Consider the following 56,856-nt stretch of genomic DNA (forward strand, 5'->3'; position numbering starts at 1 on the left):
TAGGGTCCAAACCCAATCAGCTTATTGAATAGATGCTGCAAATCAGATTCTTTGGCTTTGGATTGAGCTGGAGGCGTTGATGAGCAGACTGTTTTGGTTGAGCGATGAAGCATGGGCGGCCATTGAGCCGCACCTCCCTCAGAACCAACCTGGGGCGCGCCGGGTTAATGACCGGCGGGTGATTTCGGGAATTATACATATGCTCAAGTGCGGCGGGCGCTGGGTTGATTGCCCTGTCGAGTATGGCCCTGCGACAACCGTTTATAATCGCTGGAACCGCTGGAGCCGTCGCGGCATCTGGGCACGCATCCTGGCCGCGTTAACCGAACAGGGCTGGATAGCCGAAACAGCCCAGATCGACAGCAGCTATATCAAGGCCCATCGCTGTGCAGGCGGGGGAAAAGGGGGGCGAAAGCCAATGCCATTGGCATCTCGCGTGGTGGCCGGACCACCAAGGTCCACGCGCTCGTCGATGTTCTGGGAAGGCCGCTCCGCCTCATCCTGACGCCCGGCAACGCCTCGGACATGACGGGTGCCGATCTGCTCATCACTCATACGATGGGCATGAAGCGGCTCATCGCTGACCGGGGATATGATGCCAATCGACTTCGGACCACTCTGCGCAGCCAGAACACTATCCCCGTGATCCCTGGCCGCAAGAACCGCAAGCGCATAATCCGTTACGATGAGAAGCGCTACAAGGACCGCTGGCGTGTCGAAGCCACGTTCTGCCGCCTCAAGGATTTCCGCCGTGTCGCAACACGATACGACAAACTCGCCCGGAATTACCTTTCCGCTGTCATGCTCGCGGCCGCAGTCGCATATTGGCTATGATTGAGTCTCGACCCTAACGCTTGCTGGAGTATGGGCACTCCTTTGACATCGCATCTGCCGCTTGGTACCCGATGCGGAAGGCGATTTCCGACCCCGAAGCGGCCGTTGCCTTTCGGATACAAATGGGTCACTTCCGGCAGTCTGATGACCAAACGTATCGGAGATTGCCAGTGACAGCCAAGCCGATAGTCCCGACAGAACTTCAATCATACTACGACGATTGGCGAATGTCGCCTGGGCTGCTCGTTGACGGGTTCTTGTTTCTGACTGGATTCACGGGTGCCAGATCGGATGGAACTCTATCGGAAGATCCGGAAACTCAAATGCGCAATGCATTTGAAAAGATGGGGCTTGTCTTGCGAAAAGCTGACCTGGACTTCAGTTCCGTTGTGGAAATGACAACCTATCACGTCGGATTGCGAGATCATCTCGATCTTTTCAAAGCAGTTCGATCTGACTACGTGCGTGAGCCATTTCCGGCGTGGACAGCGATTGAAGTAACGGGCTTTGTCCGCGAAGGCGCAATTGTCGAAATTCGCGCCATCGCACGGCAACAGTGACCTGAGGATGCTCGTTGCCATGTGACGGGCAGACTACATGTTTGGCGAGCACTTCACCGGCGCTGACGCCATGCTCTATGTGATCTCGCGTTGGTGCGAGATGGTCTGGCTCAACTATTCCTCCGGACTGAACGCCTTCATTGAAAATGTCGAACGGCGCCGCTGCGTCCGTTGCGCGCTTGCCGACGAGGGTCTCGAGCCCCTTCGCGTCATCAAGTAGCCCTTCGATATTACCCGCCAAGTAATCGATTTACCTCTTCGGTTGCAGTCTTATTGCGCCTCTCACGAAAGGAGAAACCGATGACTCTCAAAAACATTCTCGCTTTGGACGCAGCCACCTGCGCGCTGATGGGCATCGCCCTTGCCGCGGCGGCCCCGACCTTGTCGCCGCTGTTGACCCTACCGCAAGACCTGCTCTTCTATGCCGGTCTCCTGCTCCTTCCGATCGCCGGCTTCATGGCAATTCTGGCAAGGCAGGCCCAACCCTGGTCCACTGGGGTCTGGCTCGTCATCCTGGGCAACGCCGCCTGGGTTCTGGCCAGCATCGTCGTGCTGGCGACGACCGGCCCAAACATGTTGGGCGCCGTCTTTCTGACTTTCCAGGCTGGGGTCGTCGCCATGTTGGCCCTGGCAGAGTTCAAGGCTGTGGCCCGCCGTAGGGCCAGTATCGCGTAGGAAGCGACATGATGAGAACCATCTTTTCCCGCCGCACAATGGTGGCGGCAGCATTTGGCCTACTTGCCACCATCTCAGTTGCCCCTGCCGCCCTGGGTCAAGTCCATACCAATCACGGAGCACCCGAAATGAAAGTTCGTGACCTCTATCCGCTGATCACAACCTCGCAATTAGCAGAGGTGCGAGATTTCTATGTTGGCCATTTCGGCTTTCAGGTGGCCTTCGAGGCAAGCTGGTTCCTCTATCTTGTCGGCCCGGGCGAGGACGACACTCGGGGTGCCACGCTCGCCTTCATGCACCCAGACCACCCCTCCAACCCACCCGGCCCGGAAAGTTTCGACGGTCTGGGCATGATCCTGACCGTTGAGGTCAGCGACGCGGCTTCCGTTTTCGACCGCCTACAGGCAGGTGGAGCGCCCATGGTCCATCCACTGACCGACGAGGCCTGGGGACAGCGCCGCTTCATGACGCGCGATCCAGCCGGTGTTCTGGTCGATGTAGTCGAACAGATCGCGCCTGCCGAAGGCTTCTGGGATCAGTACATGATTCAGAACTGACGGGTAGTAAATCAGGCGCCGCGCATATCAGTCGCGGCGCCCATGATCCAATGACCAACTTCAGCGGCACCCTGGGAGTAGCTGGCAATGGGAATGGCAGTCACGGTTGGCGACCACCTGCGGGCCTGGCGGGAGCGGCATCGCCTCAGCCAGTTACATTGCGCGCTGGAGGCAGACATCTCCCAGCGGCACCTGAGCTTCCTCGAAACCGGGCGGTCGCGGCCGAGCCGCGGCATGGTGATCCACCTGGCCGAAAGGTTGAACATTCCCCTGCGCGAGCGCAATGCCGCGCTGCTTGCCGCCGGATTCGCACCGGCCTACTCCGAACGAAGCCTTGATGATCCAGAGATGGACGCTGCCCGATTGGCGATTCGCACCATTCTGAAGGGGCACGAACCCTTTCCCGCGCTCGCCATCGATCGCCACTGGAACATGGTGCACGCCAATGATGCCGTTGGGCCGCTTGTGGCCAACGTAGCCAACCAAGCGCTGCTAGAGACGCCGATCAATGTGCTGCGCCTGAGTCTGCACCCTCAAGGATTGGCGCCCCGGATCGAGAATCTCGCAGAATGGCGCAACCACCTCATGCATCGGCTGGATCGGCAGATTACGGCCACCCAGGACCAGGTTTTGATCGATCTTCGGGGTGAACTGTTGATTTACGGAGAGCACCTGGGAGCGGCGTCGGCAGATATCGCCGCCACTGATAGCGTGCTCGTACCTCTAAAGCTGAGGACGGCGGACGGGACATTGTCATTTATCTCGACGACAACCGTTTTCGGAACCCCGCGGGATGTGCTGTTGTCAGAACTGGCGATCGAAGCGTTCTTCCCAGAGAACAATTCTACAGTTCAGTACCTGAACAGGGGACGATCGCCGTCTTGCTGACCGCGGCTGTCCCGGACGGGCGAGCCTGTGCCGGCAAACTCGGCGCCGTCGACAAGGAGGTTCTGCCCTGTAGCGTAGTTTTGTCTTTCGACCTTTCGGTCAAGCCTACGCGGCTCGCAACGTCGAAATCATCGGTGTCTCGAGGAAATCCACAGGAGACGTAGGGCTGAGGAATCATGCGATGACCCTTGTCTGAATGCGATATTCTTGCCCTTTGTGGGAGGGCTGGGGAAGGGGTAAGCCACCTCTCGGCGCACCGCCATTCCTCCTCTACTCCCCGATCCTTGCCACCACAAGCCGCAGTCCGCGGATGACCTCGTCGATGCTGGGCGCGCGTTCGGGGTCTAGGAGGTGCTGGGTGATCAGGCCGGTCATCAGTGCCAAAAGCAGAGAACTCATGGCCCGCAGCTCGGCCGGATCGATATCGTCTTCAAGCAACAAAAAGACCCGGGCGAAGTCGCCGCGCATCTCTTCATATGCGCCCGAGAGCAGGCTTCGCAATTGGGGCAGTCGGTCGATCTGCGCCATGATCTCGTAGCTGGCCAGCAGCAGCGCCCGATCCTTGGCAAAGAGGCCGTAAAGCCTGCGCCAAGTCCCCTCGAAACGCGCCAGCGAGGAGGCTTCCTGCGGCGCATCGGGCCGAGGCTCGAACTTGTCGCCCCACTCGCCCATCAGCGCCATCATCGCCTCACCCATCAGCGCTTCGGTCGAGCCGAAATGATAGCCGATCGAGGCCAGGTTCGTGCCCGAGGCCGCAACAATGTCGCGCGCCGTTGTATGCGCGTAACCCTTTTCGAGCAGGCACTTTTTGGCACCGCCGAGCAAGTCTTCCTTGTGTCCCATGCTCAGCTTCTAACGCGATTGCCGGAGAAAATCCATACATCTGTACAATTTCATCTATACATATGTATTATACGTATGTATAGATTGGCTTCACATCAATCCAACCCGCGAGGTGAAGCCATGATCGACCAACCCATCAACCCAGACGCCAAAGCCACCGCGCGTGAGTGGATTGGCCTTGCCCTGCTCATTGTGCCTTGCCTGCTGGTGGCCATGGATCTTTCGGTCCTGCTGTTTGCCGTGCCCGCGCTCAGCCAGGCGCTCAATCCCTCGGGCACCCAGTTGCTCTGGATCATCGATATCTATGGCTTCACGCTGGCCGGCCTGCTGATCACCATGGGCACGCTTGGTGACCGCATCGGGCGCCGCAAGCTGTTGATCATCGGAGCAGGGCTATTTGCGCTGGCCTCGCTCGCGGCCGCTTTCTCCGCCAGCGCCGAACAGCTCATTCTCACCCGCGCCTTGCTCGGCATGGCCGGGGCGACGCTGGCGCCCTCCACATTGGCCCTGATCCGCAACATGTTCTCCAACCCCAGCCAGCGTCAGCTCGCCATAGGCATCTGGACCGGCGGCTTTGCGGGCGGAGCCACCCTTGGCCCGATTGTCGGCGGTTTGCTGCTTGAGCATTTCTGGTGGGGCGCGGTCTTTCTGATCAATGTCCCCGCCATGATCCTGCTGGTGGCGCTGGCGCCGCTGGTCCTGCCCGAATATCGCGACCCCCTGCCCGGCCGCTTCGATCTTTTCAGCGCCGTCCTATCACTCGCCGCCGTGCTCACCGTCATCTATGGCGTCAAGGAGATTGCCGCCGAGGGCGTCTCGATCCTGTCGGGCGCCTCCCTGGTCGCCGGTCTGTTGCTCGGTATCGTTTTTATCTCTCGCCAGTTCCGGCTTGCCGACCCTCTGATCGATCTTGGCCTGTTTGCGGTGCCGGCCTTTACCGCAGCAATGGCCTCCAACGCGTTGGCCGGCTTCGCTCTGCTGGGCATCAGCCTGTTCAACATCCAGTACATGCTGCTCGTGCTCGATATGTCGCCCTTCATCGCCGCTCTCTGGTCGCTGCCTACGGCGGTAGCAGTGATCGTTGCTGCCACTGCCGGCGCGCTTCTGACCCGCGTGATGCGGCCGGGTCTGGTGATGAGCCTCGGCCTCGGCATGGTTGCTGCCGGGCTTGGCATGCTCGGCCAGCTATCGATGGCCACCAGCTTCTGGTTCTTCCTGGCCGGCATGACCGTCATGTCGAGCGGCATGGGGCTCGTTGCGTCCGTCGCCAATGACATGATCGTCAGCGTCGCCCCCGCCGCCCGCGCCGGTTCCGCCGCCGCCATCGCAGAAACCAGCAATGAACTCAGCGGCGCCCTCGGCATTGCCCTGCTCGGCAGTCTGGGTAGCCTAGTGTTTCGCAATGGTCTGCCGCCGGTGCTCGAGGCGCAGAGCCTAGCCTCGGCGCTCGACCTAGCCGCCCGCCTGCCGGTCGAGGCGGGCAGCGCCCTGCGCTTTGCCGCCAACCAGGCGTTCGTTTCGAGCCTGGCCCTGACCGCCGGCACCGCCGCCGCGGTGCTCGCCGTTGCCGCCATCATTGCGCTGCTATTGCTTCGGGAGGTTGTGGTGGAGGCGCAGCCCAGTGTCGAGCGCCACCGCGGAGGGACGTAAGAGCGTTCCGCGTGCTTTGCACATCCGCTTTGGCGTCATCCTCGTCCGGTATGTCTTGAGATCGTAATCACCTGACAGAGGCCGCCGGAAGAACCGGGCGCGGACCGAAGAGTCTGCGCGCCCGGTTCGGGCGAGGGAGCTGACGATATCGGCGCGAACTCGATCAAATCGTAGGAAATTGAGTACCAGTCCGCTTCTCCCAAGACCATCAACCTTTGACCGGTGGGAGTTCCTGGCCAGTGTTGGGGTCGTTTCGCTTCTGCCGACCCTCGGAGCTTCTCCCGTCTCGGGCGCGGGGCGGCAAGCGATCGATCTGACTGCGCTGAAAGCGTGCTACGGAGGACAACATCGGCACTGTGCGCTGAAGGGCCAGGCGGACGCGTGGATTGGCGTGCAGACGAACGCGTTTCCTACTGTTCGGCTTTCAAGCTATTCTTCGCGGCATGTATGCTTGAGCGAGCGTCTGGATCGCGCGGTGCCGGTGGTGGCGAGTAGTATGGTGATTCATGGACCGATCACCGAAACGGCAGTCGGATCGACTCTGACGATAGAGTGTTCCGACAGATATGTGTTCCGGTCAATCGCCCCGATCCCGATGAGAAATGCTAGCCGAGGCAACGGCCAGGTGAGCAGATCCAATTGCTTCCGGACGCCGGAATCAGCACGGGCGCCAGGCCGGCCACCACCGATTTCGGCGGGCATTCAGATCATGCGCCCATCGCAGGCTGCAGGTCCGTGTACCGCCTCACCGTCCGGAGGCGCGTGAAGAGCGCGCTCGCGAAGGAGCAGGCAAAGGCCAGGACAACGAAGGTCAATCCAGCATGCGGGGATATTACCCCGGCGAGCATCCCGCCCAACAGGGCTCCGACCGGCCGCACACCATATATTGCAGTCTGAATGACGGCATTGACGCGGCCAAGCAGGAAGCCGGGAGTAACCAACTGACGCACGGAATTCTGCGCAACCAGCCACATCGAGGGACCGAAGCCCAGCAGAAAAAATGCGGCATAAACTGCGATCGCCGGCCCTTCTCTGGGTATGAGGAGCAGTATGGCGGAAGCGACGACAGAGCTTCCGGGCCCGAAGAGCAGGATAATGTTGGGTGGTATGCGGGTGGAAAAGCGACCCGCTGCCCAAGACCCCGCAATCGCTGCCAAGCCAAATGATGACAGGGCGATTCCAAAGGTGCCCGGATCGAGGGAATAGACCTCAACGATGATTGGCAACAACACAACGAGCAAGGCTGGAAACGCCATGTTCCAGAATATCGCACATAAGGTTATTGGCAAAAGAAGATCATGCCTGAATACGAAGGCCCCGCCTTCCAGAACCCTTCTGATCATGCCATCCTGCCTGTACTCCGGGACAGGAAACCGGGGCACCTTTATGATAAAACAGAGAGCAAACAACGCGCTCAACGATGCCGCAAAGAAAATGAAATTTGATGCTTCTTCCGTAATAATAAAACCGACTACAAGCGGGGCAGCAAATGATGAAAGTGCTCGTGGAATCTCGAGCTGAGAATTTGCACCGGCGATCTCATCCGCATTGGCAATTTTTGGCAGGATCGACAGGTTGGTCAGGACAAACAGAACGATGCCAAAACCGGCAAACGTCACCGCGACGCCAAACCACACGACGCTTCCAAGGTTGACACTGGCGGCGGCACTCGCAAATCCAAGAACGGAAATCACAGCCGCCGTCACAATCAAGAACTTCGCTTGAACGCGATCGATCATAAGGCCAAAGGGGAGAGAGCCCAAAAGGTGCGCCATCGACTGGCAAGCGACGAGGATTCCTATGACCTCGGCTTTTGCGCCGAAGGCAAGCACAGCTATTAGTGGAACAGATACCAGAGCGATCTGGTCAGCCATATGCATGCCGTAGGCCGAAATCGCCAGCCGCCTGATGATTTGCATGATTCATGTTCCTCCGATCGCCGCAGTACTCTTTAGGGATCAAGAAACATGGCTGGCCACCCGATTTTTGCAGAGCTCTGATGCAACGGCAGGGTTGAAGTGTGGCGGTCAATTCATGACGCTTGGTCTGCTCCAATAGGCCTTGCAGACGTCTTCAGGCTCGTCGGCAAGAACCACGTCCATGCGTTCCACACGCTGCGACGTTCCCCTCGATCAGGTCCTCAATCGCAGCGCCTTCGATCTCGATCGTATCCTCGAGATCGAGCCCGGTTTTCTGGATGGCGATCACGACCATGAGCATGACGACCACGTCACGAGCTTCTCGCTCGTGACAGAACAGCCCCTCGATGCGAGACGATTCCTGCCCCGGGTGCAGATGATCACGCGGCGTTTCGGGACGGACATCCTGCGCATGAAGGACATCCTCTCGTTCAAGGACGACGACGACCGCTTCGTAATTCAGGCTGTTCACATGCTGCTGGAAGGCGACCACCAGCGCCCTTGGAAGGCCGTTCAAGGTTGCGCATCGAAAGAGCGCACCCTCGCATAGCCTCGCCCCAGCGCTCGCCTTTGAACATGTCTTTGGGCAGCGGCAACGCCGCTCTCAACGGCAGACATAAAGGGCGCATTCCCGCCATACCAAGCCACAACGTATTCATGTGGCAATCATTCGACCGGAAGCGATTCGAACTTTTTCGCCGCCGAACGCCGCCGTTTTTACGCTTTTCTGCGCGCGTGCCGGCCTCTACCAGATGCAAGGGCGTACGCTCGGCGACTATAGCGTATTGTGGAGGGTAATCGGCGGTATTTGGCGCACCCGACACGATTCGAACGTGTGACCTCTGCCTTCGGAGGGCAGCGCTCTATCCAGCTGAGCTACGGGTGCCCGGCGCCGCCTCGACAAATCAGGTGGCGCGAACAGGGCGGAACCTACTGTATGTGTGGAGGCGGCGCAAGCCACGATTTGGCGCAGAACCGGTTCTCTCAGTGCAAAGTTCGGGATTATTTTCCGTGTCCTGGCCACCAAAAAAGCGCCTCTGTAAAGTTACAGCCAAAACTAATGGTCAGCATTACTGACAGAGAAAATTCGTACGCCCCAAGCTATCCGCACTCTAAGACCAACGCCCTTTGCAGAACACTCGACAAGAGCAGTAACGCCGCATTGCTTGATCTCCTCAATCTTTTGAAGGTCATGCGGCGGTCATCAGGGTCGAAGCTTAAGATCAGCGCCGCTCAATTAGTTTCGCTCGCCGAATATCTTTTTCGCGCCCGCATAGACGGAAAATATTCGCTAGCCGCTCAAGGCTCGGCACGAATACCCGCTGTGCGCCGACTTGAATGCCTTGGGTTTCGCTACAATCCACTGCAACCCAACCAGACTTGCCCCGGACTTGGAATCCTCCAAGAAGTTCAACGGGAACAGGGCCGAGGTCAGGCCTCAGAAGCACATCTGAGCGAAATCGATCGGATCGTTCATCGGCGTGGTTCTTCCATGAAAACATCGCACTCAGACGCAACGCTGCACGATGTGGCAGGACAACATCAATATCCTTGATCGGGCCGCAATCGATACCATGCAGGGCAACAGCTGCGCCACCAAACACCATCCATGGCTCTTCAAGCTGGGTAAGGCGTTGGGCCATGCCCTCCAGCGTTTCGGCAAAGTCATCGTCGCTGTAGTTTCGTGTCATGCGGCATTCCTAATCCTCCGCTCAAGGAGAGGGAGATTGTGCGGCACCATTCTTGGGGGCGAAACCGCTTGAGATGTAGCCAAGCCAAGACCTTCATCATCATTCTTTTTCATCTGTATTTTTTCTTAGCCTCACATTCAAACAAAAGTAATATGTTGTTAGAATTTGAAGTACAAATTTATAGAGCAAAGCAAATATAGGGCGGGAAATTGTTTATCGCGACCGATAACATGGCGAAAGGCAGCGCCCTGGCGCGGAAACTTGGTCCGCTGAACGATTTCCATGTCGTTCAAATCGAGCACCTGCCGGCAGCGAGCCCTCGCCAGCGCGTTCTCGTCTGCGACTTCGACCCGACAAACAAAACGCTGGTCGAGTTGGCCCAGCCGGCGATAGATACCTACCGCAGGGCAGACGTTCCGATCATTTTTCTGCTGACGCCGGGCTCGTTCCACGAAACCACACAAGCCTATGCACTGGGCGCCGATATCATTGTACCACGCACACGCGCCCATGAGTTGCTTGTTCCCACTATCGCACGGATCATCGCATCGTCGGTGACACGCGCCGTCGACGACACGCTCACGACACTGGAAAAGACATTTGCCGCCGCAGCAAATGGGCAGGCCCTCGTGCCTGCACGGATCATCGAAAGCTCGGGCATCATGCTCGAAGCGATCGAGGCAACCGGGATTTCCAACTGGCTGAACCAGAGCTGGTCGATCGATGAAGCAACGACCCAGCATTGCCTGCTGGTCGCAGGGTTTAGTGCAGCTTTTGCCATCTATCTCGGGTTTTCAAGCGCAGACCGGCTGGACCTGACACATGCAGCGATGCTTCACGATGTCGGAAAGGCGAAAGTACCGCCCGACATTCTGAACAAGCCTGGACGCTTCGACAAGCGCGAGCTTGTCATCATGCAGCAACACCCCATTTTGGGGTGGGACCTGCTCAATGCGCAAAAATATGAGGGAAAACGGCTGCTCGATGCTGTCCTGCACCATCATGAATATCTCGATGGCACCGGATATCCCGACGGGCTGCGCGGCAACAAGATTTCCGACTTCGTGCGCATCATCACGATCTGCGATATTTTTGGCGCGTTGCTGGAAAAGCGGCCCTACAAATCCGCTCATACCCCTGAGACCGCGCTCGACATTATGTTCAAGATGGGCACCAAACTGGACCCGGACCTGCTGCGGGCCTTTGCCAGATTTGTCGATGCACGGGTGCTGCCAGGCTTTAATGGCCCGGCTAGATTTCAAAGCGCCTGAAATCAGGCCGTGCGCCAAGGCCGCAAGCTGGCCTTGAGTTCATCAAGTGGATGGGGTTCGTCAAACGCGATGCCAACCCCGCCGTCGAAATGCCGGGCCACAACACCGTCGTAACCGGCAATGACGAGCCTGCTGCCGATGGCAGGGCGCAAGCCGGTGAGAAGTGCGACGCCCGAGCAGGACAGATCATAAACAGTGACAACGCTCTCACCGTCGGGCGTCTTGAGCTTTATCTGATAGGGCGGCGTCAGGTGGCGCGGATGCCGCCGGTTGTTGTGGGCGTCACGCTTGTAATAGCGCTTGAGCCAATCGAGCCGGGGCATAAGCTCGTTGATCTTATCCGGTGACAGTGTGATGGCGGCCACAAACCCGTTGGATAGCAGCTTGTTGACCCTGCCCGAACACAGCCCAAGGCCTGGGATATTGAGATAAACGCTGTCGCCTTGCTCGGGTAAAATGTCCGCTTCGATCACCATTCGGTCAAGCGCGATGGAACGGGTGCGACACGGATGAACCTTGGCGGGCGCATCATCGCTTTGCTTGCGGGCAATCGAATAACTGGCTGCAAGCGTGGCAAACACCCGCAGCCCGCCTTCGATGGTTTCGCTTGGCTTGACCTGCGTATTCGCTTGCATTGCAAACGCCCCTCTCAATACAGCCATTGCTTCTATACGCAATAATGCGCAGCAGGATCCTAATTTTGGTTAAATAATCGGTGGCGCGATAACTTCAATTGCAGCAATGGCAATTATTCCGGGTGCGGACAACATAAATAATACTTGTTCGAAGCGGTAGCCCGTAACCCCATTTTAATGCCTCGTTAGGTATGATCGGCCATCATGGACGCGGTGAGTTTCAGACTTTTTCTTGCGTGAAATGGCGCATGCCGGGGGGCATGGCTCTTTCTCCAGGCAATTGGCAACGCGATTGGATATGCGCCATGACACACGATGCGGCAGCTTCATTTTCTCAGCTTCAGACGCGACTCGACTTTATCGGGCTCGATGCTGCAGCCGTTTCCCGACTGCAGAAAATTCAAAAACAGGTGGACTTGCATCTGCCAAAGGCGCTGGACCGGTTTTACGACAAGATCGCGACCGTGCCCGACGTCGCACGATTTTTCTCCGGCAAAGAGCAGATGAACCGTGCCCAAGGGCGGCAGGTCGGACATTGGAAGGCGATTGCTTCAGGCAAGTTCGACTCCGACTATCTTGCGGCCAGCACCAAGGTCGGGCTGCGCCATGCGCAGATCGGGCTGGAACCGCGCTGGTATATCGGTGGCTATGGGGTAATTGTCGAAACACTGGTCAAGAATGTCGTGCATGACTATATGGCCGAGCAATTGAGCCAAATGCGCAAGCTCAAGTATGATGACGTGATGGCCCAAGTCGACATCATGGCGGGCGCGATCGTCGAAATCATCAGGGCCATCATGATCGACATCGATATTGCGGTCTCCACCTATTTCGACAAACTGACTGCGGAAGCTGAGCGGGTAGAAAAAGAGAACGCGGAGCGGATCAATCGCGCCGTGACGCTGACCGGCGATGCGCTGCGCGCTTACGCCAATGGCGATCTGACCGTGAGAATCGATGAGCAATTCGAGCCCCAATTCCAGCAAATCAAGGATGACACCAACGCCGTCGGCGACAAGCTGAGCGAAATCGTCGGGCAGTTGCGGGTGACGTCAAATGCTCTCAAGACCGCAACCTCTGAAATCCTGTCGGGTGCCAACGATCTTTCCGAGCGCACGACCAAACAGGCGGCAACGATTGAGGAAACTTCGGCTGCCATGGAGCAGTTGGCCCAGACGGTGATGAGCAATGCCAAAAATGCCGAGGGCGCCAGCATCAAGGCTCAGGCAGCATCTCGCACAGCCGAGGATGGTGGCCGGGTAATGACGGAAACAACCGCTGCAATGGAACGAATTACGACATCCTCGTCCAAGGTTTCCGACATTATCGGGCTGATCGACAACATTGCCTTTCAGACCAACCTGCTCGCACTCAACGCTTCTGTGGAAGCGGCGCGCGCCGGTGAAGCGGGCAAGGGGTTTGCCGTTGTCGCCATAGAAGTGCGGCGGTTGGCGCAATCTGCCGCGCAGGCTTCCCAGGAGGTCAAGGCGCTGGTCGAGCAATCCAATACAGAGGTTGAAACAGGTTCAAAGCTGGTGGCGGACGCATCGTCGAAACTGGTGACGCTGCTCGAGGCGGTCAAGGAAAACGCGCAACTGCTGGAAACAATCGCGCAGGACAGCAAGGGGCAGGCCTCCTCGATTGAGGAGATCAATGCCGCCGTGCGCCAGATGGACGAGATGACCCAGCACAATGCCGCCCTGGTGGAAGAAACAAACGCGGCCATCGAACAGACTGAAAATCAGGCCAATCAACTCGATTCCATTGTTGAAATTTTCGTTCTGGAGAAGGGTTATGGCGGACAATCGGGGACGCGTACGCTACCAGGCCGCCCTACTCTTGTCGCCTCGCAGCCCGCGCCTTCGCGACCGGCTGCAACAATGGGCAATGCCGCCCCTGTCAGTCGCGACTGGGACGAGTTCTAGAAACAACCGTGGCGGGCGCCCATACTTGGCGCTCACCATGAGCCACACTTGAACCTTCAGAAGAATGGAGCGGGTGAAGGGAATCGAACCCTCGTCGTCAGCTTGGGAAGCTGCTGCTCTACCATTGAGCTACACCCGCCTGACGCCAACTCGATTTGAAAGCGGCACCTTGGCCTCGCGACGCGCGAGACGCCATATCTGGTTCAAATTTATGCTTGCGTCAAGCCGGGTAGCGGGCGCGGCGATCCGTCACAATTGCGAGACGTCAACGACAATATTTTCCAGTATTATTACCGGTTCCTGAATGCTTTTCATGCAGAAATTTTGACCAAAATGCGGCCAAGGAAATTTCCATAGCCCATCCTGCCGGTTGAATTATCGAATCTTTGCCCTTATTATCGCTACACATGCCATTGATTACCGATTCACAGATCGCATTGTCATTGCGACTGCTTCTGTTTGCATTGGTATGTCATAAATATATTTTGAACTATTTATGAGACATCTACTGTATACCTTTCACAGAAACAGTAAGGGAGCATATGCAAGCCAAGTTATCGGTGAAAAACGTCTTCAAGATCTTTGGAGACAAAACTGACGAAGCGCTGTCGCGCCTCGAGCAGGGAGAATCAAAGGAACAGATTTTTGAAGCCACCGGCGCAACTGTCGGCGTAAGGGATGCAAATTTCGATGTCGACGAAGGCGAAATCTTCGTCGTCATGGGACTTTCAGGTTCCGGAAAATCGACACTTGTGCGTATGCTCAACGGGCTTATCCCGCCCACTTCAGGAGAAGTGCTGATCGATGGCGAGGATATAGCCGACTGCAAGAAGGACGTTCTGCGGCGCATCCGGCGTGAAAAAGTCGCCATGGTGTTCCAGCATTTTGCCCTGTTCCCCCATTGGACCGTGGCCGAGAACGCCGCATACGGCCTCAAGGTCAAAGGCGTGCCGGCGGCAGAGCGGCGCGAGCGCGCTATCGCCGCGCTCGAAAAGGTCGGGCTGGGATCGCGCGCCGATAGCTTGCCATCGGAGTTGTCCGGCGGCATGCAGCAGCGTGTCGGGCTGGCCCGCGGTCTTGCAACCGATCCGCAAATCCTTTTGATGGATGAGCCATTTGGCGCGCTCGACCCGTTGATCCGGCGCGAGATGCAGGACGAACTGGTTGTCCTGCAAAAAGAACTCAAGAAAACCATCGTTTTCATCACCCACGATCTTAACGAGGCACTGCTTTTAGGCGACCGGATCGCCATTATGCAGGACGGACGCTTCGTGCAGGTGGGCACGGCTCAGGAAATCGTTTCCGCACCTGCGGACGATTACGTTGCGGCCTTTGTTGCCGATATCGATCGCGGGCGGGTGTTTACGGCCGAGGACGTTTCCAACGCTGCAGAAGCTGTGACATTGGGCGAGGCCAGCGCGGAAGACGCCATGCGGGCGATGGAAGACCTCAATCGGCACGCGCTTTATGTGGTGGATGGCGCCAACAGAGTGGCCGGGGTCGTGACCTATCAGGACCTTGCCGCGGCAACGCTGGACAATGGCGCACCCAATCCCATCCTCGAAGACGTGATGCTGACCGAGTATCCCACTGTCGACGCCGATGTGCAGCTCTATGACCTCTATGGGGCCGCAAGCGCCGGACTGCCCATTGCCGTGACGGACGACAAAGACCGGCTGGTGGGCGTTGTCGAACCCGAAGCGGTGTTTGCCCAGCTTTCGGGCGAGAATGGTGAGCAAGACGCTGTGCCTCCTCCATCGGTCGAGGATGAAAAAATCAAGGAGGGCGCCCATGTTTAGCCCCGGCGACCTTATGACCATCCCGTTCGATAGCTGGATCAACGATTTCGTGCGCGGCTGGCTGGTACCCAATTTCCGTCCTGCCTTTCGGGCGGCGCAGGTACCGATCACCATGACGCTCAATGGACTGAACGGATTTTTCCTCTGGATGCCGATGCTGATAACCACCGCCGCCTTTGCGCTGGCGGCATGGCGCTATGCTGGACGCGGCATTGCGATTTTCACGCTGCTCGGTTTTGCCTTTATCGACATGATCGGGCTTTGGCCCCAGACCATGACGACGCTTGCCATGATCGTGACCTCGGTGCTGTTTTGCGCCGTGATTGGCATACCGCTGGGCATTCTGGCGGCGCGCAGCGACCGGCTCTGGTCCGTAACGCGGCCGGTGCTCGATATCATGCAAACAATCCCATCATTCGTTTATCTGGTGCCGATCGTAATGCTGTTCGGCGTCGGGATGACGCCGGGGATCATTGCGACCATCATCTTTGCCCTGCCGCCTATCGTGCGGCTGACCAATCTGGGTATCCGCAATGTACGCGGCGATCTGATCGAAGCGAGCCACGCTTTCGGTTCGACCGGCTGGCAGATGCTGTGGGACGTGCAGTTCCCGCTGGCGCTGCGGACCATCATGGCCGGGCTGAACCAGACCCTGATGCTGGCGCTTTCTATGGTCGTGATCGCCGCGCTTATCGGCGCGGGCGGGCTTGGCCTTGTGGTCAACACCGGACTGGGGCGCCTGGATGTGGGCGGCGCGACAGCCGGGGGCGTGGGAATCGTAATCCTTGCTATTGTTCTGGACCGCATCACCCAAGGGATGGGCGAGCAAAACAATGTTCAGACCGTCTCGCTGCGCCAGGCCGTCATCAATCTTTTCCGCCTCAGAGGACCCGAACCTCAGGGCGAACCCGGAAAGGCGGGCTAAACACGGCCCGCCTCATCCAAGGCCCGGGCGGCGATGTCGCCCCAAGCCTTTCGCATGGCAGGCCCGCTTTCCTGCCTTACCTGTCCAAAACAAAAAAGGAGACGTAACCATCATGTTCAGTCTCAAATCCTCCCTTACTGCTATTGGTGCTGCTGCCCTTCTGAGCGCCAGCCCTGTTGCCACTGCGCTTGCGCAGGACAATCCCGGCGAGGGTGTCGAACTCATCATGGCGCAACCTACCTGGGATACAGGTTGGTTCCACACCGAGATCTATAAGCAACTCATTGAAGAGCTTGGCTACACGGTTGGCGAAACCCTGACACTCGATAACCCGGCCTTTTACCAGTCAGTTGCCTTTGGCGATGTTACGCTTTGGGTCGATGGCTGGTTCCCACTGCACAACACCTATCGCGAGATTTTTGAAGATGGCGCGGAGATCGTTGGGGCCGTTGCCGAAGGCGGCGCTCTCGAAGGCTATCTGGTGGATCGCGCCTCCGCCGAGGAATTCGGCATCACCTCGCTGGCCGATTTCCAGCGCGATGAGGTCAAGGCCGCTTTCGATCGTTCCGGCGATGGTCTTGCCGATCTTGTTGCCTGCCCGCCGGGCTGGGGCTGCGAGATCAACATCGAGCATCACCTCGACGCCTATGACCTGCGCGATCACGTCAACCCGATCAAGGCCGGTTATTCGGCTTCAATGGCTGACGCCGTTGCCGCCTATGAAGGCGGGGAATCGATCTTCTTTTACACCTGGACCCCAAACTGGACCGTCAATGAACTGGTCCCGGGCGAAGATGTTGTGTGGATCGAGGTGCCGGAAGTCAACCTTCCCGAAGATCTGATGGATCTTGCCGACGCCGCCACCATGGAAGGCGTTGAAGGTTGCGTTTCCGATCCCTGCACGCTCGGCTTCCCGGCCAATGACATCGTGGCCGTCGCCAATAGCGCGTTCCTCGATGACAATCCGGCCGTCCGCACCCTGCTTGAAGAAGTCAGCGTGCCGCTTGCAGACATTTTCGCGCAGAACGCAGCGATGAACGAAGGCGACGGCGACATCGTTGCACAGGCTTCGGAGTGGATTGAAACCAACCGCGCCGATGTCGACGGTTGGCTCGAAGCTGCACGCGCCGCACAGTAAGTCTGGCGCAATAGCGACAAACGGAAAGGCCGGGTGATAGACCCGGCCTTTTTTGCGCTATTCACAGCAAATTGTAGCCTAATTTTGGATTGTTTGAATATTTCAACAATTTTAATTTTGCCTTTCAATAATCATATAAAAATCAAGTTTATATATTGATGTATTCTTCCTGAGTGAAATATTCTTGTGATATTTATCAAATATTGGCAAATTTGACACTCTATGAGCCGATTGGTAGGATTAAATCAATCAACGAATAAGCAGGAGGCATGCATATGTTTTTGAAATCCGGTGGCAAGGCCGCCGCGATGGGTGTTGTCACGTTTTCGGCAGCTTTGCTCGCGACAGCATCCATCCCGGCAGTTGCACAGGAAACCAACTGCGGAACCGACCGCACAATCGATATTGCTGAAATGACGTGGCCCTCAGCGGCAGCATTGGCCCATATCCACGCCGTCATTCTGCAAGAGGGTTTTGGTTGCAATGTTGAAATCGTGACGGGCGATACGGTGCCGACCTCCTCATCCATGCTGAGCCGCGGACAACCGGCAGTTGCGCCCGAACTCTGGACCAGCGCGATTGAGGAACCGTGGGCAAACGGCATCGAGAACGGTGTTGTCGTCGAACTCGGCGACGCGATTACCGATGGCACTGTCGAGGGTTGGTTCATCCCGCGCTATGTGCAGGAGGAACATCCCGAGTTGCAGACAGCCGAGGATGTGATCGCCCGGCCCGACCTGTTCGCCGACCCTGAAGACCCCAATCGCGGCCGCCTCTATTCGTGCCCTCCGGGCTGGGTGTGCGAATTGTCCACCTCGGCGCTTTTTGAAGCCTATGACATGGATGAAAAGGGTTGGAACCTGTTCTCGCCCGGCTCCGGCGGTGCTCTTGATGCGTCGATTGCGCGCCAGTTCACACGCGAAGAGCCCATCCTCTTCTATTATTGGGGACCGACCTCGATCCTTGGCCAGTTTGATGCCGTTCAGCTCGATCTCGGCGAAGTCGATATGGAGGTTTATACCTGCAATACCGACATCGAATGCGACGAGCCTGCCGGGATTACCGCATATCCGTCCTCGCCTGCCGTAATCGGCGCTGCCGCCTGGGTGCCCGAAGAAGCGCCCGAGGTTGCCGAGTATCTGGCACAGGCCGGGCTGACCAATGACCAGATCAGCAGGCTGCTTGTTTATGGCGTGGAGGAACTGGCCGGGGCCGAAGAAACGGCCCAGAACTTCCTGCGCACCGAGCAGGATGTCTGGACGGCATGGGTTCCCGACGATGTTGCAGAGCGGGTTCTTTCAAGCCTTAACTGACAAAGACCGATAATGGGGCACCATGCGGCCGGGCGGATGCGTCCGGTCGCATTTGCCTTTGGGGGTATGGGCTACCCAATGAGGACCCGAATACATGTTTCCTGATGTGATAGACACGAGACCGCTTCGCAGAGCGGTCGATAACGGCCTGAACTGGGTTGTGCGCAATTGGGGCACCGAGCTTGAGGCTGCTGCCTCGCCGCTCTTGCGCCTGCTCAATGCCATCGAACAGCTTTTGCTGGCAACGCCGTGGTGGCTGATCATTGCCATTCTGGTTGGCGTTGCATGGCTCGCTACCCGGCGCTGGCAATTGCCGCTCGTGGTTTTCCTGTCCATGATCTTTCTCGGCGTGATGGACCTTTGGCGCGATGCCATGGTGACGACAGCGCTGATGATTGCCGCAACGCTGACAGCAATCGTGATCTCGATCCCCATTGGCGTCTGGATGTCGCGCTCAACGCGGGTGCGCCAGATCGTAACCCCTGTTCTCGATCTGATGCAGACCATGCCTAGCTTTGTCTATCTGATCCCGACGGTGATGATTTTCGGTCCCGGCCGCATTCCGGCCCTGATCGCTACAATCGTCTATGCGTCCCCGCCCCTGATGCGGCTGACCGATCTCGGGCTGCGCAATGTCGATCCGGCGGTGATGGAGGCCAGCCAGGCCTTTGGGGCAACGCCGACGCAAAAACTTTTCGGGGTACAAATTCCGCTGGCGCTGCCCACAATTTTGGCCGGGGTGAACCAGACAACCATGATGGCGCTGGCTATGGTGGTGATCGCCTCGATGATCGGTGCAGGCGGGCTTGGCTATCAGGTGTTGCAGGGTATCGGCCGACTGGAGGTGAGCCGCGGGCTTTTTGCCGGATTGGGCATTGTGGCGCTGGCGATTATCTTTGACCGGATCACCCAGGCCTATGGCAAGCGCCTGCAAGCGCGCATCGGCATTTCGGAGGCGCGCTGAACATGGGCGAGCAGACACAGCAAAACGATATTGCGATCCGAATGCGGGGCGTGACGAAAATCTTCGGCCCCGATCCGCAGATCGCGCTCGCCCTTCTGCGGTCCGGGAAATCCAAGGACGATGTGCAGGCCGAAACCGGCCATGTGGTCGGGTTGGACAATGTTTCGCTCAATATCGCGCGCAGTCAGATCTTTGTGGTGATGGGGCTTTCGGGTTCGGGCAAATCCACGCTGATCCGGCACGTAAACCGCCTAATCGACCCGACCGCCGGGGAAATCGAAGTTGGTGGTGAAGACGTGCTTTCCATGAATCTCGAGCAGTTGCGGGATTTTCGGCGCACCAAGATCGCCATGGTGTTCCAGAAGTTCGGGCTGTTGCCGCATCGCTCGGTGCTCGCCAATGTGGCCTATGGGCTGGAAGTGCGCGGGGTCAAGAAGGCCGAACGCGAGGAAAAGGCCGCGCAATGGATCGAAACAGTCGGGCTCCAGGGCTATGAAAATTCACGCCCGCGGCAATTGTCCGGTGGCCAGCAGCAGCGTGTCGGCCTGGCCCGAGCGCTGGCGATGGATACCGAGATCATCCTGATGGATGAGGCGTTTTCCGCGCTCGATCCGCTGATCCGGTCTGGCATGCAGGATCAGTTGCTGGAACTTCAGCAATCGCTGCACAAGACGATCCTGTTTATCACCCACGATTTCGATGAGGCGCTGAAAATCGGCAATCGCATTGCGGTCTTGAAGGATGGCGCAGTGCAACAGGAAGGCAAGCCCGAAGATATCGTGCTCAATCCCTCCAACGCCCATATCGAGGATTTCGTGCGTGATGTTAACAAGGCGCGCGCCATTCATGTGCGCACGATCATGGACACCTCAAAGATCGAACCCAGCGTACTTACTGTACCCGAAGATGCGCGCTGCGAGGACGTGCTACCCTATTTTGCCGAGCATGACTGGATCGGCGTCGTTAATGCCGATGGCAAGCAGATCGGTCAGATTACGGCCAAACGGGTCATCAAGGCACTGGCGCGCTATTCGCCCGATGTGCCCACACCAGCCGGAGAGTAATGCTCTATACCCTCATAGGGCTTGAAATGCTTTGAAAGTTTGAGGCTCTGGGCCTGATAGTTCGAGCCCATTGCCGAGCCGTAGAGCGTATCGGGTCTTTCGGCCATTTTCTCATAGACCAGCCGGCCAATGGTCTGACCGTGACCAAGAAGAAACGGCACTTCGCGGCTACGCACTTCAAGCACGGCGCGCGAGCCTGTACCCCCGGCTGCCGTGTGACCAAAGCCGGGATCGAAAAAGCCTGCATAGTGCACGCGGAATTCACCCACCAGCGGATCGAATGGCACCATTTCGGCGGCATAGTCAGGCGGCACGTGAACACTTTCACGGCTGACAAGAATGTAAAATTCGTCGGGATCGAGGATCAGTTCATTATCGCCGCGATTGTAGAGCGGCTCCCAATATTCGAGGACGTCCAGCGTGCCCTTGCGGTCCACATCGACGACGGCGGTGTGGCGCTTGGAGCGGAAGCCGATTAGCCCGCCCCGGCCCTCGCCCATCAGATCGATCGAAAGCGAAACGCCTTCACCGACATCCATGTTGGGATCGAAAACAAGTGTTTCCTTTTTATGCACGGCCTTGTGCTGGGCGACGGTCAGACGCGGATTGCCGACGCGGAAGCGCATTTGGGACAGGCGCGAACCCGTGCGCACCAGAACCGGGAAGGTGCGCGGGGAAATTTCGAGATAAAGCGGGCCTTTATAGCCTGCCGGCACCGTATCGAAGCTGCGTGCGCCATCGGTGATGACGCGGGTGAAGATGTCGAGCCGCCCGGTGGAGCTTTTCGGATTGGCGGCGGCGGCAACATCTTTGGGGAGCGCGAGGCTTTCAAGCAGCGGCACGATATAGACGCAGCCGCGCTCAAGCACGGCGCCCTTGGTCAGATCGATTTCGTGCAGCTTGAGGTTTTCAACGCGCTCGGCAACCGTTTTGTCTGGACCGGGCAGAAAACTGGAGCGGACGCGCAAGGCTTTTTCGCCCAGACGCAGATCGAGGCTGGCGGGCTGTATCTGGTCGGCAGCGAACTTTTTGCCCGAGGCGATGGCGCCCTGCTTGGCGAGGTTCTTGATTAAGCGTGCCGAAAAAATACCGTTAGGCCAAACCTGGCTCATTATGTCGTGCCTCCAAAGCTTGTTTCACGATTAGAACAAATCCGCTTTCTATGGAATTGCGGATTTGTTCTAAACCCCTATTTTGGCGCGTGTCCGAACCGAATAGCCGGCGACCACCTATTCTGGACACGCACACTGGCAACCTGAGCGATTGACGCCAAGCGCGATTTGGCAGTAAGTCAGAGGTGACTGCAAATAAATGGCAGTCAGGTGGTGATTTGGCCGGTCCGATTGCAGGCCACCTGGATTTTTGCTCGCAAAGGTCCGAACGTGCTCGAACCAAGGTTTGGGGACAAAAGCTGCTAAAGCGACCATTTGCTCCGGCCGCAACACGCGTGCCGGATTTTTTGTTTTTTGAGGTGTCCCATGACCAAAGAAAAGAATCCGCTCAGTGACCACAAGCGCCGCAAGGCGCAGACCATGATGGTTCACGGCGGCATGGAACGCAGCCAGCACGGGGAAACCTCAGAAGCGATCTTTTTCAATTCCGGCTTTGTCTATCCCACATCCGCCGCTGCCGAAGCGCGGTTCAAGGGCGAGGAGCCGGGCCATATCTATTCGCGCTTTTCCAACCCGACCGTTGAAATGTTCCAGCAGCGCGCGGCGCTTTTGGAAGGCGCAGAGGCTGCACGTGGCACGGCCACCGGGATGGCTGCGGTAACGACCGCGGTGATGGGCCAGGTGCGCGCAGGCGATCATGTGGTGGCGGCACGGGCGCTGTTTGGCGGCTGCCGGTTCGTGGTCGAGGATTACCTGCCGCGCTGGGGCGTGGAGTCCACGCTGGTCGATGGTCGCGACCCGGAAAATTTCGCGCGGGCCATGCGGCCCAATACAAAAGTGGTTTTCGTTGAAACGCCAACCAACCCGACGCTGGAGCTTGTCGACCTCAAGGCGGTTGCCGAAATCGCCCATGCCAATGGTGCCTTGCTGGTCGTGGACAATGTGTTTGCTACCCCGATCTGGCAGAAGCCGCTGGAGTTGGGCGCCGATCTGGTCACCTATTCGGCCACCAAGCATATCGACGGGCAAGGCCGTGCCATGGGCGGAGTGATCCTTGGAAGCAAGGCGCTTATTGAAGCCGATATTCATACGATCATCCGGCAGACCGGGCCGTCGATGAGCCCGTTTAACGCATGGGTGCTGCTCAAGGGGCTGGAGACCCTTTCGATCCGCGTGAAGGCCATGACCGAGAACGCGGCAAAGGTTGCCGATTTTCTCGCCGATCATCCCAAAGTTGAATCGCTCAGCTATCCCCATCACAAGAGCCATCCGCAATACGCGTTGGCCAAGCGCCAGATGGGGGCGGGATCGACACTAGCAGCCTTTACCGTGAAGGGCGGCAAGGAAGCCGCCTTCCGCATGGCGGATGGGCTTTCGGTGATCGCGATTTCCAACAATCTGGGCGACGCGAAATCGATCATTTCTCATCCGGCAACGACCACCCATCAGCGCTTTTCCGATGAGGCCAAGCTGGAAATGGACATTACGCCGGGGCTAATGAGACTTTCAGTGGGGTTGGAAGACGCGGACGACCTGATCGCCGATCTGGCCTTCGGGCTCGAACAGGTTTAGGTTGCGCCAGACGACGCACTGACCGGTCGGGCAGCCCATGGATTTTCGCACTATCTTTTCGGCCATTGGCGCGCTGACAGCGGCTTTGGGTGTGGCCATGTTGCTGCCCGCAATTGCCGATCTGGCCGTTGGCCGGGAAGATTGGACGGTGTTTCTCACCGCATCGCTTTTCACCACCATTATCGGAGCCGGCCTTTGGGCCTCCTCGTCGGGCGGCACGCCGGAGTTGAACCTGCGGCAAGCGTTTCTGATGACGACGCTTATTTGGGTGGTGCTGACCATATTCGGCGCGCTGCCGCTTTACATGTCGGGGCTGGGGCTGAGCATTACCGATGCCATGTTTGAAGCTATGTCGGGGATCACAACGACCGGCGCGACGGTCATTACAACGCTCGATACGGCGCCGCCGGGGGTGCTGTTGTGGCGCGGGTTGCTGCAATGGTTCGGCGGCCTCGGCGTCGTGGTAATGGCAATTGCGGTTTTGCCCATGCTCAAGGTGGGTGGAATGCAGATGTTCAAGGCCGAAGCCTTTGAGACACCCGACAAGATTTTGCCCGGAGCCACTGCAATCGCTTCGGCAATGACGATTATCTATTCGCTACTGACCTTTGCCTGCACGGTCAGTTACTGGGTGGCGGGAATGGAGCCGTTCGACGCCTTCACCCATTCGCTTTCCACCGTCGCAACGGGTGGATTTTCGACCCGCGATGCCTCGCTTGGGGCATTCGAGCAACCTGCGGTGCATTATGTGGCCATCGCGTTCATGGTTCTGGGGGCGCTGCCTTTCATCCTCTATATCGGGATATTGCAGGGGAGTTTTTCTGCACTGTGGAAGGATTCCCAGGTGCGCCTGTTTCTCTGGATCATTGGCGCGGCAACGCTTGTCATGATGCTTTACCAGATCGATCTCGATATTTCCGGCGGCGAGCTGGCGTTCCGGCAGGCGTTGTTCTCGGTGGTTTCGATCATAACGGGCAGCGGGTTCGGGATCGCCGACTTTTCGGCCTGGGGCACGTTTTCGATAGCGCTGTTTTTCATTCTCATGTTTATCGGCGGCTGCACCGGTTCGACATCGTGCGGCATCAAGATCTTCCGCTTTCAGGTGCTTGCGCGCGACCTTTATCAGCATGTGCGCCAGATCGTTTATCCCTCGATCGTTTACGTGAAGCGCTATAACAACCGCCCCCTGCCCGACAGCGTTTCGACATCGGTGCAGAGCTTTGTGTTTATCTACATTGCAAGCTTTTTCGTGTTGGCCATCCTGCTTTCAATGTCCGGCCTGGCGCCTATGGAGGCCCTGAGCGCCTCGGCCACATCAATCGCCAATGTCGGGCCGGGCCTTGGGCCGCAGATCGGTCCGGCAGGCAATTTCGCTGCGCTGAGCGATCTTACCAAATGGCTGATGACAATCGGGATGCTGGTCGGTCGCCTTGAAGTGCTCGTGATCCTCGTCCTGTTCACGCCACGCTTCTGGAAGGCGTGAACGGCGCCCTTTGCTGGAAGCGCTTCTATTCCGCTGGCGCCATCGGGTTGGCGTCATGGTGACGGCCTGCCAGCATTTCCCGCCATGTCAGAGCGTTCTTTGTCAGGAACGCCCAGCGCAAGAAGGCACCGACATCAGCCCCAACCCCGAGCATCGCCGGAACAAGGAACAGGACCAGAAGCGTTGCTGCGCCGAGACCTGAAACGATGGTGACGGCCATGGGGATAAGGAACTGGGCAACAAGGCTCTGCTCAAAGATCAGTGGCAATAGGCCCCCTATGGTGGTGAGGGAGGTGAGGATCACAGCGCGGAGACGATCACGCGAGGCGCCAATGGCCGCTTCGCGCAGCCCCTGCCCTTCGGCCAGTCGCTCGTTCATCCGCGCGATCAGCACAATCGAGGCGTTGACCAGAATACCGGCCAGCCCGAGCATGCCCATCATCGATACGACGGTCAGGTTATGGCCCAGGAGGTAGTGGCCCCAGACAGCCCCGGCGACGCCGAAGGGAATGATGACCATGACGGCAAGCGGAGTAAACCAGGACGCAAACATCCATGAGATGATGATGTACATGACCGCCAGCGCGAACATGGCGCCCATGCCGAGATCGGCAAAGGCTGCATTCTGTTCGGCGCGGCGTCCGCCGAACTCATAGCTGATGCCATAGCGACTGGTGATGGCAGGCAAATAGTCGGACTCCAAACGCGCCAGGATTTCGGCATTGTCGACACCTTCGGCCACATTGGCGCGCACAGAGACCGCTGTACGGCCATCCTCGCGAATGATGAAGCGGAAGTTCTGGGATTCCGAGAAGGTAACGATAGAACTGAGCGGCACATAGGCGCCGCTCGGTGCCTTCACCCACATGTCGCGTAAAGCGGCGGATCCGCTCGTGAGATCGTTGCGGACGAGACGCACGGATATTTCTTCTTCATGGGCGGCTATGGTGCCGACATTGCGTCCCTCGAACGCATCGCGCACCTGAGCGCCGAGCGTGGTGAGATCGAACCCGAGCGCGGCACCGCGCGCATTGAGGTTCATGATGAGTTCGGGGCTGCCGTAAAACAGGGTATCGGAGGCGGAATCGACTTCCGGGAAGCCCTCAAGAATATCCTGGAGGTCTTCAGATGCCTGTTTGAGAATTGTCGGGTTGGCCCCGATGAAGCGCACATCGACAGCCGCGCCTTGCGGGCCACCGCGCGATTCCCGAACGCCGATGCTTTCAACGCCGGAGACCGACGGCAAGTTATCGCGCAGCGCCTGTGTGATGGCCGGGGTACGGACCGTGCGCTCTTCGGACGGCGTCAGATAGACATTGAAGTTGGCTTGGCCTTCTTCCAGATCGAGGCTGGCATAGGTTGTGACGAGCAATTGTTCGCCATTTGGTGCCAGTTCGGCTTCGGTGTCGTTCACCGCCGCCTCAATGTCCAGAATAATATTGGCCATTTCTTCCTGCGGGGTGCCTGCCTGAAAGCGCGCAATGACGTTAAAACTTTCCGCTTCCGCCGTTGGGAAGAAATCGAACCGGAGCTGGCCGGACATATAGATGCCAGCAGCGCCCATGGTGAATGCCAGCGCTATGGCAATCGTGAGATAGCGCCATGAATAGGACCATTGGGCGAGCGTGCCGAACATACGGTCCCGGAAGAAATCAAAGCCTGCATCAAAGCGGCGTCGGAAAGGACCGGGGCGCTTGCGTTGTTTTGGCAGCGCATGGGAGAGGTGCCCCGGCAGAATGAAAAAACTCTCCAGAAGGCTGGCGGCCAGTACGGCGATCACGACAACCGGCAATGTCGCCATGATCTGCCCGACCACATCGCCCACCAGCCAGATCGGCGCGAAAGCCGCCATTGTGGTCAGCGCGGCCGCAACAATGGGGGCGGCCATGCGCCCTGCCGCCTGAATGGCCGCCTCGGATCGCGATAGCCCTTGTTGATAGAGCGTCGAAGTGTGTTCGCCCACAACGATGGCGTCGTCCACAATAATGCCGAGGACCATCATGAGCGCGAACATGGAAATCATGTCGATGGTCAGGCCCATGACGTAGATCGCGCCAAGCGTACCGGCAATGGCAACCGGTATGCCCACGGCAACCCAGATCGCCACGCGCCCGTCGAGAAACACGAACAGCACGATCAAGACGAGGATCAGGCCCGCAAGCCCGTTATCGACGAGCAAGGCAAGGCGCTGATTGACCTGTTCCGCCGCTGCATCGAAAACGACAGCGTTCAGCGATTGCGGCAATGTGGGCTGAAGCTGTTCGACATAAGCCTGCACGGCCTCATAAGTCGTGACGGTATCGGCACTTGCTGAACGCGACACCTGCAGCTTGATCGCCGGTTCGCCCCGCATATAGCCGAGCGGCGTATCGGGATCGAACGTATCGGTGACGGTTGCGATGTCGCCAAAGGTGAGCGTTTGACCTGTGCTCGATGAGAATACCTCGGTCTGCTCGATCTGTCGGACCGACAGTTCGCGCGCTGCGGCGCGGATCTGGGCATCGAAATCGCCTGAAAGCGACCCGGAGGGCTGGTCCGAGAAATTGGGCGAAAGCGCATTGGCAAGGTCGGCCAGCGTCAGCCCCAATTGGCGCAGATGGGCATCGTCAACCACAATGCGCAATTGCCGGTCGCGATAGCCTGTAAACTCCACCCGGTCGACCCCGGCCGCTAACAGCCCATCGCGGATTTCGCGCGCGTATTGGCGAAGGGCTTCCTCCGGGAACGGCCCTGAAATGGCGATAGCGGCAACAGGGTCGAAAAAGCGACGCGCGGAAACCGATGGCGTATCGGCGCTCGAGGGCAGATTGTTGACCGATGCGACAGCTGTTTGCACCTGCCGTTCGGCTGTCTGCATGTCAACGGTACGCTCGAAATTGACCGTGATATTGGCACGGCCCTCCCGCGCAAAGGACTCCATGCCGATGACGCCATCAATCGAGCTTATTGCCGGTTCGACAAGCAGAAGAATATTGCGTTCGACGTCTTCGGCCGATGCCCCGCTCCAGCCGATTGAAATCGTCACCGAGCGTGTTTCGGTATTGGGCATCAACTGCCGGTTGAGATTGTTGACACCCCAGAGCCCGAACAGAACGAACAGGATCATGAACAGGTTCGCGGCATTGCGATGGCGGACAAAAAGCGCGATTAACCCGCGCGAGGCTTCCGGAGATGGGCGCATCAATTGCCTCCTGGCCGCCCACCGCCACCGGGGCCACCCCCCCAGCCACCCGGACCACCCGATTGCGGCTCATCCTCACCCTCCACGCGTACCGCCACGCCATTGCCCGCCTGCGAGATCCGGGAGGTGATGATCCGCTCGCCCTCATCCGGATTTGCCGAGACGATCAATTGCGCATTGTCGCGGGCCAGGATGCGAACGGGCACCGACGCCATGCGATCATCGCGGATGACATAGACATGGTTGTCGTTGTAAACGGCGGTTTCGGGCACGCGCAGCGTGTTTTCGTAGGTGATGCCTTCGATCTTGACCGAGACGAACGTGCCAGGCCGCAGCATTTGGGCGCCCTCGGCATCGAGCCGGGCCAGCAGGGTAACGCCGCCGGTCGCAGCATCGACTTGCGGTGCCGTACGGCTGATGGTGCCGGAAACCGTTATGGGCTCCGGGTCGAGATCCCAAGTGACAGCGAGGGGACGATTGGCAAGACCGGCAGCGACAAGTTCGCCATATTGCCGATCGGAAATCGTGAAATTCACGTCGAGCGCAGCGGTATCATAGAGCCCACCGATCACATCATTTGCGCTGATATAGCCGCCCGGGGTGATCGACTGCTCGGTTACGATGCCGGTGAAAGGCGCTGTAATTTCGGTATTGGCGAGATCGCGTTCGGCCACTTCAACCTGATAACGGGCGCGTTCAATCAGTGCTGTCTGTCGTGTGATCTGGGCGGAAAGCGTGAAAAGGTTGGTCTCGCGCTGGTTGAGTGCCTGACTGCGCTCGGACACGGTCAATGCGCGTGTATCGACGGTTTGCTGGGTGACCGAGCCGCTGGCGAGCAGCGAGCGGGCGCGTTCAAGATCGGTCCGGGCGGTTTCAAGCGCCTCGCTGGCCGCTTCGATATTGCGCTCTTCAAGCGCATGGGCTTGCTCGGCCTCGCGCAGAGCAAGTTCTGCATCGGCCAGATTGGCACGCGCTTCAAGCAAGGCACCTTCATAGGCAAAAGGGTCAATGCGGGCGAGAACATCCCCCGCCTCGACAAGTCCACCAAGCGTGAAATCGGGCGATACTTCCACAACGCGTCCCTGAACCTGCGCACGCAGATCGATCGTACGCGCGGCAGCGATCTGGCCGTAGGTCGAAATGCTGGCGGTGTGGGCGTCATACTCCACATCCTGCACCGTAACGGTGAATGTACGCTCAATGTTCTGACGCGAGGGCGGCGCGGGGCGCTGATTGACCAGCGACCAGACGTAAAGCCCGGTCCCGACAAGAACTGCAATTGCGACAAGAATGCGCGCCAATGCGCTCAGCAGGCCGAAGCGCCGGCGCGGTCGGTCCTCAGTGGTCTGAGGCTGTGAAGGGGGCGTATGATTCAGCGTATAGCTGGAACCGCTCGACTTATCCAAAGGGCCAAATCCTTGCTGCCACATCATATGGCTGGCGTCTGGCCGGAGGTGCGATTATCGCGAGGACGCACGTTTCCGGGACAGACCTGAAAGGCTTATGGGCCCAATGGCCCTTCGCTACAGTTAAACTTAACTGCGTCGGGACAATGGCTCAAATGAACTTTTCGCAAGGGTTGGAAAGGTTTGGGCGCCCGCGCAGGTTTCTTCCCCGTTTTCCGGGCGCCCACAAACGATCAGAACTGATTTGGATTGAAGGTATATTGACTCGAGCAGAACTCGCACACGACCTCAATTTCTCCATCGACCACCATGTCCGCGCGTTCTTCCGCGGAAAAGCCAAGGATCATGGCTTCAACCCGTTCGGGTGAACAGGTGCAGCGCTCCGTAAGACTCTGAGGTTCGAAAACCCGTACGCCGGTTTCGTGATAGAGCCGGAACAACAGGCGTTCGGAAGAAAGGGCGGGATCGGCCAGTTCTGCGTCGGTAAGCGTATCGAGCAGAGCCTTGGCTTCGGTCCAGCCATCGTTTTCGACAAAATCGGGATCGGCTGTCGCATCGTTCTCATAATCGCCATCGCCGGGCAGATCGGGCATCTGGGCGATACCGCTTTCCGGCAGATGCTGAAGCAGAACGCCGCCGGCACGCCAGCTTGAGCCAGGCTTGCCGCGTTCGGAAAATTCGGCAACGGTGAGGCGTACGCGGGTCGGAATCTGCTCGGACTGCATGAAATAGGTATGGGCGACTTCTTCCAGCCCCTCCCCTTCGAGCGCTACGATGCCTTGATAGCGGTCCATATGGACACCCTGATCCACCGTCAGGGCGAGAACACCTTTGCCAAGAAGATCCTGGGGCTTGGTGTGCCCGGCGGCAATTGCCGCATCAAGCGCTTCAGCATCAAAGCGGGCATAGGCGCGCAACCCATCCGGCGTGTCGAAATCGACAACCAGCAGGTTGACCGGACCATCGGTGCGCGATTGCAGGATGAACCGACCCTCAAATTTCAGGCTGGTGCCGATCAGTGCGGCAAGCGTTATCGCTTCGCCAAGAAGGCGCGCCACCGGTTCGGGATAATTGTGGCGGTTGATAATGACATCAAGCGCGGCGCCAAGGCGCACGACGCGCCCGCGGCAATCGAGCCCTTCAAGCGTGAAGGGCACCGCAACATCATCACCGCTTTCGGGCCGGTCGAGCCCGAATTGTTCAAGGGAGCTTTCAGACATTTAGATGCTTTCGATTCCGAAGGCCCAGCACAGAATGGCCTTCTGGACGTGAAGGCGGTTTTCCGCCTCGTCAAACACAACAGATTGCGGCCCGTCGATTACCTGATCGGTGACTTCATCGCCGCGATGGGCAGGAAGGCAGTGCATGAACAGCGCATCGGGTCGCGCGTGAGCCATCAAAGTGGGATTGACCTGATAGGGTTTCAAGATGCGGCGGCGCTCGCCCTCATCGGTGTCCCCCATGGACACCCATGTATCGGTAATTACAAGATCGGCATCCGTCACCGCTTCGACCGCATCGGTACCAAGCGTTACCGCAGCGCCGACTTCGGCGATGTCAGACAAAAGCCCCTGATCGGGCCAGTATTGCTTGGGGCAGGCAATCGCAAGGGTGGAGTCAAAAAGCGCAGTCGCGTGGACCCACGAGGCCAGCACGTTGTTGCTATCACCAACCCAGACGACTTTCTTGCCAGCGAGCGGGCCGCGATGCTCCTCATAGGTCATGATGTCGGCCATCACCTGACAGGGATGTGAGCGGCGGGTCAGCCCGTTGATGACCGGCACGCTGGAGGCGCTGGCAAGATCGAGCAGATCGTCATGGGAAAGGATGCGGATCATGATCGCATCGACATAGCGGCTCATCACGCGCGCGGTATCTTCGATGGTTTCCTCGCGGGCGAGCTGCATTTCCTGGCCGGTGAGCATCAGGGTCTGGCCGCCGAGCTGGCGCATGCCAACATCGAAGGAAACGCGGGTGCGGGTGGATTGGCGCTCAAAGATCATCGCCAGAACCTTGTCTTTGAGCAGTTCGGGGCGCTCGCCGTCCTTGAGGCGCGCCTTGATGTCATGGGCGAGATCGAGAATGGTCCGCAGCGTTTCGTGCGAAAAATCTTTCAAATCCAGAAAATGTCTGGCCTGTCCGGTCATGATGATCGGTCCTGAAACAATGATTTTGGGATACGCTGCCCTTATTGGGCAGCGCTTGACGTCTCGGCCTGATATTCGGCCAAGGCATCGGTGATGATGGTAATGGCTTCGTCGATCTCCGCTTCCGTGACGATCAACGGAGGCAGGAGCCGCAAGACATTGTCGCTTGCTGCAACAGTGAGCAGCTTGTGATCGCGCAGGCGCACCACAAAATCGCGCACGGGCGGCGTGATCTTGACCCCGGCGAGCAGTCCCTTGCCGCGCACTTCGGTCACGAGGTCGGGATATTTCTGCGTCAGTTGCTGCAGTTTCCAGGCCAAGACCTTGCCCATCTCTTCCACATGTTCGATGAAGCCAGGTGAAAGGATGCGGTCCAGTACGGCATTGCCCACCGTACAGGCAAGCGGATTGCCGCCATAGGTGGAGCCATGCGTGCCGGGCACCATGCATTTGGCAACCTCTGCCGTGGCAAGGCAAGCACCGAGCGGAAAGCCACCGCCAATGGCCTTGGCAATCGTCATGATGTCGGGCTTGACGCCTGAAAACTCATGCGCAAAAAGGCGCCCCGTCCGGCCCATGCCACACTGGACTTCATCAAAGATCAAAAGCAGGCCGTGCTTATCACAGAGCGCGCGCAATCCCCTGAGATAGGCATCGGAAAATGCGGTAACGCCCCCCTCGCCTTGCACCGGCTCGATAAGGATCGCTGCCGTCTTGTCATCGATCAGAGCGGCAACAGCATCGAGATCGCCGGGCTGTGTGTGCTTGAAGCCGGGCATGGGGCCGAAGCCTTCGGTATAGGACGGATTGCCGGCGGCTGCGATAGTCGCAATGGTGCGGCCGTGGAACGAGCCGGTAAAGCCGATAATATCGACCCGATCCTTTTCGCCCTTGTCCCAGAAGTAACGGCGCGCTGTCTTGATCGCACATTCGAGCGCCTCGGCGCCCGAATTGGTAAAGAATACAGCATCAGCAAATGTCGCATCGACAAGCCGCTGAGCCAGTCTTTCCTGTTCGGGAATCTGGAAGATATTGGAGACATGCCAGAGCTTGTCGGCCTGCTCTTTAAGCGCATTGACAACATGGGGATCGCCATGGCCCAGAGCATTGACTGCAATACCGGAACTGAAATCGAGATATCGCGTGCCGTCCTCCGTGAACAGTCGCATACCCTCGCCCCGCACAAAGGCGAGTTCGGACCGGGCATACGTGCCATAAAGCGCAGACATGATTGCAATACCTTTTGCAGTTGAAAGAAGCGGGAACCAACCCCAAAACGAAAAGCGTGCCCGGTTGAAACAGGGGCACGCCATACAGTTTGTGCTTATGCGTCGCATGGGCCGAAAAGTCAATCTTTTGCCCCGGCCTCCCGCTTGCTTACCGACGGGGTTCCGCTGACTCAACCGTGCCACATTCTGGAGCTAGAAAAATGCGCGACACGCCAATATGTGCACATCGGGCAACAAAGATGGGCAATTGCGCATCCGTCCAAGTTTAGGTGGGATAAACCGGGGAAAGTTCTTTTCCATATCTTGAAACCATTTCCCGCCACTGTGTAGGATGGCTGTCATTGGGAACACGACATCTCGTGTGGCGGACCCCACCAGCATACGACACATAGTATGTGAACTGCCAACATGTCTTGGCGGTACGTATTCGGACTCTATTTGAACGCAAGTGGTTTTGGAGCTCAAAGCATGACCTGGACAGACGAGCGCGTTGCGCTTTTGAAAAAGCTCTGGATGGAAGGCTTGAGCGCGAGCCAGATCGCAGCGGAATTGAGCGGCGGGGTGACGCGCAATGCCGTTATCGGCAAGGTACACCGGCTGAAACTTTCGGCACGGGCCAAGCCGACAAACGTTGCTCCGCGCGCAAAGGCACCGCGCCCATCGGCGCCGCGCCGTCCGTCTTCGGGCGGCGGCGGCATCAGCAGGACCGCCACCACAAGCGCTACCAACGCCTCCAGCCAGCGCCGCACCACGGCAGCCCCGACCCTTGGCGCGACCGCGCTCAAAATGGACATGGCGCCAGAAATGGAACTGGAAGTTTCGGCCAAAACCGCCGATTTGATCATTCCGGTTGAAGAGCGCGTTTCGCTGCTGCAACTCACAGAGAAGACCTGTAAGTGGCCAATTGGCGATCCGATGAACCCAGACTTCCATTTCTGCGGCCGGCACTCGGACGAAGGCAAGCCTTATTGCGAATTCCATTCGCGTCGCGCCTATCATCAGATCGAGCGCAAGAAGAGATAAATTCACAGGCCGGGGCACAAATTGCGCCCCGAACTTTTTCTCCACGCTTAGGGAACGGGCGCCGCCGAAACGGTCCCTTTTCTTTTGAATGGCAGGGCAGGTTTTGGGCGAGTATCTGAGCCATTTCCTGATTGTATTTGCCGGCGGGGCAATCGGGGGCATTGCGCGACTGCTGATCTCGAACAATGTTGCGGCCCGGTTCGGCCACGCGGCCTATGGCACCTTTGCTGTCAACGTCAGCGGCGCGACGCTTATCGGCATCGGTGCCGGCCTTATCGGTGCTCCAAGCTCCAGCCCGGCGAATTTCTTGTGGCTACTGCTGATTTCAGGAGTCCTGGGTAGCTATACTACCGTTTCCTCGTTTTCGCTTCAGACTCTGCAACTGTTCCACGACAAGCGGACCAGCGCAGCCATGCTCAACATCGTCGGTTCGTTTATGGCATGCATCGGCGCGGCGGCTATCGCGTGGTGCTTGACGCTTATCTTGAGCGGCGGCACGCAATGGTGATCCCGAGAGCGGACATTATTGCAGCAGCCGGACTGGGCAGCGCCTTGGGCGCTGTCGTGCGTTACGGGATCGCCGTTGTGGTTGTCGCTGCCGATCCTGTGGGGTTTCCGTGGGCAACTCTGTTGGCGAACGGATTGGGGTCGCTGCTGATCGGATTTATCGCAGCGGCGGGCGCACCTTATGGACGCTGGCCGCTTTCTGAGCCGATGCGCCATTTTCTCGTAACGGGATTTTGCGGCGGCTTTACCACCTTCTCGATCTTCAGCCTTGAAATGATCTCACTTGCTGCAGGCGGTGCAGCAGGCCTTGCCGCAGGCTATCTTGCCGCCTCGCTCATCATCTGGATGGCCGGGGTCTGGCTTGGCTGGACCCTGGGCGAACGGCTTTAGATCAAGTCCGCTTTTTACAGAAGCGCAAGCTGATTTAAGTCTCTGTCTGGTCGCGTGTCCGAACCGTAAAACCGCCTTCACATTTGCTGGAAACGCTCCCAGCGCTACTTGAATTTTTCGTCGAATGAATAGCCTGCACCACGCACGGTACGGATAGGGTCAGACGAGCGGCCGGGATTGATGGCCTTACGCAGGCGACCGATATGCACATCGACGGTGCGATCATCGACGTAAACGTCCGTGCCCCAGACGCCATCGAGCAATTGCTCGCGGCTATAGACGCGACCAGGATGGCCCATGAGATATTCGAGCAGACGATATTCGGTGGGGCCAAGATGAAGTTCACGTCCTGCACGGCGCACACGATGGGTGGTGCGATCGATCTCGATATCACCGGCTTTCAGCACGGTCGCCACAAGATGTGGATTTGAGCGGCGCAAAAGCGCATTTATACGCGCCAGCAATTCGGGCAGCGAAAAGGGCTTTACCACATAGTCGTCCGCGCCTGTGGCAAGGCCGCGCACACGCTCTTCCTCTTCGCCGCGGGCGGTAAGCATGATGATGGGCACAGTGGCTGTTTCCTCGCGCGCCCGCAGGCGGCGACAGATTTCAATGCCGGATGTGCCGGGCAGCATCCAATCGAGGAGAATGATGTCGGGCCTGCCTTCGGCGATCCTGACGCCGGCTTCTTCGGCATCTTCGGCGGTATCGACCGCAAAACCTTCCGCTTCGAGATTGTAGCGCAGAAGTTCGATCAGATCGGCTTCGTCTTCGACGACAAGAACCCGTGCGTTCATCGTTCAGGCCTAACTCTTGATCTGCTTACGTTTGAGGTCGTCGATATCGGCGGTCATTGTGTTGCCTGTGGCAAGGAAATATGCCTGCTCGGCAATATTGGTGGAGTGATCGCCCACGCGCTCGAGATTCTTGCCACAGAACAAAAGGTGGGTACACATGGTGATGTTGCGCGGGTCTTCCATCATATACGTCAGAAGTTCGCGGAAGAGCGAAACATAAAGTGCATCGACCTCGGTATCGCGCTCGACAACATCGATAGCCACGTCCTTGTCGCGTGCAGCAAAGGCATCAAGCGCATTCTTGACCTGGCGGAGCGCCAGTTCGCCCATATGGCGCAAGCCATTCTTGAACTGGCTGGACATGGCCAGACCCTCAATCTGGGTCGACCGCCGCGCAGTCGATTTGGCCATGTCGCCAATGCGCTCAAGATCGTTGGCAACGTGGATGGAAGCAATGACAAGCCGAAGATCGGCAGCCATGGGCTGGCGGCGCGCGATGATGGAGACGGCCATTTCATCGATCTGGCGCTGCACGGCATCGACCTTTTTGTCGGCGGCAACGGTTGCCCGAGCGAGTTCGTGGTCGGAACGGATGAGGGCGTCGGTGGCGTTGGAGATGGCCTTTTCGACCAGCCCACCCATCTCGGAGATCGAACGGGCGAGTTCGGTCAACTCGTCTTCATAAGATTTGACGGTGTGTTCGCTGGTCTGGGGCACGGCATTATCCTTGGATTCAGGGTCACAGCCCCATATTTTAGACGCAAATTAGTTCGCCCTGCCAACGCTTCTATGACAATCGAATGACACTTGTGTGACAGTGGAAAACCCTGTCAGCCTTGAGAAAAATCAGCGTGGCAGCAGGATTTCCACGCGCGTGCCCTCGCCCAATTTCGATCTGATCGACATCTGGCCATGGTGGCGCGCAACGATGTGCTTGACGATGGCGAGGCCAAGGCCGGTGCCCTTCTTTTTGCGGCTGGAGTCGGCATCGACGCGATAGAAGCGCTCGGTCAGGCGCGGGACGTGTTCCTCGGCAATGCCGGGTCCGTAATCGGTGACGATAATGCCAAGATGATCGCCCGAGCGGCCCATATCGGGCACCAGAGCAATATCGACTTTCTTGCCGCTGCCGCCATATTTGATGGCATTGTCGAGGAGATTTTCCACGACCTCGAACAGTTCCTGACGGTCCCCCACCGCCGACAGGCTTTGCTTGGGCAGTTCGAGATTGAGCACGACCCCGGCTTCGCTGGCGCGGGCCTCAAGCGATTCCGCGACTTCACGCACCAGCAGATCGAGATTGACGCTTTCGGTCGGCTTGACGTGCTGGCGCAGTTCGATACGCGAGAGCGATAGCAGGTCGTCGATCAGGCCGGACATACGCTCGGACTGCGATTTCATAATGCCAAGGAACCGCGCACGAGCCATTTCATCGCGTGCGGCAGGACCTTGCAGCGTCTCGATAAACCCCATCAGCGAGGTCAGTGGCGTGCGCAATTCATGGCTGGCATTGGCGATGAAATCGCCACGCATCTTGTCGATGCGCTTTTGTTCTGTGAGGTCGTAAAGCGTGATGACCAGAAAAAGCGGCGCGGCATCGGGCACCGGCCTGTATGGCACCACCGAGGCGCGATACCAGGTCTCGTTGGGCACGGTGAGGTGCAGTTCGGCTCGCTGGTTCTCGCCGGTCTCAAACGCCTTGTCGATCGCCTCGACGAGTTCGGGATTACGCAGGGTGAAGGCCAGAGGATCGCCTTCGCGAGCGCGGGGAAATTGCATCTGCGCTGCCGGGTTGCAATAGGCGAGCACCGCGCGCTCGTTGATAACGAGGCAGGGTTCGGTCAGCGTATCGGCAAAACGGGTGACGGATGGATCGAGATCGGGATCGGCATCTTTGGCCAGGGTGCCGTCGTCGCTTTTCATGCCGGACCTTGCTGCAATGGTGGTGATGATGGACATGGCTGCGATAATCAGCACGCCTTCCATGACTTCAAGGCGTCCCAAAGCCACAAGCGCGACGGCCAGCACGACAGCAGCCCCGCCCACAAGCATGGGCGGGCTCCATACACCGCGCGGGATGCGTGGTGATTTGCCTGAAAGCGCCGGTTGTGTCTTCATAACCAGAGAATCATCCATCATGGCGAAAGCGCATATCCTGCTCTTATGACACTTCAATGATGAATGTCACAATTGCCCGATGGCTTTTGCCCAAACCGGTCAAGTGCGTGAGTAACCTGCAATGGAAAACTTCGATCTCGAAAATCCCGAACTGCCCAAAGCGATCAAGGGTGCGGCGTTTGGAAGTGGGAACTATCCTTACGACAAGCCGCTCAAGAACAAGGATTACAAGCGGCAGCTTCGGGCGCTGCAGATCGAACTTGTAAAGCTGCAAGCGCATCTTCTGGCGACTAACGAACGGGTTTTAGCACTGTTCGAGGGACGCGATGCCGCCGGCAAGGGCGGCACGATCAAGCGGTTTTTGGAAAATCTCAACCCCCGAAATGCCCGCACGGTAGCGCTCCCCAAGCCTTCGGACCGCGAGGTAACGCAATGGTATTTCCAGCGCTACGTCACGCAGATGCCTGCCGGGGGCGAGATCGCTCTGTTTGACCGCTCCTGGTACAACCGGGCGGTTGTTGAACCGGTGATGGGCTTTTGCACACCGGAACAAACTGCCTCCTTTCTGCGCGAGGCGCCCCCATTTGAGCGCATGATCGCCGAGGAAGGCATTCATATGTTCAAGTTCTGGCTGGAGATCGGGCGGGAAATGCAACTCAAGCGCTTTCACGACCGCAGGCATGACCCGGTCAAGGTCTGGAAGCTCTCGCCGGTCGATATGAAGGCGCTGGGGCTTTGGGACGAATATACAGTAGCGCGCAACCGCATGTTTACCGAGACCGATACGCCGGACACGCCCTGGACGGTGATCCGCGCCAATGACAAGAAGCGCCTGCGTATAGCCGCGATCCAGAGCGTGCTCTGGAGCATCGACTACAAAGACAAGAGCTTTTCGGCCATCGGGGAAATCGATCCGCAGATCGTGATGTCAGCAGAAGGCTTTCTTGCCCGGCACGGATAGGGTAAGGGCTGGCATACAAGATTGCTCAAGGGAGGCAGCGCGACGTGGGCCGGATCGTTTCTATTGGCGAATGTATGGTGGAATTGAGCGGGGGCGAAGGCGGCATGTACCGGCTCGGCTTTGCCGGAGATACACTTAATTCCGCCTACTATCTGAAAGCCCGGCTCGGCGAGAACTGGCAGGTGGATTATTTCACCAGCGTTGGCGACGACCTTTATTCGAGCCAGATGGTCGATCACATCGGCAAATGCGGGATCGGGACCGGCCATATTGCCCGCCTCAAGGGCAAACGCGCCGGTCTTTACATGATCCATCAGGCCGAGGGCGACCGGCATTTCACCTATTGGCGCGACACGTCCGCGGCCAAGACGCTAGCCGATGACCCTGCCCGGCTGGAAACCGCGCTTGACGGTGCGGACGTGATCTATTTTTCGGGCATCACGCTGGCAATCCTTTCCGATGCGGCGCGGCAGACATTACTCGCGGCAATTGGCGACAAACGCGAGCGCGGTGTGAAGGTGTGCTTTGACCCCAATATCCGCCCTGCCCTCTGGGCCAGCAAGGATGCGGTGCGCGCGGCGCTTATGGCAGCCGCCAGGGTTTCAACGATCGTTTTACCCACCCATGAAGATGAGGTGCCCTATTTCGAGGATGCCAATGCCAGGGCGACGCTTGAACGCTATATGGATGCGGGGGTGAGCGAGGTCGTAGTCAAGAACGGTTCGGACCCGGCCCTGATCGGCGCCGACGGTCAATTGTTCGAGGTTTCGGCAAGCAACGTCGAAACGGTCGTCGATGCCACAGGCGCTGGCGACAGCTTTAATGGCGGCTATATCGCCGCGCGGCTTAACGGCGTCGATCCCGAAGCGGCGGGCAAAGCCGGTCATGCGACCGCTGCCATCGTCATCGGCCATCATGGGGCTCTGGTGCCGCGGGACGTGTTGGGCTGATTGGGCCAGCAGACAACCTCAGTAGGCCCGGCCGGAATTGGCCTCCATGTAAGCGATTTCCTCTGGCGTCGACTCCCGGCCCAGCGCCTTGTTGCGGAAGGGAAACCGGCCGAACAGGGCAATCGTTTCGTGATGCGCGAGCGCATAAGGCAGATATTCGTCATTGCCCAGGGCTTTGAAAAGCCTGACGGACTCTTCCTGGATAACGAGCGATTCGGCATGCTGGAACGGCATATAGACAAACAGCCGGTGGTTCACGTCCATCGGCTCATTCAGCCCTTGCGCGATGAGTTCCTGAGCCAGAACCAAAGCCATCTTGTCACAGTCAAAGGCGCGTGCTTGCCCGCGATAGAGCTGACGTGAAATCTGGTCGAGCAGAATGAGTTCGGCAACGCGGCCATCGGGTGTTTGCCGCCATTGCCAAAGCTCGCCCCTTTCAGCTTCTGCATGAATATCGCGCAACTGCTCATGAACCTTGCGGTCGAAATCTTCCGCGCCCATGAACCAGTCTTCAGGACCATGCTCGACGAACCAGAAATCATGAACCTCTTGTGCAGTCTGGGCCATTTCTTTTTCCTTTTGTCATGCGCGCGGGTGGCAGAATTTGTTTCGCGCGGCGATACTTGCGCGACGTGGGAAATGATTCTCCCGCAAAACGCGATTGGAGACTATCCGCGATATGGTTGCCTGGTCCAGCCAGCAAGATCAAGCGCTCAAGGCCGTGGCGGCCTGGCTCAAAGACAAGGACGGCCCACAGGTCTTTCGGTTGTTCGGGTGGGCGGGTACAGGTAAATCCACGCTCGCGCGACATCTGGCGAAAGACGTCAAGTCCGTCAAATATGCTGCCTTTACCGGCAAGGCCGCGCTGGTGATGCGCAAGCGGGGCTGCAAGGGCGCGTCCACAATCCATTCGCTGATCTATACGCGCATTGCCGAAAAAGAGGGTGAACCGCGCTTCGTGCTCGACCCCGAATCTGCTGCGGCGGATGCCGATCTCATCGTGATCGATGAGGTTTCAATGGTCGATGAGGTCCTGGGCACCGATCTTTTGAGCTTTGGCACAAAGGTGCTGGTGCTTGGCGACCCGTTCCAATTGCCGCCGGTGCAAGGAGAGGGCTTTTTCACCGCGCAGGACCCCGACATCATGCTGACGGAAATTCACCGGCAGGCGGCGGATAATCCCATCGTGCGGCTTTCGCTCGATATTCGCGAAGGTGGCGGGCTCGATTACGGCATCTATGGGGATAGCAAAGTCGTATCACGGCGCGACGTCGATCAGGCCGAAGTTCTCACGGCCGATCAGGTGCTTGTGGGGCGCAACAAGACGCGGCTCGATTACAACAATCGCATTCGCGAATTGAAGGGCCTGCCCGTTGAGGTTCCCGTAAAGGGCGACCGGCTCGTATGCCTGCGCAACAACCCACAAAAGCGACTGCTCAACGGGCAGATATGGATGCTCAACGCGATCAAGAAACGCTCATCGGGCACGCTGGAAATGGTGATCGACCCCGAAGATGCGGACCGGACGTCTGTGCAGACCAAAGTGCGCACGCATCGGAGCTTTTTCACCGGCGAGGACGCGGAAATGAGCTGGCAGATGCGCCGCCAGTATGACGAATTCACCTATGGCTACTGCCTGACGGTGCATAAATCGCAGGGCAGCCAGTGGGACCATGTGTATCTGTTCGACGAGAGTTTCGTCTTTCGCGAGGAGGCGCGCCGCTGGCTCTATACCGGTCTGACCCGTGCGGCTGAACGCATTACCGTTGTGCGGTAAGGGCTGTTTCAGCCGGCGCGTTGGCCGGTTTCAACGATTTTTGCAGTCTCTTCGCTCAGGGCTTCGGTCTTGCGGCGCGGGGTCGTGAGCGGCGTGGGCACCGGGCCATCGGTATTGGATTGCAGCAGTTCGGCGCCCGCCATCATGCCACCGGTGATCTGCAACTCGAACCGCTCAAGATCGCGTTGACGTGTTTCAGCGACAAGCTCGGCGGCTTCTTCGGGATCAACGCCCAACGCAATCAGGGCCTGCTCGCCAAAAGCAAGCGCGGATTCGAGTGTTTCGCGAATTTGATAGTCCACCCCGATCTTGACGAGTTTTAGGGCATGGCCACGGTCGAAGGCGCGCACGTAAAGCTGCGAGAGGGGGCAATGACTCTTGACGTGTTCAGCGATCTTGAGCGCGTCTTCGGGATTGTCGATGCAGACCAGAATTGCCCGCGCCGTTTCGGCCCCGGCGGCGTGGAGAATGTCGGGCCGGGTGCCATCGCCATAATAGACCTTGAAGCCGAACCGGGCGGCCGCCTGGATCATTTCCACGTCATTGTCGATTATCGATACATCGACGCCGCGCGCCAATAGCGGCTGGGAGGCAAGCTGCGCAAACCGGCCAAAGCCGATTATCAAGACCGTGCCGGACAGACCGTCGGCGACATCGACCCCATCGAGACTTTGTTCAGCGCGTGGCATGAGCCGGTTCATAGCGATGATGGCAAGCGGCGTCAGGATCATCGAAATAATGACGATGGTTGTCAGGATGGCGTTCATTTCCGCATCGATGATGCCAGCCGTCGCGGCGGCGGCAAAAAGCACGAAGGCAAATTCACCACCCTGCGCCATCAGCACCGAGCGCTCGAACGCCTCAGGGTGGTTGGAGCGCAAAAGCCGGGCAATGCCATAAATGCCGGCGAATTTTATGACCATGTAAACACACACGGCCAGCACGATGAACCCGTAATTTGCGGCGATGACCGTGAGATCGAGCGACATGCCAACGGCGATGAAGAACAAGCCCAGCAAGATGCCGCGGAAAGGCTCGATATCGGCTTCAAGCTGATGGCGAAAGGTGGATTCGGATAGCAACACACCCGCCAGAAACGCGCCCATAGCCATAGACAACCCGCTGATATCCATGGCGAGTGCCGAACCGAGAACTACAAGAAGCGCGGCCGCGGTCATGACTTCGCGCGCACGAGCGTTGGCCAGGATACGGAACAGGGGATTGAGCAGGAACCGCCCTACGATCACCAACCCGGCAATGGCGCCGACCGCTATGGCAATGTCGGTTACGCGCTGGGCTATGGTAACGTCTTCAGCCTGGGGTGCCATGAAGGCGACGAAGGCCAGAAGCGGAACGATGGCGAGATCTTCAAGCAGCAGCACCGAGACCATTTTCTGACCGCCGGGCGAAGACAATTCGCCGCGCTCTTCGAGCACCTGAAAAACGATCGCGGTAGAGGTGAGCACAAAGCCCAACCCGGAAATCAGCGCGATCAGGGGTGGCAATCCGATCAGAACCCCTACCCCGGTCAACAGTGCTGCGCAGGTGCCGACCTGCAAGACGCCCAGCCCGAAAATCTGGGTACGCAAGCTCCAGAGGCGCCGGGGCTGCATCTCCAGCCCGATGACAAAAAGGAACATCACAACACCGAGTTCGGCAGTGTGCAGTATGGTTTCCGGGTGGGTAATGACGGCAAAGCCAAAAGGGCCGATCACCAGTCCCGCAGCCAGATAGCCAAGCACCGAGCCCAGCCCAAGCCGCTTGAAAATCGGGACCGCCATGACGCCGGCCGCAAGGATGGCCACGACCGGAACAAGTTCAAGTCCGTGCGCTGCTTCGCCCGCCATTCCAATAGCCCCCATATTCGAGTCGTCTGAAACGCTAAGCCAGCGCCGCGAATTGGGCAAGAAGCAATCTGTTGACAGGGTGGAACAGGTGTATTAGTTTAGTAATACACTATATGAGCAGGTGAAATGAGTCAGTGGCGAGACGACCAGCCGATATTCCTACAGATCCGGCAAAGGATGATCGAAATGATATTGCGGGGCCAGATCAAGGAGGGGGACCCTCTGCCCTCGGTTCGGCAAATCGCTACCGATCTTTCGGTTAACCCGCTGACCGTCACCAAATCGTATCAGTCGCTTGTCGATATGAACATTGTCGAAAAACGTCGGGGGCTCGGCATGTTCGTGACCGTTGGAGCGCAGGAAAACCTGCTTGCCCATGAACGGGAAAAATTTCTGGCCGAAGACTGGCCGGCAATCAAGGCGCGCATTGCCGCGCTCGGGTTGAGCTATGACGAACTCATCAAAAATCGGGACGCAGACAATGAGTGAGAGTCCAATCGTTTCAGCGCGCGGGCTGCGCAAGAAATTCGGCAAAACGGAAATTCTGCACGGGCTGGATTTCGACATTCCAGCCGGACGGATTTACGGGCTTGTCGGCCATAATGGCGCTGGCAAGACTACAACGCTCAATGCTTTACTGGGGCTGACCCAATGCGAGGGCAAGATCGAGGTTTTGGGTCTGGATCCGTTCGAGAACCGCGCACAATTGATGAATAATGTCGCGTTTATATCCGACGTGGCGAGCCTGCCGCGCTTCCTTCGGGTGCGCGAATTGTTCGCGCTCTTGTCCAATATTCATCCCAATTTCAGCCAGGACAAGGCGCGTGACTTTCTTTCGGGCACCGATATCAAGCCCGAAGCCAAGATCAAAAACCTGTCCAAAGGCATGATCGCGCAATTGCATCTTGCGGTCGTGATGGCAATCGATGCCAAACTTCTGGTGCTCGACGAACCGACACTGGGGCTGGACATAACATACCGGAAGCGGTTCTACCGGCGTTTGCTGGAAGATTACATGACCGAGGAACGTACGCTTTTGATCACCACTCACCAGGTGGACGAGATCGAATTCATGCTCTCGGACATCATGTTTATCCGCGACGGCGAAATGATCGTGCATATGCAGATGGAAACGGTGAACGAGAAATATGCACAGCTTGTGGTTTCCGATCCCGAGAGCCTCGACAAAGCCAAAATGCTAGGCCCGGTTTTTACCGAAAGCCGGTTCGGGCAGACGGTGCTTATTTTCGACAGTGTGCCGCGCGGAAAGTTGGCGCCGTTGGGGCAGGTTTCTACCCCGAGCCTGTCTGATCTTTTCGTGGCGCTGATGCAGCGCGAAACCTTCAATGCGGGAGCGGCATAGATGCGGGCGATGGTTGCTCTTATCAAGCGAGAATATCTCGAACATCGCGCAGCTTTTGTCATCGGGCCAGCCATTTTGCTGTCGCTGGCGTTGCTGGCGGCGCTTTATGCGACCTTTTCGGCGCATGCGCGATGGAGTATTTCGGCTGCCCAACAGAACGTCCTCAAGTTCTACGAAACGATCTTCGGCATCACCAGCTATGGGTGGGTGCTTTATCTGATGATCATGCTGGTGTTTTACTATTCCAACGCCTTTTCAGCCGACCGGCGCAACAATTCCATGCTGTTCTGGAAATCGATGCCCCAGACGGATCTCAAGATCCTATTTTCAAAGGTGCTGGCCGGGTTGACAATATTTCCCGCAGCGATCCTTCTGGCTATCGGGCTCACGGGTATTATCGCCTATCTGCCAGCGTTAACGGCAGGCAATGTTCTGCCCGGCTTTGCACCGCCAAGCGTAGGCCAGACCTTCGGCGCCTGGAGCCAGATCATGCTGATCGCAATCGTCTATATCGGGATCGGGCTTTTGTGGTATCTGCCGTTTCTTGCATGGGTGGGGCTCTTGAGCACGATCGTCGGGCGCTGGGCCATTCCGCTCTCGGCGCTGATCCCGCTCATTATCGGCTTTTTCGAGTTCATGCTGACCGGCGGAGAAGGTCCGGAAGGCGGCTATGTGCTGTCTTTCCTGTCCGACAGGCTGCACATGGACGTCCAACGGATCGATTTTGAAACAGCCTGGATGCTGGGCGAGCCGCTGTCGGCAATGCCTATAATCGCCAATATGGTTCAGGCCACCGACTGGATTTCCCTTATCGGAGGGATCGCGGTTGCAACGATCCTGATCGTTGTGGCCAGCGAATATCGGCGGCGTTTCGTCCTGACCTGATTGCTGCAAGGCCCATGCGGCGCGTGATGCTGCATGGGCCATCTTAATCAAGCCATTGTTGGCATGGAGAACTGGGCACCATCCTTGATGCCGCCAGGCCAACGCGAGGTTACAGTCTTGGTGCGGGTCCAGAACTTGATCGAATCCGTGCCATGCTGGTTGAGGTCGCCAAAGGCCGACGCCTTCCAGCCACCGAACGAGTGATAGGCCAGCGGCACCGGAACCGGCACATTGATACCCACCATGCCTACATTGATGCGGGCCGCGAAATCGCGGGCCGTATTGCCGTCGCGGGTAAAGATCGCCACCCCATTGCCGTAAGGGTTTTTCATGGGCAGTTCCAGCGCCGCCTCATAATCTTGCGCCCGGACGACCGAAAGGACCGGGCCAAAGATTTCCTCGCGATAGATGTCCATATCGGTGGTAACGCCATCAAACAGTGTGCCGCCGACGAAATAGCCGTTCTCATAGCCCTGTAGCTTGAACCCGCGGCCATCGACGACGAGTTTGGCGCCCTGTTCCACGCCCTTGTCGATCAGCGAGAAAACCCGCTCCTGCGCAGCTTTGGTGATCAACGGCCCCATATCGGCCTGCCGATCGGTGGCGGGACCGATGCGCAGCGCTTCGACCTTGGGGGCGAGCGCCGCAATAAGCCGATCTGCCGTTTCATCGCCAACGGGTACGGCGACGGAAACCGCCATGCAGCGTTCACCCGCCGAGCCATAACCGGCACCCATCAAAGCATCGGCGGCTTTGTCCATATCGGCGTCGGGCATGACGATCATGTGGTTCTTGGCACCGCCAAAGGCCTGCACACGCTTTCCATTGGCTGCGGCGGTGGCATAGACGTAGCGCGCGATGGGGGTGGAGCCGACAAAGGAGATACCGCCAATGTCGTCATGGCCAAGAATTCCGTCAACGGCTTCCTTGTCGCCATTGACGACATTGAGAATGCCAGCGGGCAGACCTGCCTCGATCATCAGTTCAGCAAGGCGCATGGGGACAGAAGGATCGCGCTCGGATGGCTTGAGGATGAAGGCATTGCCTGCGGCAATCGCGGGCGCGAACATCCACATGGGGATCATGGCAGGAAAGTTGAACGGGGTGATGCCAGCACCGATACCGACGGGCTGGCGCATGGAATACATATCGATGCCCGGCCCCGCACCTTCGGTGAACTCGCCTTTTTGCAGATGCGGAATGCCGCAGACAAATTCGGCCACTTCCATGCCACGGATAATGTCGCCCTTTGCATCCTCTACCGTCTTGCCGTGCTCAGACGACAGCAGTTCGGCCAGTTCGTCCATATGGCTATTGACCAGTTCGACAAAACGAAAGAACACCCGTGCGCGGCGCTGGGGATTGGTGGCTGCCCATTTTGGCTGAGCGGCGCGCGCTGACGCAATGGCGACTTCAAGATCGGCCGCGTTGGCCAACGCCACCTGAGCTGAAACCTCGCCCGTCGCCGGGTTGAACACATCAGCCGTTCGGCCCGATTGCCCCGCGACATGATTACCGTCGATGAAATGACTGATGACGCGCATGGCGTACCTCCGCTTATATTCTGAATGTTGTGGCCAAGTATCGACTTTCTATTTTTGCGCATCAATGCGATATATACGGCATCCGTTGTGCATAAAGTATAGCCTACATGAATTGGGACGATATTCGCATATTCCTTGCCATTGCGCGGGCGGGACAAATCCTGGGCGCTGCGCGGGCGCTTTCACTCAATCACGCGACGGTGGCCCGGCGGTTGACGGCGTTGGAAGATGCTATGGGTACGACATTGTTTGTCCGGCGCACCAATGGTTGCGACCTTACGGCCGAAGGCGAGGCGCTTTTGCCCCATGCCGAGGCCATGGAAAGCGCGATGCTGGGCGCAAGCGCGGCAGTCACCGATACCGATACTGCGTTGTCGGGTAGCGTGCGGATCGGCGCACCGGACGGGTTTGGCGTTGCCTTTCTGGCGCCGCGACTGGGCAGACTTACCCGCACCTATCCCGGCCTCAATATTCAACTTGTGCCAGTGCCACGCAGCTTTTCACTCTCGCGACGGGAAGCCGATATTGCAATAACGCTGGAGCGCCCGACCCAGGGGCGGCTGGTTGCGCGCAAGCTGGCAGACTATACGCTGGGACTTTATGCGTCGCGCGGCTATCTCGAGGCGCATGGCATGCCCGAACGGCTTGAGGACCTAACCGCGCATCGGCTGATCGGTTATGTGGAAGACCTCATTTTTTCGCCCTCGCTCAATTTTGCCCGCGAAATCTGGAAGGATTGGCGTTCCGATATCGAGGTTTCAAGCGCTATTGGACAGACCGAAGCAGTCAAGGCTGGCGCCGGGATCGGCATCCTGCACAGCTTTATCGCGCGCGAACATGACGAACTGGTGCCTGTGCTAACGGAACACGTGCTGACGCGCGCCTATTGGCTGGTCGTACATGAAGATTTGCGCGCCATTGCCCGCGTTGCCGCAGTTGCCGAATTTATCGCCGAGCAGGCCAAAGAGGCCCGGAATCTTTTCGTCTGATTCGAGCCGCGCAGATTATCGGACAAAACCAAGCCTTTGAGAAGACAGGCAAATCGAATACCCACTCACACTTATTTGCAAACTTTTCGGCCTGATTACACCTTGCCAAGCGGCGCAAATAACGTCACCATCGTAACAGTTTCAACAAGTGAAAGGAGGTGATCCAATGTCTAGTGAGATCCGCGCATGCGGGGGTGACTTTGGGTGTGAGGTGATTTTTGGCGGGGCAGCCCTCGGCAAGATAGCCTAATCCTCCGAACCACTTATGGTTCAGTCACTTTTCGTGTGACGGTATCATGGAAGGACCACTCGAAGCGTCGGGTGGTCCTTTTCTTTTGCGCTGTCGATTGCAGCGCCTCTTGCCAGACCCGGCAAACAGACCTACATCTTTATCGTCGTTTCACGATGAAGCGGCGAAATTGACCGGCGTGCCTTCTATGGAAGTGCGCCAAATACATTCTCAGGGCGGGGTGGAAGTCCCCACCGGCGGTAAACAGGCCATCAAGGCCTGAAGCCCGCGAGCGCCTTTGCCGATTGCGGCGAAGGGTCAGCAGATTCGGTGCAACTCCGAAGCCGACGGTCATAGTCCGGATGAAAGAGAATGGGATCTGCGCCTTGCTGCGCCCGCTATCCTTGCTCAAAGGACACGGGTGTTCGGGGTGTCGTCTCCCGTAACCCTGAGGAAACTGGTTACGGAAAGGACGACAGATGAGCCAGATTTCCTCTACCCACCATGCGCCCGTTCTGGGTGCTGTGTTCATGATCGGCGCAGGGCTGACCTTCGCCATTATCAATATTCTAACCCCCATCATCACCTATCAAATGGGCGTGCCATCAACCGCCGTGGTTTTCTGGCAATACGTCATCGCGACGGTTTTCGCGCTGCCGCTGATCCTGCGGATCGGCTTTGGTAAATTGCGCTCACGCCACCCCTATTGGCACGAGACTCGCGCCTTTTTGTCGGCGCTGGGTGTGCAGTTCTTCGCCTTCGGCTTTGCGCTTGGCGTTCCGGTCTGGCAGATGGTGGCGCTTTCGATGACCGGGCCGTTTTTCATCCTGATCGGCGCGACCGTATTTCTGGGTGAACGTCTGACCTACCAAAGGCTCGGCGCGACGATTGCCGGCTTTATCGGTGCCGTGATGGTATCGCAGGTCGGCACCGAGCAGTTCACGCTCGCTTCGCTTCTGCCGGTGCTTGCCGCCCTGTGCTGGGGAACGGTGTCGGTGATTACCAAATATCTCAGCCGCGACGAGGAGCCGGAATCGCTCACGCTTTATATGCTGGTGCTGATTACCCCGAACCACTTCCTGATCGGGTTGATTTTGGGCTTTGCCGTCGCTGTTCTGCCCCAAGCGGTCCTGCCGGTCGGACTGGCAACGGGCTTTGACTTTGAGTTGCCCGTGAGCGATGCGCTGGGGCTGATTGTGCTGCTTGGGCTTGTGACCGCGGGCGCGCAATATTTCCTGAGCTTTGCCTATAAGGTTGCCGATGCCACCTATCTGCAGCCCTTCGACGATCTCAAATTGCCGCTCAATACGCTTTTGGGCTGGATCGTGCTGTCGCAGGTCCCTGCCCCCTGGTTCTGGCCCGGCGCAGTTTTGATCGTTGGTGCTTCAAGTTTCATTCTCTGGAGCGAGCGGCGCGGCGCTGGCGCCAAACTACAAGCCGCGTAACGGAAAGGGGTTTCTGAACTCCGGGAAAATGCCGGAATAGCAATTTCAGACGCTCACCCAATGACCCTCTTTGTGGCTGTGCGCCATTGCGTGCACAGCCCGTTCGATTTCCAGCCCGGCGGCAAAATCGATGAGATGGGCAGGCCGCCCATCAATAGCGTTGAGTATCTCATTGGCCTCGATGATCTTGAGTTCGTTAAAACCCAGACCATGGCCCGGTGCGGGAATGAACCGGTCATAGGGCGGATGCACCGGCCCGGTTAGGATGGTGCGGAAGCCCTGATCTGCAGCCGGGCCTTCAGCGATGTAAATCTGGAACTCGTTCATGCGTTCCTGATCGTATGTAACGGTGCCTTTGGACGCGAATATCTGGAGCGCAATGCGTCCCTTGCGGCCCCAAGCGGTCCGCGAAAGCTGGATGGTGCCCGAAATACCCGATTTCAGCCGGATCAACACATTGGCGCAGTCGTGAGTTTCCACTGCCTGCGGGCGCCCATCAGCATCGATACGCGCGGCATAGGGTTTGGATAAATCGGCCATGACTGCTTCGAGGTTGCCGAACAGGGTTGCGATCAACGAGAGCGGATGGACGCCGAAATCGTCAAGCGCGCCATAGCCTGATGCGCTCTGGTTCTTGTGCCCGAAGAGCAGAGCCGGATCGGCAAGGAAATCCTCATCCATTTCCAGCCGGATGGCATAGACATCGCCGATCGTTCCGTCATCGAGCAGGCGCTTTATATGGCGGATGGCGGGGTTTTGGATGTAGTTGTAACCCAATGCGGCAACCTTGCCCGATGCATTTGCGGCATCGCGCATGCGCATTGCGTCCTTGAAAGCTGGGGCCATGGGCTTTTCGCACCAGACATGCTTGCCAGCCTCGAGCGCCGCGACAGCCATTTCAGCGTGGAACTGGTTGGGAGTGGTTATTGAGACGATTGCGACATCGGGATCAGCGATCAGATCGCGCCAATTGTGGGTGGCTTTTTCAAAGCCGAAGGCTGCAGCATGATCTTTGGCTAGCGTGTCCGTAGCATCGGCAAGATGGACGAGGCGCGGGCGAATTTTCGTACCGAAAACCGGTCCCACCGCGTTCCAGGCCAGCGCATGACACTTGCCCATATAGCCCGTACCGATAAGACCAACACCCAGTTCCATGGCGCGCACCTATAACTGAACATGTAAGGGGAAATAAAAAGACGGCGGAAATATAAGGAGTTCCCTTATATCGCCGCCGGAGGTTGCTCTTGCCCTTCGCGCTCTCGCGAAGACTTTCAAGTTACCCGGACTGAGCCGATTTTTCCAGTTTTTCAGCGATCAAACGTAAATAATTGACCATAATACCGGTTTTGTGCTGCTCAATCCGGGCAACCAATTGGCGTTGCTTACTGATATTCAGCAGCGTTGGAAGCATCGACAAGTACGGTTCCGGTATCAATCCAGTCTTCGATTTCCTCACCATTGACGAGAGCCATCAGCGCCTCGATCGAGAAACGGCCCATATTGCTCGGTGCCTGAGCGACCGATGCCGTCATTTCGCCGGCAAGGATGGATGCTGCAGCATCGGGGTTGGCATCAAAGCCGACAACCATGACCGTGTCCAGCATGGCAGCCTGCTTGAGGGCTTCGACAGCACCGAGCGCCATATTGTCGTTGGACCCGAAAATCGCGCGGATGTTAGGATTGCCGGTAATGATGTTTTCGGTCACCGTCAGACCCATCGCGCGGTCCCAGTTGGCGGGCTGCTCGGCAACGATGTTGAGGCCGCAATCGGTCAGCCCCTGATTTGCGCCTTGCGCACGGGCCTGCCCGGTTGACTGGCTGATCAGACCCTGAAGGATGGCAACGTCAGCACCCTCCTCGACATTTTCGCAGATAAATTGTGCAGCAAGTGCGGCGCCGACTTCATTGTTGGTGCCGATAAAGCTGACACCGTCGTTGATGCCCTGGGTATCGACAAACACAACGGCAATGCCCTGGGCAATTGCAGCATCAACGACTGGAGCCAGTGCATTGGGATCGGTAGGGGCGAGCGCGATGCCATCGACGCCCTGTGCGATCAGGTCTTCGATCTGTGTGATCTGGGCCTGAACGTCCGATTCCTGTGGCGGGGCCACAACGATGACTTCAACGCCATGTTCGGCGCCTGCATCGCGCGCTCCGGCTTCAACGGCTGCCCAGAACGGATTGCCTGCGCCGGGACCTTTCATGCCCAGAACGAACGTTTGTGCATGAGCGCTAACCGTCATGGCAGCGATGGCAACACCTGCAAGTAGTACAGTTTTCATAATTCGGTCCTCCCTTTTGAACCAGTTTCTCCACTTTGTCTGATCCGATAAGGACCAGCTCCGGCTGGAGAACACCGGAACTGATCGATAGGTTTTTCCGTCAGCGCCTTACCGCGGCACGGCGGCGTACGACGTCGATCCAGACGGCGAAGATAATGACGACACCGATAAGGACCATCTGCCAGAACGAGCTGACATTGTTAATGTTTAGACCATTGCGCAAAAGCCCCATGATCAGGACCCCGGCCAATACGCCCATGACCGTTCCGCGTCCGCCAAAGAAGGAGGCGCCCCCGATAATGACCGCGGCGATGGCATCGAGTTCGAGCATGATGCCGGCATTGGGAAAGCCCGAGTCGGTACGTCCGGCAAGCAGCAGTCCGCCCAGACCAGCCATGAAACCGCAGATCATGTAAACAATCACGAGCACGCGCTCGACATTGATCCCTGAGACCCGCGCGGCTTGTGGATTACCGCCGATGGCATAGATATGGCGGCCGATATTTGTCTTTTCCAGAAAGTACCACAGCCCGATAGCGCAGACTGCAACGAGAATGAGGCTGGCAGGAATGCCTGCGGGTGGCGCGAAAATTCCCAGATCGTAATAGGCCTGACCCAGATAACGCACTTCGGGCTGAAGGCCTGAAACCGGGGCACCGTCTGTCACGAGATAGGTGATGCCGCGCACTGCGTTGAGCGTGCCCAAAGTCATGATGAAGGGATGCGGCAGCTTGAGCCATGTAAGACCGACCCCGTTCACAAAGCCAACCGCAAGCCCAACCATTGGTCCAATGACAAGAACGACCGGCCAGGGCACGCCTGCTTTTGAAGCAATGGCAAGCGTGACCATGGACAGCGCCAGAGTCGAGCCGACCGACAGATCGATTCCAGCGGTGATGATGACCACGAGCATGCCGAGTGCGACAAGCGCAAGCGTGGCATTCTGCTTGATGATATTTGTCAGATTTTGCGGGGTGAGAAAAACATCGGGCCGCGTCATGGCGATGACGACCATCATCACGATAAGCACCAGAACGATGCCATAGCTCTCAAGGAACTTGGAGAGTTTTGGACTGTAAACCATCGTATCCGCCCCCTTCTATTGCAGCCGGTCATGGGCAAGGGCTTCGGTATGCCCCTTGGTGCCCATGATCCAGCCAATAACTTCGTTACGCGACGTGTCGGTCAGCGGCGCCTCGGCAAAATTCGTGCCCTGATAGAGCGCCATCACCCGGTCGCAGCAGTAAAAGATGTCATCCATCCGATGCGAAATGATGATGACGGCAACGCCGTGATCCTTGAGGCGCCTGATGAGATCGAGCACCTTGCCCACTTCCTTGATCGCCAGCGCTGCGGTCGGCTCGTCCATGATGACGACGCGGGCATGAAAGGCGGTCGCGCGCGCGATCGCCACCGCCTGGCGCTGACCGCCCGAGAGATCTTCGGTATTCTGATCGACCGACTTGACGTGAATATGGAGGTTGTCGAGATGCTCGGCGGCCATTTCGCGCGCTTTGTTGTGATCGACAAACGTGATGGGGCCGAGTTTTCTGCCCGGCTCGCGACCGAGATAAATGTTTTCGTAAATGGCCATGTTTCCGGCGAGCGCGAAGTCCTGATAGACCATCTCGATGCCCTTGAGCCGCGCATCTTTGGGACTGGAAAAGCTGACCGGCTGGCCTTCAAAAACCAGTTCGCCCTCGGACGGCTTATAAAGCCCGGACAGGATTTTCATCAGGGTCGATTTGCCCGCCCCATTGTCACCGACAACGCCGAGAACCTCACCTGCTCCAACGTGAAAATTGACGTCGTGAAGGGCCGTGATCGCACCAAAATACTTGGCAATTCCACGGGCCTCCAGCAGCGGCGCCGCAGACGCCGTAGCCGATTGTGCCATAACTCCTCCCCTTGTGCTGTGCATCAATAATGGAATAATTGGTGCATCACACTTTCTAGTGGAATTTTTATTCCATTTTTGCATTATGGCGTCAAGCAGGAAATCGGAATGTCGGGCCGTTTCGGTGCCAGAAACCGCAAAAGCGCAACCCACCGGGGGAAAGAGCGTCATAAGGATAGCAGCGGCCGGGCGATGGAGGATAAGATAGATGAAGACAAAATGGTTCGGGGCAAGACAGTGAGCAACAAGGATTTGATCGAGGCGCCGCCCCGCGACTTTGCAGCGCTGCGTGACATGGTGGTCGAGCGCTGGGAAGTTATGCCCAAGCGGCTGACCCAGGTTGCACAATATGCGCTGCATAACCCTGATGAGGTGGCGTTTGGCACGGCAGCCTCAATTGCGGCCAAGGCCGATGTCCAGCCTTCGACGCTTGTGCGATTTGCCCAGACGCTCGGCTATCAGGGCTTTTCCGACCTTCAGGATGTCTTTCGCTCCCGGCTCAAGGACCGGGTGCTCAATTATGACGAGCGGTTGGCGCAATTGCGCGAACACGGGCTGGGTCATTCCCGCCCTTCGACCATTCTGGAAGGCTTTGCGCAGGCCTCGATCCAGTCGCTTTCGGGCCTTACTGAAAAGCACGACCCGGACGTGATGGAACGGGCGGTCAATCTTCTAGCGGGGGCGGAAACGATCTATCTCATCGGATTGCGCAGGTCTTTTCCAGTGACATCGTATATGGCCTATGGGCTGGGCAAACTGGGCGTGCGCAATATTCTTGTCGATGCGGTTGCAGGGCTGGCTCTCGAGCAGACGAGCTTTATTTCCGAGCGCGATGCAGCGCTGGCGATCAGTTTTACGCCCTATGCCAGCGAAACCGTGGCATTGACCAGCACGGCCAAAGACAACGGCGCAAAGATCGTTGCAATTACAGACTCGCTATTTTCGCCGCTGGCATCGCTATCCGATTGCTGGTTTGAAGTCGCCGAGGCCGATTTCGAGGGCTTCCGCTCCATGAGTGCAACGCTGGCCCTCGCTATGGCCCTGACCGTTGCCATTGCCGACAAGCGCGAGAATGGGTGATGGAGAGTTTGTCGCCGCGACTTCAGGCCGTTGTGGATGCGCTACCGCTGGCACAAGGCTTGCGGGTATTGGAGATCGGCTGCGGTCCCGGCGCAATGGCGCGGGCGATAGCCAACCGGATCGGGGATGGTTATGTGCTCGCGATCGACCGTTCAGCCAAAGCGGTAGAACAAGCCCGACAAGTGTCAGGGACCGAAATTGTCCAAGGACGTATGAGCGTGTTGCAATGTGCGGCCGAAGATTTTGTACTGCCCGAGGGCATATTGCCCTTCGATCTGGCTGTCGCTATCCGCGTCGGCGCGCTTGACGGGCGGCACCCCGAAGCTGGGGTGAAGGTACGCAAGGCAATCAAGGCCGCGCTCAAACCCGACGCAAAGCTCTATATCGACGGCGGCAATCCGCTGCTTGAGATTGCGCTTTAGTCCTGACACTCACCCAAGCGCGTCTTGAATTCGCCCGCGATCTGATCGAGCGTGATCGCTGAAAATTGCTCCAGAATACGCCGCTCTGCTTCTTCCAACGACGTCCTGAGACGGTCGTTGACCGCCTGTTCTATAACGCATCGCGGATCGTCCTGAGCCAAGCCTAGCGCAATAAGCGGCGGCTCGCCTAACGCCACATAGACATCACGCATAGTAATTTCCGACAAGGGGCGCGCCAGAATCCAACCTCCATTATGGCCTTTCTCAGACCTGAGGTAACCGGCATCGCGCAGTCCTGCCATGGTGCGACGCACAACCACCGGATTGGTGTTGAGCATGCGCGCAATGACTTCCGATGTGGCCGCGCCCTCATAGTGGTCCATATGAATCAGCACATGAAGCATGCGCGAAAGCCTGCTGTCGTGGGGCATGGCAACGCCCTTCCCGGATAGTGTTGACGTCCTCTGCTACCACCTGGGAACGACTCTCGCAACATTTAGTGTTGCAAGAAAATGATCTTCGCATTATCACGTAACTTATAAAGTTACCTATGAAGCGCAAGCAGTGGAGTTGACGATGGACGGGCAGCATTTCGATGTGATTGTGGTGGGTGGCAACTTTGCCGGACTTTCGGCGGCCATGCAGCTTGCGCGGGCGCGGCGCACGGTTCTGGTTCTCGACGATGGCAAGCCGCGCAATCGTTTCGCAGCAACCTCGCATGGCTTTTTCGGGCAGGATGGCCGTGCACCCCTTGCGATGATGGACGAGGCCTCCCGGCAGCTTCTTGCCTATCCCAGCGTCACCAAATTGGGGGAACGCGCCATCGCGGCACGCAAGGACGGTGCGCAGTTCATCATTGAGACCGAAGGTGGTACGGCACTACGCGGGGCCCGGGTGATCCTTGCGACGGGGGTCAAGGACATACTGCCTGAAATGGACGGTTTGGCGGAGCGCTGGGGCAGAAGTGTTTTGCACTGCCCCTATTGCCATGGCTACGAAATCGGCCACAAACCGCTTGGCGTTCTGGCAACAGGGAAGAATTCGATCCATCAGGCGATGGTTGTTTCCCAATGGGGGGCGCTGACCTATTTCACGCAAGGCCAATTCGCGCCCGATGCCGAAGAACGCGCCACGCTGGAGGGGTACGGCATTGTGATAGAGAACAGCCCGATTGTAGAATTGCTGGGCGCTTCGCCGGCACTGGATGGCGTTCGGCTTGCCGATGGCCGCGTGATCTCGCTTGCCGCGCTTTTTGTCGCCAGCCGCATTGAAATGACGTCGCCGCTGGCGGCGCAACTGGGATGCGCAATGGCTGACGGCCCGCAGGGTCCGATTATCCAGGTCGATGATTTCAAGCAAACAAGCGTTCAGCACGTCTTTGCAGCCGGCGATGTGTCAAGCCCAATGAGCAATGCGATGCTGTCAGCGGCTTCGGGCACAATGGCTGGCCTTGCAGCGCATCGCTCGCTGTTCATGGCCTAGTGTCGAGCGTGAGAAAGAGGTCGTAAATGCCCGCTCTTCCCGTTATGGAAGCGCGATGGAAAAGACCAACACATTTGAAATTTT

54 protein-coding genes, 2 tRNA genes and 1 riboswitch (1 of these 57 only partly in view) are annotated in these 56,856 nt (G+C 58.0%); of the genes, 33 read left to right on the plus strand and 23 right to left on the minus strand.

The features are described 5' to 3' along the window. Positions 1-79: 79 nt before the first annotated feature. The 6 genes from EO133_RS03290 to EO133_RS03315 all read left to right on the plus strand — a co-directional run bounded on the left by EO133_RS03290 (position 80) and on the right by EO133_RS03315 (position 3,514). Positions 80-834 (plus strand): IS5 family transposase gene (locus EO133_RS03290; RefSeq protein WP_127070809.1). Its coding sequence is split into 2 segments (ribosomal slippage): positions 80-410 and positions 410-834, totalling 756 coding nucleotides; the frame shifts between segments, so codons are not numbered across the junction. Between the two features lie 227 nt (positions 835-1,061). Beyond that, positions 1,062-1,394, plus strand: coding sequence for a RidA family protein (locus tag EO133_RS03295; protein WP_244640900.1), 333 nt, complete (start codon positions 1,062-1,064; stop codon positions 1,392-1,394). 37 nt (positions 1,395-1,431) lie between these two features. Next, complete coding sequence (locus EO133_RS03300) at positions 1,432-1,614, plus strand: glutathione S-transferase family protein (protein WP_127071256.1); 183 nt, start codon at positions 1,432-1,434, stop codon at positions 1,612-1,614. An 80-nt stretch (positions 1,615-1,694) separates the two neighbouring features. Beyond that, positions 1,695-2,069, plus strand: coding sequence for a hypothetical protein (locus tag EO133_RS03305; RefSeq protein WP_127071257.1), 375 nt, complete (start codon positions 1,695-1,697; stop codon positions 2,067-2,069). 8 nt (positions 2,070-2,077) lie between these two features. Further along, positions 2,078-2,626: a VOC family protein gene (locus EO133_RS03310; protein WP_244640895.1), complete on the plus strand. Its 549-nt coding sequence runs from the start codon at positions 2,078-2,080 to the stop codon at positions 2,624-2,626. A gap of 93 nt (positions 2,627-2,719) precedes the next feature. Further along, positions 2,720-3,514 carry a helix-turn-helix domain-containing protein gene (locus tag EO133_RS03315; protein ID WP_127071258.1) on the plus strand — a complete coding sequence of 265 codons (795 nt, stop codon included), beginning with the start codon at positions 2,720-2,722 and terminating at the stop codon, positions 3,512-3,514. Between the two features lie 270 nt (positions 3,515-3,784). Here the strand turns inward: EO133_RS03315 and EO133_RS03320 are convergent, their stop codons facing one another. After that, positions 3,785-4,357: a TetR/AcrR family transcriptional regulator gene (locus EO133_RS03320; RefSeq protein ID WP_127071259.1), complete on the minus strand. Its 573-nt coding sequence runs from the start codon at positions 4,355-4,357 to the stop codon at positions 3,785-3,787. A gap of 120 nt (positions 4,358-4,477) precedes the next feature. Here EO133_RS03320 and EO133_RS03325 point away from each other — a divergent pair, with 120 nt between their 5' ends. Beyond that, on the plus strand, positions 4,478-6,007 hold the full coding sequence (locus EO133_RS03325) for an MFS transporter (RefSeq protein WP_127071260.1): 1,530 nt from the start codon (positions 4,478-4,480) through the stop codon (positions 6,005-6,007). Between the two features lie 707 nt (positions 6,008-6,714). Here the strand turns inward: EO133_RS03325 and EO133_RS03330 are convergent. Further along, positions 6,715-7,926 carry an MFS transporter gene (locus EO133_RS03330; protein WP_127071261.1) on the minus strand — a complete coding sequence of 404 codons (1,212 nt, stop codon included), beginning with the start codon at positions 7,924-7,926 and terminating at the stop codon, positions 6,715-6,717. A gap of 181 nt (positions 7,927-8,107) precedes the next feature. Here EO133_RS03330 and EO133_RS03335 point away from each other — a divergent pair, with 181 nt between their 5' ends. Further along, positions 8,108-8,476: a GTP-binding protein gene (locus tag EO133_RS03335; RefSeq protein WP_206513457.1), complete on the plus strand. Its 369-nt coding sequence runs from the start codon at positions 8,108-8,110 to the stop codon at positions 8,474-8,476. A gap of 259 nt (positions 8,477-8,735) precedes the next feature. Here EO133_RS03335 and EO133_RS03340 read toward each other — a convergent pair. Together EO133_RS03340 and EO133_RS03345 are read right to left on the minus strand one after the other, a co-directional pair. Continuing rightward, positions 8,736-8,812, minus strand: a tRNA-Arg gene (locus tag EO133_RS03340). 337 nt (positions 8,813-9,149) lie between these two features. After that, positions 9,150-9,569, minus strand: a complete 420-nt coding sequence (locus EO133_RS03345) for a hypothetical protein (RefSeq protein ID WP_164734864.1) — start codon at positions 9,567-9,569, stop codon at positions 9,150-9,152. Positions 9,570-9,826: 257 nt separating this feature from the next. On the opposite strand from EO133_RS03345, the gene EO133_RS03350 reads away from it, so the two are divergent. Beyond that, on the plus strand, positions 9,827-10,888 hold the full coding sequence (locus EO133_RS03350) for an HD-GYP domain-containing protein (RefSeq protein WP_127071263.1): 1,062 nt from the start codon (positions 9,827-9,829) through the stop codon (positions 10,886-10,888). A gap of 2 nt (positions 10,889-10,890) precedes the next feature. On the opposite strand, the gene EO133_RS03355 is transcribed toward EO133_RS03350, so the two are convergent. Next, a complete protein-coding gene (locus EO133_RS03355; RefSeq protein ID WP_127071264.1) occupies positions 10,891-11,523 on the minus strand; it encodes a PilZ domain-containing protein in 633 nt (210 codons plus the stop codon). A gap of 305 nt (positions 11,524-11,828) precedes the next feature. Here EO133_RS03355 and EO133_RS03360 point away from each other — a divergent pair, with 305 nt between their 5' ends. Beyond that, entirely contained in the window at positions 11,829-13,448 is a 1,620-nt protein-coding gene (locus EO133_RS03360) for a globin-coupled sensor protein (protein WP_244640896.1), read from the plus strand. Positions 13,449-13,513: 65 nt separating this feature from the next. On the opposite strand, the gene EO133_RS03365 is transcribed toward EO133_RS03360, so the two are convergent. Next, positions 13,514-13,587: transfer RNA gene (locus EO133_RS03365), tRNA-Gly, on the minus strand. Between the two features lie 403 nt (positions 13,588-13,990). On the opposite strand from EO133_RS03365, the gene EO133_RS03370 reads away from it, so the two are divergent. From EO133_RS03370 to EO133_RS03395, 6 genes are all read left to right on the plus strand, one after another. Beyond that, complete coding sequence (locus tag EO133_RS03370) at positions 13,991-15,247, plus strand: quaternary amine ABC transporter ATP-binding protein (RefSeq protein WP_127071266.1); 1,257 nt, start codon at positions 13,991-13,993, stop codon at positions 15,245-15,247. Beyond that, positions 15,240-16,172: an ABC transporter permease gene (locus EO133_RS03375; protein WP_127071267.1), complete on the plus strand. Its 933-nt coding sequence runs from the start codon at positions 15,240-15,242 to the stop codon at positions 16,170-16,172. Before EO133_RS03370 ends, EO133_RS03375 begins: the two co-directional genes overlap by 8 nt. A 112-nt stretch (positions 16,173-16,284) precedes the next feature. Next, positions 16,285-17,310: a glycine betaine/L-proline ABC transporter substrate-binding protein ProX gene (proX, locus tag EO133_RS03380; protein WP_127071268.1), complete on the plus strand. Its 1,026-nt coding sequence runs from the start codon at positions 16,285-16,287 to the stop codon at positions 17,308-17,310. Between the two features lie 275 nt (positions 17,311-17,585). After that, on the plus strand, positions 17,586-18,623 hold the full coding sequence (locus EO133_RS03385) for a glycine betaine ABC transporter substrate-binding protein (protein ID WP_127071269.1): 1,038 nt from the start codon (positions 17,586-17,588) through the stop codon (positions 18,621-18,623). A gap of 94 nt (positions 18,624-18,717) precedes the next feature. Next, positions 18,718-19,587 (plus strand): ABC transporter permease, encoded by an 870-nt coding sequence (locus EO133_RS03390; RefSeq protein WP_127071270.1) that lies wholly within the window; start codon positions 18,718-18,720, stop codon positions 19,585-19,587. A gap of 2 nt (positions 19,588-19,589) precedes the next feature. Continuing rightward, complete coding sequence (locus EO133_RS03395) at positions 19,590-20,651, plus strand: quaternary amine ABC transporter ATP-binding protein (RefSeq protein ID WP_127071271.1); 1,062 nt, start codon at positions 19,590-19,592, stop codon at positions 20,649-20,651. Here EO133_RS03395 and EO133_RS03400 read toward each other — a convergent pair. Further along, positions 20,615-21,763 (minus strand): 2'-deoxycytidine 5'-triphosphate deaminase, encoded by a 1,149-nt coding sequence (locus EO133_RS03400; RefSeq protein ID WP_127071272.1) that lies wholly within the window; start codon positions 21,761-21,763, stop codon positions 20,615-20,617. The two genes, EO133_RS03395 and EO133_RS03400, sit on opposite strands and share 37 nt — an antisense overlap. A 366-nt stretch (positions 21,764-22,129) precedes the next feature. On the opposite strand from EO133_RS03400, the gene metZ reads away from it, so the two are divergent. Next, positions 22,130-23,335, plus strand: coding sequence for an O-succinylhomoserine sulfhydrylase (metZ, locus tag EO133_RS03405; RefSeq protein WP_127071273.1), 1,206 nt, complete (start codon positions 22,130-22,132; stop codon positions 23,333-23,335). A 37-nt stretch (positions 23,336-23,372) separates the two neighbouring features. Continuing rightward, entirely contained in the window at positions 23,373-24,818 is a 1,446-nt protein-coding gene (locus EO133_RS03410; RefSeq protein WP_127071274.1) for a TrkH family potassium uptake protein, read from the plus strand. Between the two features lie 25 nt (positions 24,819-24,843). Here the strand turns inward: EO133_RS03410 and EO133_RS03415 are convergent, their stop codons facing one another. The 5 genes from EO133_RS03415 to EO133_RS03435 form a co-directional block, all read right to left on the minus strand. After that, positions 24,844-27,999, minus strand: coding sequence for an efflux RND transporter permease subunit (locus tag EO133_RS03415; RefSeq protein WP_127071275.1), 3,156 nt, complete (start codon positions 27,997-27,999; stop codon positions 24,844-24,846). Beyond that, positions 27,999-29,405: an efflux RND transporter periplasmic adaptor subunit gene (locus tag EO133_RS03420; protein WP_164734865.1), complete on the minus strand. Its 1,407-nt coding sequence runs from the start codon at positions 29,403-29,405 to the stop codon at positions 27,999-28,001. The genes EO133_RS03415 and EO133_RS03420 overlap by 1 nt, the downstream gene beginning before the upstream one ends. Positions 29,406-29,638: 233 nt before the next feature. Beyond that, positions 29,639-30,625 carry an Hsp33 family molecular chaperone gene (locus EO133_RS03425; protein ID WP_127071277.1) on the minus strand — a complete coding sequence of 329 codons (987 nt, stop codon included), beginning with the start codon at positions 30,623-30,625 and terminating at the stop codon, positions 29,639-29,641. Beyond that, positions 30,626-31,552 (minus strand): ornithine carbamoyltransferase, encoded by a 927-nt coding sequence (argF, locus tag EO133_RS03430; RefSeq protein WP_127071278.1) that lies wholly within the window; start codon positions 31,550-31,552, stop codon positions 30,626-30,628. It abuts the gene before it with no gap. 41 nt (positions 31,553-31,593) lie between these two features. Next, entirely contained in the window at positions 31,594-32,781 is a 1,188-nt protein-coding gene (locus EO133_RS03435; protein WP_127071279.1) for an aspartate aminotransferase family protein, read from the minus strand. Positions 32,782-33,249: 468 nt separating this feature from the next. Between EO133_RS03435 and EO133_RS03440 the strand changes: the two genes are divergently transcribed. From EO133_RS03440 to EO133_RS03450, 3 genes are all read left to right on the plus strand, one after another. Beyond that, on the plus strand, positions 33,250-33,804 hold the full coding sequence (locus EO133_RS03440) for a GcrA family cell cycle regulator (protein ID WP_127071280.1): 555 nt from the start codon (positions 33,250-33,252) through the stop codon (positions 33,802-33,804). A 103-nt stretch (positions 33,805-33,907) separates the two neighbouring features. Next, on the plus strand, positions 33,908-34,312 hold the full coding sequence (locus EO133_RS03445) for a fluoride efflux transporter FluC (protein ID WP_164734866.1): 405 nt from the start codon (positions 33,908-33,910) through the stop codon (positions 34,310-34,312). After that, entirely contained in the window at positions 34,306-34,701 is a 396-nt protein-coding gene (locus EO133_RS03450) for a fluoride efflux transporter FluC (protein WP_127071282.1), read from the plus strand. Before EO133_RS03445 ends, EO133_RS03450 begins: the two co-directional genes overlap by 7 nt. Before the next feature lie 104 nt (positions 34,702-34,805). Here the strand turns inward: EO133_RS03450 and phoB are convergent, their stop codons facing one another. The 3 genes from phoB to EO133_RS03465 all read right to left on the minus strand — a co-directional run bounded on the left by phoB (position 34,806) and on the right by EO133_RS03465 (position 37,616). Continuing rightward, positions 34,806-35,498: a phosphate regulon transcriptional regulator PhoB gene (gene phoB / locus EO133_RS03455; RefSeq protein WP_127071283.1), complete on the minus strand. Its 693-nt coding sequence runs from the start codon at positions 35,496-35,498 to the stop codon at positions 34,806-34,808. A 9-nt stretch (positions 35,499-35,507) separates the two neighbouring features. After that, positions 35,508-36,215, minus strand: a complete 708-nt coding sequence (gene phoU / locus EO133_RS03460; RefSeq protein ID WP_127071284.1) for a phosphate signaling complex protein PhoU — start codon at positions 36,213-36,215, stop codon at positions 35,508-35,510. A 129-nt stretch (positions 36,216-36,344) separates the two neighbouring features. Further along, entirely contained in the window at positions 36,345-37,616 is a 1,272-nt protein-coding gene (locus EO133_RS03465) for a sensor histidine kinase (protein ID WP_127071285.1), read from the minus strand. 121 nt (positions 37,617-37,737) lie between these two features. Between EO133_RS03465 and ppk2 the strand changes: the two genes are divergently transcribed. Both ppk2 and EO133_RS03475 read left to right on the plus strand, forming a co-directional pair. Next, positions 37,738-38,577 carry a polyphosphate kinase 2 gene (gene ppk2, locus EO133_RS03470; protein ID WP_127071286.1) on the plus strand — a complete coding sequence of 280 codons (840 nt, stop codon included), beginning with the start codon at positions 37,738-37,740 and terminating at the stop codon, positions 38,575-38,577. Positions 38,578-38,621: 44 nt separating this feature from the next. Beyond that, positions 38,622-39,527 (plus strand): sugar kinase, encoded by a 906-nt coding sequence (locus tag EO133_RS03475; RefSeq protein ID WP_244640897.1) that lies wholly within the window; start codon positions 38,622-38,624, stop codon positions 39,525-39,527. A gap of 18 nt (positions 39,528-39,545) precedes the next feature. Here the strand turns inward: EO133_RS03475 and EO133_RS03480 are convergent, their stop codons facing one another. After that, the gene (locus tag EO133_RS03480; protein WP_127071287.1) at positions 39,546-40,094 is read right to left on the minus strand and encodes a DUF924 family protein; all 549 of its coding nucleotides are present in this window, start codon (positions 40,092-40,094) and stop codon (positions 39,546-39,548) included. Positions 40,095-40,206: 112 nt separating this feature from the next. Between EO133_RS03480 and EO133_RS03485 the strand changes: the two genes are divergently transcribed. After that, positions 40,207-41,304: an ATP-dependent DNA helicase gene (locus tag EO133_RS03485; RefSeq protein WP_127071288.1), complete on the plus strand. Its 1,098-nt coding sequence runs from the start codon at positions 40,207-40,209 to the stop codon at positions 41,302-41,304. A gap of 8 nt (positions 41,305-41,312) precedes the next feature. Here EO133_RS03485 and EO133_RS03490 read toward each other — a convergent pair whose 3' ends face one another. After that, on the minus strand, positions 41,313-43,151 hold the full coding sequence (locus tag EO133_RS03490; RefSeq protein WP_127071289.1) for a monovalent cation:proton antiporter-2 (CPA2) family protein: 1,839 nt from the start codon (positions 43,149-43,151) through the stop codon (positions 41,313-41,315). A 126-nt stretch (positions 43,152-43,277) separates the two neighbouring features. Here EO133_RS03490 and EO133_RS03495 point away from each other — a divergent pair, with 126 nt between their 5' ends. From EO133_RS03495 to EO133_RS03505, 3 genes are read left to right on the plus strand one after another with little or no spacing between them, the layout of a single operon-like run. Next, on the plus strand, positions 43,278-43,640 hold the full coding sequence (locus tag EO133_RS03495) for a GntR family transcriptional regulator (RefSeq protein ID WP_127071290.1): 363 nt from the start codon (positions 43,278-43,280) through the stop codon (positions 43,638-43,640). Beyond that, a complete protein-coding gene (locus EO133_RS03500) occupies positions 43,633-44,514 on the plus strand; it encodes an ABC transporter ATP-binding protein (protein ID WP_127071291.1) in 882 nt (293 codons plus the stop codon). The genes EO133_RS03495 and EO133_RS03500 overlap by 8 nt, the downstream gene beginning before the upstream one ends. Continuing rightward, the gene (locus EO133_RS03505) at positions 44,515-45,399 is read left to right on the plus strand and encodes a hypothetical protein (protein ID WP_127071292.1); all 885 of its coding nucleotides are present in this window, start codon (positions 44,515-44,517) and stop codon (positions 45,397-45,399) included. Between the two features lie 47 nt (positions 45,400-45,446). Here EO133_RS03505 and EO133_RS03510 read toward each other — a convergent pair whose 3' ends face one another. Then, positions 45,447-46,943 carry a CoA-acylating methylmalonate-semialdehyde dehydrogenase gene (locus EO133_RS03510; RefSeq protein WP_127071293.1) on the minus strand — a complete coding sequence of 499 codons (1,497 nt, stop codon included), beginning with the start codon at positions 46,941-46,943 and terminating at the stop codon, positions 45,447-45,449. 107 nt (positions 46,944-47,050) lie between these two features. Between EO133_RS03510 and EO133_RS03515 the strand changes: the two genes are divergently transcribed. Both EO133_RS03515 and EO133_RS03520 read left to right on the plus strand, forming a co-directional pair. Next, positions 47,051-47,932, plus strand: coding sequence for a LysR family transcriptional regulator (locus EO133_RS03515; protein WP_127071294.1), 882 nt, complete (start codon positions 47,051-47,053; stop codon positions 47,930-47,932). A 452-nt stretch (positions 47,933-48,384) separates the two neighbouring features. After that, positions 48,385-48,539, plus strand: a riboswitch (FMN riboswitch). 101 nt (positions 48,540-48,640) lie between these two features. After that, positions 48,641-49,606, plus strand: a complete 966-nt coding sequence (locus EO133_RS03520; RefSeq protein ID WP_127071295.1) for a DMT family transporter — start codon at positions 48,641-48,643, stop codon at positions 49,604-49,606. A 45-nt stretch (positions 49,607-49,651) separates the two neighbouring features. On the opposite strand, the gene EO133_RS03525 is transcribed toward EO133_RS03520, so the two are convergent. The 4 genes from EO133_RS03525 to EO133_RS03540 all read right to left on the minus strand — a co-directional run bounded on the left by EO133_RS03525 (position 49,652) and on the right by EO133_RS03540 (position 53,788). Next, positions 49,652-50,761: a Gfo/Idh/MocA family protein gene (locus EO133_RS03525; RefSeq protein WP_127071296.1), complete on the minus strand. Its 1,110-nt coding sequence runs from the start codon at positions 50,759-50,761 to the stop codon at positions 49,652-49,654. Between the two features lie 227 nt (positions 50,762-50,988). Next, the gene (locus tag EO133_RS03530) at positions 50,989-51,891 is read right to left on the minus strand and encodes a sugar ABC transporter substrate-binding protein (protein ID WP_127071297.1); all 903 of its coding nucleotides are present in this window, start codon (positions 51,889-51,891) and stop codon (positions 50,989-50,991) included. Positions 51,892-51,991: 100 nt separating this feature from the next. Beyond that, positions 51,992-52,975 (minus strand): ABC transporter permease, encoded by a 984-nt coding sequence (locus tag EO133_RS03535; protein WP_127071298.1) that lies wholly within the window; start codon positions 52,973-52,975, stop codon positions 51,992-51,994. Positions 52,976-52,990: 15 nt separating this feature from the next. Further along, entirely contained in the window at positions 52,991-53,788 is a 798-nt protein-coding gene (locus EO133_RS03540) for an ATP-binding cassette domain-containing protein (protein WP_127071299.1), read from the minus strand. Between the two features lie 219 nt (positions 53,789-54,007). Here EO133_RS03540 and EO133_RS03545 point away from each other — a divergent pair, with 219 nt between their 5' ends. Then, positions 54,008-54,868: a MurR/RpiR family transcriptional regulator gene (locus tag EO133_RS03545; RefSeq protein WP_127071335.1), complete on the plus strand. Its 861-nt coding sequence runs from the start codon at positions 54,008-54,010 to the stop codon at positions 54,866-54,868. Next, on the plus strand, positions 54,865-55,290 hold the full coding sequence (locus EO133_RS03550; protein WP_127071300.1) for an SAM-dependent methyltransferase: 426 nt from the start codon (positions 54,865-54,867) through the stop codon (positions 55,288-55,290). Before EO133_RS03545 ends, EO133_RS03550 begins: the two co-directional genes overlap by 4 nt. Here the strand turns inward: EO133_RS03550 and EO133_RS03555 are convergent. Next, the gene (locus EO133_RS03555) at positions 55,287-55,721 is read right to left on the minus strand and encodes an Rrf2 family transcriptional regulator (protein ID WP_127071301.1); all 435 of its coding nucleotides are present in this window, start codon (positions 55,719-55,721) and stop codon (positions 55,287-55,289) included. The genes EO133_RS03550 and EO133_RS03555 overlap by 4 nt on opposite strands. A gap of 145 nt (positions 55,722-55,866) precedes the next feature. On the opposite strand from EO133_RS03555, the gene EO133_RS03560 reads away from it, so the two are divergent. Next, on the plus strand, positions 55,867-56,772 hold the full coding sequence (locus EO133_RS03560) for an NAD(P)/FAD-dependent oxidoreductase (protein ID WP_127071302.1): 906 nt from the start codon (positions 55,867-55,869) through the stop codon (positions 56,770-56,772). A gap of 55 nt (positions 56,773-56,827) precedes the next feature. Then, positions 56,828-56,856: the 5' portion of a THUMP domain-containing class I SAM-dependent RNA methyltransferase gene (locus EO133_RS03565; protein WP_127071303.1), read on the plus strand. 1,087 nt of this gene lie beyond the right edge of the window; only the first 29 of its 1,116 coding nucleotides appear in the window; it begins with the start codon at positions 56,828-56,830; the stop codon falls past the right edge of the window.

It is taken from the genome of Pelagibacterium lentulum, from assembly GCF_003992625.1.
Taxonomy (GTDB): domain Bacteria; phylum Pseudomonadota; class Alphaproteobacteria; order Rhizobiales; family Devosiaceae; genus Pelagibacterium; species Pelagibacterium lentulum.

Bases quoted from the DNA above. Each gene is read 5' to 3' on its own strand.
- EO133_RS03390 (WP_127071270.1), top strand. From the start codon at position 18,718: ATGTTTCCTGATGTGATAGACACGAGACCGCTTCGCAGAGCGGTCGAT.
- metZ (WP_127071273.1), top strand. From the start codon at position 22,130: ATGACCAAAGAAAAGAATCCGCTCAGTGACCACAAGCGCCGCAAGGCG.
- EO133_RS03435 (WP_127071279.1), bottom strand. From the start codon at position 32,781: ATGTCTGCGCTTTATGGCACGTATGCCCGGTCCGAACTCGCCTTTGTG.
- EO133_RS03495 (WP_127071290.1), top strand. From the start codon at position 43,278: ATGAGTCAGTGGCGAGACGACCAGCCGATATTCCTACAGATCCGGCAA.
- EO133_RS03295 (WP_244640900.1), top strand. From the start codon at position 1,062: ATGTCGCCTGGGCTGCTCGTTGACGGGTTCTTGTTTCTGACTGGATTC.
- EO133_RS03325 (WP_127071260.1), top strand. From the start codon at position 4,478: ATGATCGACCAACCCATCAACCCAGACGCCAAAGCCACCGCGCGTGAG.
- EO133_RS03510 (WP_127071293.1), bottom strand. From the start codon at position 46,943: ATGCGCGTCATCAGTCATTTCATCGACGGTAATCATGTCGCGGGGCAA.
- EO133_RS03335 (WP_206513457.1), top strand. From the start codon at position 8,108: ATGCGTTCCACACGCTGCGACGTTCCCCTCGATCAGGTCCTCAATCGC.
- EO133_RS03530 (WP_127071297.1), bottom strand. From the start codon at position 51,891: ATGAAAACTGTACTACTTGCAGGTGTTGCCATCGCTGCCATGACGGTT.
- EO133_RS03355 (WP_127071264.1), bottom strand. From the start codon at position 11,523: ATGCAAGCGAATACGCAGGTCAAGCCAAGCGAAACCATCGAAGGCGGG.
- argF (WP_127071278.1), bottom strand. From the start codon at position 31,552: ATGACCGGACAGGCCAGACATTTTCTGGATTTGAAAGATTTTTCGCAC.
- ppk2 (WP_127071286.1), top strand. From the start codon at position 37,738: ATGGAAAACTTCGATCTCGAAAATCCCGAACTGCCCAAAGCGATCAAG.
- EO133_RS03560 (WP_127071302.1), top strand. From the start codon at position 55,867: ATGGACGGGCAGCATTTCGATGTGATTGTGGTGGGTGGCAACTTTGCC.
- EO133_RS03300 (WP_127071256.1), top strand. From the start codon at position 1,432: ATGTTTGGCGAGCACTTCACCGGCGCTGACGCCATGCTCTATGTGATC.
- EO133_RS03465 (WP_127071285.1), bottom strand. From the start codon at position 37,616: ATGAAGACACAACCGGCGCTTTCAGGCAAATCACCACGCATCCCGCGC.
- EO133_RS03450 (WP_127071282.1), top strand. From the start codon at position 34,306: ATGGTGATCCCGAGAGCGGACATTATTGCAGCAGCCGGACTGGGCAGC.
- EO133_RS03310 (WP_244640895.1), top strand. From the start codon at position 2,078: ATGATGAGAACCATCTTTTCCCGCCGCACAATGGTGGCGGCAGCATTT.
- EO133_RS03540 (WP_127071299.1), bottom strand. From the start codon at position 53,788: ATGGCACAATCGGCTACGGCGTCTGCGGCGCCGCTGCTGGAGGCCCGT.
- EO133_RS03400 (WP_127071272.1), bottom strand. From the start codon at position 21,763: ATGAGCCAGGTTTGGCCTAACGGTATTTTTTCGGCACGCTTAATCAAG.
- proX (WP_127071268.1), top strand. From the start codon at position 16,285: ATGTTCAGTCTCAAATCCTCCCTTACTGCTATTGGTGCTGCTGCCCTT.
- EO133_RS03410 (WP_127071274.1), top strand. From the start codon at position 23,373: ATGGATTTTCGCACTATCTTTTCGGCCATTGGCGCGCTGACAGCGGCT.
- EO133_RS03320 (WP_127071259.1), bottom strand. From the start codon at position 4,357: ATGGGACACAAGGAAGACTTGCTCGGCGGTGCCAAAAAGTGCCTGCTC.
- EO133_RS03555 (WP_127071301.1), bottom strand. From the start codon at position 55,721: ATGCCCCACGACAGCAGGCTTTCGCGCATGCTTCATGTGCTGATTCAT.
- EO133_RS03515 (WP_127071294.1), top strand. From the start codon at position 47,051: ATGAATTGGGACGATATTCGCATATTCCTTGCCATTGCGCGGGCGGGA.
- EO133_RS03545 (WP_127071335.1), top strand. From the start codon at position 54,008: ATGGTTCGGGGCAAGACAGTGAGCAACAAGGATTTGATCGAGGCGCCG.
- EO133_RS03305 (WP_127071257.1), top strand. From the start codon at position 1,695: ATGACTCTCAAAAACATTCTCGCTTTGGACGCAGCCACCTGCGCGCTG.
- EO133_RS03525 (WP_127071296.1), bottom strand. From the start codon at position 50,761: ATGGAACTGGGTGTTGGTCTTATCGGTACGGGCTATATGGGCAAGTGT.
- EO133_RS03440 (WP_127071280.1), top strand. From the start codon at position 33,250: ATGACCTGGACAGACGAGCGCGTTGCGCTTTTGAAAAAGCTCTGGATG.
- EO133_RS03490 (WP_127071289.1), bottom strand. From the start codon at position 43,151: ATGGCGGGCGAAGCAGCGCACGGACTTGAACTTGTTCCGGTCGTGGCC.
- EO133_RS03345 (WP_164734864.1), bottom strand. From the start codon at position 9,569: ATGGCCCAACGCCTTACCCAGCTTGAAGAGCCATGGATGGTGTTTGGT.
- EO133_RS03425 (WP_127071277.1), bottom strand. From the start codon at position 30,625: ATGTCTGAAAGCTCCCTTGAACAATTCGGGCTCGACCGGCCCGAAAGC.
- EO133_RS03535 (WP_127071298.1), bottom strand. From the start codon at position 52,975: ATGGTTTACAGTCCAAAACTCTCCAAGTTCCTTGAGAGCTATGGCATC.
- EO133_RS03485 (WP_127071288.1), top strand. From the start codon at position 40,207: ATGGTTGCCTGGTCCAGCCAGCAAGATCAAGCGCTCAAGGCCGTGGCG.
- EO133_RS03520 (WP_127071295.1), top strand. From the start codon at position 48,641: ATGAGCCAGATTTCCTCTACCCACCATGCGCCCGTTCTGGGTGCTGTG.
- EO133_RS03505 (WP_127071292.1), top strand. From the start codon at position 44,515: ATGCGGGCGATGGTTGCTCTTATCAAGCGAGAATATCTCGAACATCGC.
- EO133_RS03500 (WP_127071291.1), top strand. From the start codon at position 43,633: ATGAGTGAGAGTCCAATCGTTTCAGCGCGCGGGCTGCGCAAGAAATTC.
- phoB (WP_127071283.1), bottom strand. From the start codon at position 35,498: ATGAACGCACGGGTTCTTGTCGTCGAAGACGAAGCCGATCTGATCGAA.
- EO133_RS03370 (WP_127071266.1), top strand. From the start codon at position 13,991: ATGCAAGCCAAGTTATCGGTGAAAAACGTCTTCAAGATCTTTGGAGAC.
- EO133_RS03330 (WP_127071261.1), bottom strand. From the start codon at position 7,926: ATGCAAATCATCAGGCGGCTGGCGATTTCGGCCTACGGCATGCATATG.
- EO133_RS03415 (WP_127071275.1), bottom strand. From the start codon at position 27,999: ATGCGCCCATCTCCGGAAGCCTCGCGCGGGTTAATCGCGCTTTTTGTC.
- EO133_RS03395 (WP_127071271.1), top strand. From the start codon at position 19,590: ATGGGCGAGCAGACACAGCAAAACGATATTGCGATCCGAATGCGGGGC.
- EO133_RS03315 (WP_127071258.1), top strand. From the start codon at position 2,720: ATGGCAGTCACGGTTGGCGACCACCTGCGGGCCTGGCGGGAGCGGCAT.
- EO133_RS03385 (WP_127071269.1), top strand. From the start codon at position 17,586: ATGTTTTTGAAATCCGGTGGCAAGGCCGCCGCGATGGGTGTTGTCACG.
- EO133_RS03375 (WP_127071267.1), top strand. From the start codon at position 15,240: ATGTTTAGCCCCGGCGACCTTATGACCATCCCGTTCGATAGCTGGATC.
- EO133_RS03360 (WP_244640896.1), top strand. From the start codon at position 11,829: ATGACACACGATGCGGCAGCTTCATTTTCTCAGCTTCAGACGCGACTC.
- EO133_RS03480 (WP_127071287.1), bottom strand. From the start codon at position 40,094: ATGGCCCAGACTGCACAAGAGGTTCATGATTTCTGGTTCGTCGAGCAT.